This is a genomic window from Streptomyces sp. NPDC048718, assembly GCF_043198875.1.
Lineage (GTDB): Bacteria > Actinomycetota > Actinomycetes > Streptomycetales > Streptomycetaceae > Streptomyces.
Map to the genome: position 1 here is coordinate 401,350 of NZ_JBICVG010000004.1, position 57,243 is coordinate 458,592.

Annotated in this window: 51 protein-coding genes and 5 tRNA genes (1 of these 56 only partly in view); 39 read left to right on the forward strand and 17 right to left on the reverse strand. The window is 71.5% G+C overall.

Annotated features, from left to right (window positions below; translation table 11 throughout):
- The 3 genes from ACGFRB_RS09990 to ACGFRB_RS10000 all read left to right on the forward strand — a co-directional run.
- Window positions 1-69, forward strand: the end of a protein-coding gene (locus ACGFRB_RS09990) for a serine hydrolase domain-containing protein (RefSeq protein WP_393241315.1). 1,086 nt of this gene lie to the left of the window's left edge; the window shows 69 of its 1,155 coding nt (coding positions 1,087-1,155); its start codon lies beyond the left edge, outside the window; the stop codon is at window positions 67-69.
- A gap of 176 nt (window positions 70-245) precedes the next feature.
- On the forward strand, window positions 246-731 hold the full coding sequence (locus tag ACGFRB_RS09995) for an Rrf2 family transcriptional regulator (RefSeq protein WP_363000967.1): 486 nt from the start codon (window positions 246-248) through the stop codon (window positions 729-731).
- A gap of 156 nt (window positions 732-887) precedes the next feature.
- Window positions 888-2,162, forward strand: a complete 1,275-nt coding sequence (locus tag ACGFRB_RS10000) for an MFS transporter (RefSeq protein ID WP_393241318.1) — start codon at window positions 888-890, stop codon at window positions 2,160-2,162.
- Window positions 2,163-2,434: 272 nt separating this feature from the next.
- On the opposite strand, the gene ACGFRB_RS10005 is transcribed toward ACGFRB_RS10000, so the two are convergent.
- Window positions 2,435-3,052: a YceI family protein gene (locus ACGFRB_RS10005; RefSeq protein ID WP_363000963.1), complete on the reverse strand. Its 618-nt coding sequence runs from the start codon at window positions 3,050-3,052 to the stop codon at window positions 2,435-2,437.
- 239 nt (window positions 3,053-3,291) lie between these two features.
- Between ACGFRB_RS10005 and ACGFRB_RS10010 the strand changes: the two genes are divergently transcribed.
- The 4 genes from ACGFRB_RS10010 to ACGFRB_RS10025 all read left to right on the forward strand — a co-directional run bounded on the left by ACGFRB_RS10010 (window position 3,292) and on the right by ACGFRB_RS10025 (window position 8,450).
- Window positions 3,292-3,801, forward strand: coding sequence for a hypothetical protein (locus ACGFRB_RS10010; protein WP_363000961.1), 510 nt, complete (start codon window positions 3,292-3,294; stop codon window positions 3,799-3,801).
- A gap of 197 nt (window positions 3,802-3,998) precedes the next feature.
- Window positions 3,999-6,503: a polysaccharide lyase 8 family protein gene (locus ACGFRB_RS10015; protein WP_393241323.1), complete on the forward strand. Its 2,505-nt coding sequence runs from the start codon at window positions 3,999-4,001 to the stop codon at window positions 6,501-6,503.
- A gap of 143 nt (window positions 6,504-6,646) precedes the next feature.
- On the forward strand, window positions 6,647-8,230 hold the full coding sequence (locus ACGFRB_RS10020; protein WP_393241326.1) for an acyl-CoA carboxylase subunit beta: 1,584 nt from the start codon (window positions 6,647-6,649) through the stop codon (window positions 8,228-8,230).
- A 16-nt stretch (window positions 8,231-8,246) separates the two neighbouring features.
- Complete coding sequence (locus tag ACGFRB_RS10025; RefSeq protein WP_363000955.1) at window positions 8,247-8,450, forward strand: acyl-CoA carboxylase epsilon subunit; 204 nt, start codon at window positions 8,247-8,249, stop codon at window positions 8,448-8,450.
- A 291-nt stretch (window positions 8,451-8,741) separates the two neighbouring features.
- Here ACGFRB_RS10025 and ACGFRB_RS10030 read toward each other — a convergent pair whose 3' ends face one another.
- From ACGFRB_RS10030 to ACGFRB_RS10065, 8 genes are all read right to left on the reverse strand, one after another.
- On the reverse strand, window positions 8,742-9,323 hold the full coding sequence (locus tag ACGFRB_RS10030) for an ATP/GTP-binding protein (protein ID WP_393241329.1): 582 nt from the start codon (window positions 9,321-9,323) through the stop codon (window positions 8,742-8,744).
- Complete coding sequence (locus ACGFRB_RS10035; protein ID WP_363000953.1) at window positions 9,304-9,888, reverse strand: DUF742 domain-containing protein; 585 nt, start codon at window positions 9,886-9,888, stop codon at window positions 9,304-9,306. Before ACGFRB_RS10035 ends, ACGFRB_RS10030 begins: the two co-directional genes overlap by 20 nt.
- A gap of 93 nt (window positions 9,889-9,981) precedes the next feature.
- A complete protein-coding gene (locus ACGFRB_RS10040; RefSeq protein WP_359880845.1) occupies window positions 9,982-10,395 on the reverse strand; it encodes a roadblock/LC7 domain-containing protein in 414 nt (137 codons plus the stop codon).
- A 10-nt stretch (window positions 10,396-10,405) separates the two neighbouring features.
- Entirely contained in the window at window positions 10,406-13,693 is a 3,288-nt protein-coding gene (locus ACGFRB_RS10045; protein WP_393241332.1) for a nitrate- and nitrite sensing domain-containing protein, read from the reverse strand.
- A 348-nt stretch (window positions 13,694-14,041) separates the two neighbouring features.
- On the reverse strand, window positions 14,042-14,635 hold the full coding sequence (locus ACGFRB_RS10050; RefSeq protein WP_363000949.1) for an ATP/GTP-binding protein: 594 nt from the start codon (window positions 14,633-14,635) through the stop codon (window positions 14,042-14,044).
- Complete coding sequence (locus tag ACGFRB_RS10055) at window positions 14,616-15,023, reverse strand: DUF742 domain-containing protein (protein WP_363000947.1); 408 nt, start codon at window positions 15,021-15,023, stop codon at window positions 14,616-14,618. Before ACGFRB_RS10055 ends, ACGFRB_RS10050 begins: the two co-directional genes overlap by 20 nt.
- 143 nt (window positions 15,024-15,166) lie before the next feature.
- Window positions 15,167-15,580 carry a roadblock/LC7 domain-containing protein gene (locus ACGFRB_RS10060; protein WP_030496942.1) on the reverse strand — a complete coding sequence of 138 codons (414 nt, stop codon included), beginning with the start codon at window positions 15,578-15,580 and terminating at the stop codon, window positions 15,167-15,169.
- 9 nt (window positions 15,581-15,589) lie between these two features.
- Window positions 15,590-19,813, reverse strand: coding sequence for a nitrate- and nitrite sensing domain-containing protein (locus tag ACGFRB_RS10065; protein WP_393241336.1), 4,224 nt, complete (start codon window positions 19,811-19,813; stop codon window positions 15,590-15,592).
- 583 nt (window positions 19,814-20,396) lie between these two features.
- Between ACGFRB_RS10065 and ACGFRB_RS10070 the strand changes: the two genes are divergently transcribed.
- From ACGFRB_RS10070 to ACGFRB_RS10110, 9 genes are all read left to right on the forward strand, one after another.
- The gene (locus ACGFRB_RS10070) at window positions 20,397-20,600 is read left to right on the forward strand and encodes a hypothetical protein (RefSeq protein ID WP_363000943.1); all 204 of its coding nucleotides are present in this window, start codon (window positions 20,397-20,399) and stop codon (window positions 20,598-20,600) included.
- A 317-nt stretch (window positions 20,601-20,917) separates the two neighbouring features.
- Entirely contained in the window at window positions 20,918-21,703 is a 786-nt protein-coding gene (locus tag ACGFRB_RS10075) for a fumarylacetoacetate hydrolase family protein (RefSeq protein ID WP_361224786.1), read from the forward strand.
- A complete protein-coding gene (gene gltX / locus ACGFRB_RS10080) occupies window positions 21,696-23,171 on the forward strand; it encodes a glutamate--tRNA ligase (RefSeq protein ID WP_393241340.1) in 1,476 nt (491 codons plus the stop codon). Before ACGFRB_RS10075 ends, gltX begins: the two co-directional genes overlap by 8 nt.
- 133 nt (window positions 23,172-23,304) lie before the next feature.
- A complete protein-coding gene (locus ACGFRB_RS10085) occupies window positions 23,305-24,027 on the forward strand; it encodes an HAD family hydrolase (protein WP_393241343.1) in 723 nt (240 codons plus the stop codon).
- A gap of 93 nt (window positions 24,028-24,120) precedes the next feature.
- Window positions 24,121-24,192, forward strand: a tRNA-Gln gene (locus ACGFRB_RS10090).
- A 41-nt stretch (window positions 24,193-24,233) separates the two neighbouring features.
- Window positions 24,234-24,306 (forward strand) — tRNA-Glu (locus ACGFRB_RS10095).
- 61 nt (window positions 24,307-24,367) lie between these two features.
- Window positions 24,368-24,443 (forward strand) — tRNA-Glu (locus ACGFRB_RS10100).
- Between the two features lie 19 nt (window positions 24,444-24,462).
- Window positions 24,463-24,534: transfer RNA gene (locus tag ACGFRB_RS10105), tRNA-Gln, on the forward strand.
- A 44-nt stretch (window positions 24,535-24,578) separates the two neighbouring features.
- Window positions 24,579-24,651 (forward strand) — tRNA-Glu (locus ACGFRB_RS10110).
- Between the two features lie 358 nt (window positions 24,652-25,009).
- On the opposite strand, the gene ndgR is transcribed toward ACGFRB_RS10110, so the two are convergent.
- Window positions 25,010-25,726 carry an IclR family transcriptional regulator NdgR gene (ndgR, locus tag ACGFRB_RS10115; protein ID WP_128977462.1) on the reverse strand — a complete coding sequence of 239 codons (717 nt, stop codon included), beginning with the start codon at window positions 25,724-25,726 and terminating at the stop codon, window positions 25,010-25,012.
- A gap of 140 nt (window positions 25,727-25,866) precedes the next feature.
- Here ndgR and leuC point away from each other — a divergent pair, with 140 nt between their 5' ends.
- The 4 genes from leuC (at window position 25,867) to ACGFRB_RS10135 (ending at window position 29,062) form a co-directional block, all read left to right on the forward strand.
- Window positions 25,867-27,291 (forward strand): 3-isopropylmalate dehydratase large subunit, encoded by a 1,425-nt coding sequence (gene leuC, locus ACGFRB_RS10120; protein WP_393241346.1) that lies wholly within the window; start codon window positions 25,867-25,869, stop codon window positions 27,289-27,291.
- A 6-nt stretch (window positions 27,292-27,297) separates the two neighbouring features.
- Window positions 27,298-27,891: a 3-isopropylmalate dehydratase small subunit gene (gene leuD / locus ACGFRB_RS10125; RefSeq protein ID WP_361224774.1), complete on the forward strand. Its 594-nt coding sequence runs from the start codon at window positions 27,298-27,300 to the stop codon at window positions 27,889-27,891.
- A 104-nt stretch (window positions 27,892-27,995) separates the two neighbouring features.
- The gene (locus ACGFRB_RS10130; RefSeq protein ID WP_361224771.1) at window positions 27,996-28,223 is read left to right on the forward strand and encodes a hypothetical protein; all 228 of its coding nucleotides are present in this window, start codon (window positions 27,996-27,998) and stop codon (window positions 28,221-28,223) included.
- A 143-nt stretch (window positions 28,224-28,366) separates the two neighbouring features.
- Window positions 28,367-29,062 carry an HU family DNA-binding protein gene (locus ACGFRB_RS10135; RefSeq protein WP_393241350.1) on the forward strand — a complete coding sequence of 232 codons (696 nt, stop codon included), beginning with the start codon at window positions 28,367-28,369 and terminating at the stop codon, window positions 29,060-29,062.
- 215 nt (window positions 29,063-29,277) lie between these two features.
- On the opposite strand, the gene ACGFRB_RS10140 is transcribed toward ACGFRB_RS10135, so the two are convergent.
- A complete protein-coding gene (locus ACGFRB_RS10140) occupies window positions 29,278-29,481 on the reverse strand; it encodes a hypothetical protein (RefSeq protein WP_363000930.1) in 204 nt (67 codons plus the stop codon).
- Window positions 29,482-29,491: 10 nt separating this feature from the next.
- A complete protein-coding gene (cofC, locus tag ACGFRB_RS10145; RefSeq protein WP_393241571.1) occupies window positions 29,492-30,109 on the reverse strand; it encodes a 2-phospho-L-lactate guanylyltransferase in 618 nt (205 codons plus the stop codon).
- Window positions 30,110-30,489: 380 nt separating this feature from the next.
- On the opposite strand from cofC, the gene ACGFRB_RS10150 reads away from it, so the two are divergent.
- The 3 genes from ACGFRB_RS10150 (at window position 30,490) to ACGFRB_RS10160 (ending at window position 33,604) form a co-directional block, all read left to right on the forward strand.
- A complete protein-coding gene (locus ACGFRB_RS10150; protein ID WP_363000928.1) occupies window positions 30,490-31,242 on the forward strand; it encodes a lysophospholipid acyltransferase family protein in 753 nt (250 codons plus the stop codon).
- Window positions 31,239-32,240 carry an NAD(P)H-dependent glycerol-3-phosphate dehydrogenase gene (locus ACGFRB_RS10155; RefSeq protein WP_363000926.1) on the forward strand — a complete coding sequence of 334 codons (1,002 nt, stop codon included), beginning with the start codon at window positions 31,239-31,241 and terminating at the stop codon, window positions 32,238-32,240. The genes ACGFRB_RS10150 and ACGFRB_RS10155 overlap by 4 nt, the downstream gene beginning before the upstream one ends.
- A gap of 224 nt (window positions 32,241-32,464) precedes the next feature.
- On the forward strand, window positions 32,465-33,604 hold the full coding sequence (locus ACGFRB_RS10160; protein WP_361224757.1) for a D-alanine--D-alanine ligase family protein: 1,140 nt from the start codon (window positions 32,465-32,467) through the stop codon (window positions 33,602-33,604).
- Window positions 33,605-33,730: 126 nt separating this feature from the next.
- Here ACGFRB_RS10160 and ACGFRB_RS10165 read toward each other — a convergent pair whose 3' ends face one another.
- Both ACGFRB_RS10165 and ACGFRB_RS10170 read right to left on the reverse strand, forming a co-directional pair.
- The gene (locus ACGFRB_RS10165; protein ID WP_393241574.1) at window positions 33,731-34,219 is read right to left on the reverse strand and encodes a DUF3515 domain-containing protein; all 489 of its coding nucleotides are present in this window, start codon (window positions 34,217-34,219) and stop codon (window positions 33,731-33,733) included.
- A 23-nt stretch (window positions 34,220-34,242) separates the two neighbouring features.
- Window positions 34,243-34,476 (reverse strand): Lrp/AsnC ligand binding domain-containing protein, encoded by a 234-nt coding sequence (locus ACGFRB_RS10170; protein WP_361224754.1) that lies wholly within the window; start codon window positions 34,474-34,476, stop codon window positions 34,243-34,245.
- A 233-nt stretch (window positions 34,477-34,709) separates the two neighbouring features.
- On the opposite strand from ACGFRB_RS10170, the gene ACGFRB_RS10175 reads away from it, so the two are divergent.
- Entirely contained in the window at window positions 34,710-35,672 is a 963-nt protein-coding gene (locus ACGFRB_RS10175) for a thiamine-phosphate kinase (RefSeq protein ID WP_361224751.1), read from the forward strand.
- A gap of 89 nt (window positions 35,673-35,761) precedes the next feature.
- Window positions 35,762-36,568 carry a bifunctional hydroxymethylpyrimidine kinase/phosphomethylpyrimidine kinase gene (thiD, locus tag ACGFRB_RS10180; RefSeq protein ID WP_393241357.1) on the forward strand — a complete coding sequence of 269 codons (807 nt, stop codon included), beginning with the start codon at window positions 35,762-35,764 and terminating at the stop codon, window positions 36,566-36,568.
- Between the two features lie 151 nt (window positions 36,569-36,719).
- On the opposite strand, the gene rpmB is transcribed toward thiD, so the two are convergent.
- Window positions 36,720-36,905 carry a 50S ribosomal protein L28 gene (gene rpmB, locus ACGFRB_RS10185; protein WP_003957616.1) on the reverse strand — a complete coding sequence of 62 codons (186 nt, stop codon included), beginning with the start codon at window positions 36,903-36,905 and terminating at the stop codon, window positions 36,720-36,722.
- A gap of 237 nt (window positions 36,906-37,142) precedes the next feature.
- On the opposite strand from rpmB, the gene ACGFRB_RS10190 reads away from it, so the two are divergent.
- From ACGFRB_RS10190 to mutM, 9 genes are all read left to right on the forward strand, one after another.
- The gene (locus ACGFRB_RS10190) at window positions 37,143-38,789 is read left to right on the forward strand and encodes a DAK2 domain-containing protein (protein ID WP_393241360.1); all 1,647 of its coding nucleotides are present in this window, start codon (window positions 37,143-37,145) and stop codon (window positions 38,787-38,789) included.
- A gap of 52 nt (window positions 38,790-38,841) precedes the next feature.
- Complete coding sequence (recG, locus tag ACGFRB_RS10195; protein ID WP_393241363.1) at window positions 38,842-41,091, forward strand: ATP-dependent DNA helicase RecG; 2,250 nt, start codon at window positions 38,842-38,844, stop codon at window positions 41,089-41,091.
- A 178-nt stretch (window positions 41,092-41,269) separates the two neighbouring features.
- Window positions 41,270-41,851, forward strand: coding sequence for a 16S rRNA (guanine(966)-N(2))-methyltransferase RsmD (gene rsmD, locus ACGFRB_RS10200; protein WP_393241366.1), 582 nt, complete (start codon window positions 41,270-41,272; stop codon window positions 41,849-41,851).
- 26 nt (window positions 41,852-41,877) lie between these two features.
- The gene (gene coaD, locus ACGFRB_RS10205; protein ID WP_363001746.1) at window positions 41,878-42,357 is read left to right on the forward strand and encodes a pantetheine-phosphate adenylyltransferase; all 480 of its coding nucleotides are present in this window, start codon (window positions 41,878-41,880) and stop codon (window positions 42,355-42,357) included.
- Between the two features lie 108 nt (window positions 42,358-42,465).
- Window positions 42,466-43,584, forward strand: coding sequence for an ATP synthase F0 subunit B (locus ACGFRB_RS10210; protein ID WP_393241369.1), 1,119 nt, complete (start codon window positions 42,466-42,468; stop codon window positions 43,582-43,584).
- 138 nt (window positions 43,585-43,722) lie between these two features.
- Window positions 43,723-44,361: a DUF177 domain-containing protein gene (locus tag ACGFRB_RS10215; protein WP_363001744.1), complete on the forward strand. Its 639-nt coding sequence runs from the start codon at window positions 43,723-43,725 to the stop codon at window positions 44,359-44,361.
- A gap of 2 nt (window positions 44,362-44,363) precedes the next feature.
- A complete protein-coding gene (gene rpmF / locus ACGFRB_RS10220) occupies window positions 44,364-44,537 on the forward strand; it encodes a 50S ribosomal protein L32 (RefSeq protein ID WP_030195083.1) in 174 nt (57 codons plus the stop codon).
- A 19-nt stretch (window positions 44,538-44,556) separates the two neighbouring features.
- The gene (rnc, locus tag ACGFRB_RS10225) at window positions 44,557-45,369 is read left to right on the forward strand and encodes a ribonuclease III (RefSeq protein ID WP_393241371.1); all 813 of its coding nucleotides are present in this window, start codon (window positions 44,557-44,559) and stop codon (window positions 45,367-45,369) included.
- Between the two features lie 346 nt (window positions 45,370-45,715).
- Entirely contained in the window at window positions 45,716-46,585 is an 870-nt protein-coding gene (gene mutM, locus ACGFRB_RS10230; RefSeq protein ID WP_393241374.1) for a bifunctional DNA-formamidopyrimidine glycosylase/DNA-(apurinic or apyrimidinic site) lyase, read from the forward strand.
- Window positions 46,586-46,669: 84 nt separating this feature from the next.
- Here the strand turns inward: mutM and ACGFRB_RS10235 are convergent, their stop codons facing one another.
- On the reverse strand, window positions 46,670-47,647 hold the full coding sequence (locus ACGFRB_RS10235) for a CAP domain-containing protein (protein ID WP_393241377.1): 978 nt from the start codon (window positions 47,645-47,647) through the stop codon (window positions 46,670-46,672).
- 190 nt (window positions 47,648-47,837) lie between these two features.
- Here ACGFRB_RS10235 and ACGFRB_RS10240 point away from each other — a divergent pair, with 190 nt between their 5' ends.
- The 5 genes from ACGFRB_RS10240 (at window position 47,838) to ftsY (ending at window position 56,194) form a co-directional block, all read left to right on the forward strand.
- The gene (locus ACGFRB_RS10240) at window positions 47,838-48,119 is read left to right on the forward strand and encodes an acylphosphatase (RefSeq protein ID WP_361224722.1); all 282 of its coding nucleotides are present in this window, start codon (window positions 47,838-47,840) and stop codon (window positions 48,117-48,119) included.
- Between the two features lie 403 nt (window positions 48,120-48,522).
- Window positions 48,523-48,741, forward strand: coding sequence for a hypothetical protein (locus tag ACGFRB_RS10245; protein WP_363000907.1), 219 nt, complete (start codon window positions 48,523-48,525; stop codon window positions 48,739-48,741).
- A 374-nt stretch (window positions 48,742-49,115) separates the two neighbouring features.
- Complete coding sequence (gene smc, locus ACGFRB_RS10250; RefSeq protein WP_393241381.1) at window positions 49,116-52,757, forward strand: chromosome segregation protein SMC; 3,642 nt, start codon at window positions 49,116-49,118, stop codon at window positions 52,755-52,757.
- Window positions 52,758-52,957: 200 nt separating this feature from the next.
- Window positions 52,958-54,391 carry a sugar porter family MFS transporter gene (locus tag ACGFRB_RS10255; RefSeq protein ID WP_393241383.1) on the forward strand — a complete coding sequence of 478 codons (1,434 nt, stop codon included), beginning with the start codon at window positions 52,958-52,960 and terminating at the stop codon, window positions 54,389-54,391.
- 564 nt (window positions 54,392-54,955) lie between these two features.
- On the forward strand, window positions 54,956-56,194 hold the full coding sequence (ftsY, locus tag ACGFRB_RS10260) for a signal recognition particle-docking protein FtsY (protein ID WP_393241386.1): 1,239 nt from the start codon (window positions 54,956-54,958) through the stop codon (window positions 56,192-56,194).
- A gap of 85 nt (window positions 56,195-56,279) precedes the next feature.
- Here ftsY and ACGFRB_RS10265 read toward each other — a convergent pair whose 3' ends face one another.
- On the reverse strand, window positions 56,280-56,945 hold the full coding sequence (locus tag ACGFRB_RS10265; RefSeq protein WP_363000899.1) for a bifunctional DNA primase/polymerase: 666 nt from the start codon (window positions 56,943-56,945) through the stop codon (window positions 56,280-56,282).
- Window positions 56,946-57,243 lie beyond the last annotated feature (298 nt).

Here is a 57,243-nt window from a genome sequence, read left to right on the forward strand (position 1 = left end):
CCCGGCGCCCTGGAGAACAACCGGCTGATCCGCGCGGTGGCGCGCGCCGCCGACGAGGTCGCCGGGTGAGGCCGGTCCGGGGGCGGGCCGGGGGCGGGCCGGCATGCCCGGCGATGCGCCCGGCGGGACACCCGGGGCCCGAGCGCCGGATGCCACCGCCGGCCCGCCGCCCCTGACCTCCGCGAGAACTCCCCTCCCGCCAGGGCCACTTGCCGCCGTCGATCCTGGACATTTAACATCCGGATATGAGGATGAGTCACGGAGTGGAATGGGCGCTGCACTGCTGCCTCGACCTGGTCTGGCTGGCCGAGGAGGACCGCCCGGTGCCGACCGCCCGGCTGGCCGAGTTCCACGACCTGGCTCCCGCGTACCTCAACAAGCATCTCCAGGCGCTGGCCCGTGCGGGGATCCTCGGCTCCACGCCGGGCAAGCGCGGCGGGTTCCGCCTCGCCCGGCGCCCGGACGAGATCTCGCTGCTGGACGTCGTCACGGCGGTCGAGGGCCCCGATCCGGCCTTCCGCTGTCTGAACATCCGCAACCAGGGGCCGGGTGACGCGGTGATGGGCGGTTCCGGCCGCCGGGCCTGCGTGATCTCCCACTCCATGCGCCGCGCTGAACTGACGTGGCGCCGGGAACTGGCCGGCACCACGCTGGCCGACCTCGCCGAGGAGGCCCAGCACCACGCCGCGGACGTGGCGACCCGCACCCGCCGCTGGTTCGCCGACGCCTGAACGTGCGACCCGGCGGAACCCGGCCGAACTCGACTGGCTGAACCCGCCGGGTGCCCGGGTGCGCGTCCGAACGGACAGCCCTGGCCCCAGGGTCTTCCCCTGTCCAAAACCAAGACAAAAAATATCCAGATTTCACGGCCTCAAGGAGAGAGCACCATGGCGAAACTGTCGCTGGGAGCCCTGCTGCCGGGCGGGAGTGCCCGCAAACCCGTCCTTCTGCTGGCGCTGGGGTCCTTCGCGCTCGGTACCGACTCCTTCGTCATCAGCGGCGTCTTACCGGAGCTGGGCGACGGCCTCGGTGTCTCCCTGGGCACGGCGGGACTGCTGATCACCGTCTTCTCGGCGGTCTACGCCGTCGGCGCCCCCGTGCTCGCGGTCGCGACGGGGCGGGTGAGCCGCCGGAAGGTGCTCATCGGCTCGCTCACCGTCTTCGTCCTGGCCAATCTGCTGGCGGCGGTCGCCGTCGGCTACCCGCTGATGATGGCCGCCCGGGTGATCGCCGCGCTCTCGGCCGCCGTCTACATGCCGGCCGCGACGGCCGCCGCCGCGGCGGTCTCCGCGCCCGAGGAACGCGGCCGCGCCCTGTCCGCGGTGCTCGGCGGACTCACCATGGCCAACGCGCTCGGCGTACCGCTCGGCACCCTCGTCGGACAGTCGGCGGGCTGGCGCGGCACCTTCGCCCTGGTCACCGTGATCGGAGCGATCGCCCTCGCGGGCATCCTGCGCACCCTCGACGACATCCCCTCGCCGGGTGTCGCCTCCCTCCGGCAGCGCGTCGCCGTCGCCAAGGTCCGCGGTGTCCCGTCCACCCTGCTGGCCACGGCGCTGGCCATGTGCGGGGTGTTCGTCCTCTTCGGCTACCTCGCCTGGTTCTTCGACCGTGCGGCCGGGGTCCATGGCGGCATGCTGACCGTGATCTATCTGATCTCCGGCGTCGCCGCGGTGGTGTCCAACCTCGCCGCGGGCTGGATGATCGACCACATGCCGCCCACCCGCGTCGCGGCCATCTCCATGGGCGGACTGACCGTCGCGTCGCTGGGCATGGCACTGATGGCCGGGCTGATCGGGCCGGGGATCGGGGCGGCGATCGCCCTGTCCGCGGGGCTGGCCGCCTGGTCACTGATCGGCTGGCTCTTCAACCCCGCCCAGCAGCAGCGGCTGCTCGCCGCGGCGGGGCCGCGCGGTCCGATCGCCCTGTCCCTCAACTCCTCGGCCATCTACGCGGGTCAGGCGGTCGCCGGTGTCCTCGGCGGTCTCGCCCTCGGCGGCGGCCCGGCGGCCCTGGCCCTGGTCGCGGCCGGCTGTGTCGCCGTGGCCGTGGTCCTCCTGGGCGTCTCCCATGTCCGCACCCGCCCGGCCGGCCCGCCGACCCTTGCCGAAAGCCCCGCAGGTGCCGCGGGTACCTCAGGCCCCGCCGTCGCGGCCAAGTGACCCGACCGTCCCGCCCGCCTCTGCCCCGCTCCCCGAAGGAGCGGGGCAGAGGCCGTCCGGACGCCCGCCGCCCGCCACGGCACACGCCCATCACGGCACACGCCCATCACGGAACACGCCCCCGGGGATCCGCCCCGCGCCGACCGGCCCCGCCCCGCACCGACCGACGTCCGCGGGCGCCGCCCCACGCCGAGCGCCCGCCTTCCGCCAAGGGGCGGAGACGGGCGCGCTCGGTCGTGCGGTGCCGCGGGACGGATCCCCCGGGCGTGGCCTCAGGCGGCCTTCTTGATGGCGGAGATGTCGAAGTTCAGCTTGACCTTGTCGCTGACCATGACGCCACCGGTCTCCAGGGCGGCGTTCCAGGTCAGGCCCCAGTCGGAGCGCAGGATCGTGGCCGAGCCCTCGAAGCCGACGCGCTCGTTGCCGTAGACGTCGGTGGCCGAGCCGTTGAACTCCAGGTCGATGGAGAGCGGACGGGTGACGTCCTTGATGGTGAGGTCGCCCGTGATGCGGTAGGTGTCGCCGCCCAGGTGCGCGGCCTCGGTGGACCGGAAGGTCATCAGCGGGAACTGCTCGGCGTCGAAGAAGTCCGCGCTGCGCAGGTGGTTGTCACGGTCGGCGATGCCCGTGTCGATGGAGGCGATCCGCACATCGATGGAGGCGCTGGACTCGGCCGGGGTCGTGCCGTGCAGGTTCAGCGTGCCCTCGTGGTCGGCGAAGGTGCCGCGGACGTTGGTGACCATCGCGTGGCGGACGGTGAAGCCGATGCTGCTGTGGGCCGCGTCGATCGTGTACGCGCCGGTGAGCGCGGCGAGCGCGGGGTCGACCGGGAGGGTGGCGGTGGCGGTGGTGGCGGCGGACTCGGTGTTCTTGCGGCCGAAGAGACCCATGGCGTGCTCCTTGAGGGGGGACGGTGCGCGGGGGAGGTGCGCTTTGTTGAACCTTCAACGAGAATGACTGTAGCCGCATTCCGTTCAACTTTCAACATCCGAGTTTTCGGCGTGTCCAGCCCCTGGCGGATCCGCGTGGATCTACGGCACCATTCGTCGTGCGCATGACAATCCGCACATCCGTGCGATCGGCAACCCCGTGCCCGATCCCCCCGGTCCGCTCCCCAGCAGGAGGCCCCGTGAAACTCCGCTCCGCCCTCACCGCCACCGCCCTCGTCGGCGGCGCCCTCTTCGCCCCCGGCTTCGGTGTGATGGCCACCGCCACCGACGCCCAGGCCGCCACGAAGATCACCCAGGCCACCGCGGTCTCGATGTTCAACTCCGTCGGCATCACCTGGTCCTCGTCCGGTGGCTGCTCGGACCGCAACAACTCCAGCTGTACGTCCTTCGACCAGCTCAACCTCACCACCGCCCAGGGCGCCCAGACCCTCAAGCGCTCCAGCGGCTGCGGCCTCAACATCACCGGCGGCACCGAGACCGGGCACGCGAGCGGCACCTACTCGCACTGGAACGGCTACAAGCTCGACTTCGCCAAGGCCACCTGCCTCACCAACTACGTGAAGAACACCTTCACCTACATCGGTCTGCGCGGCGACGGTTACCCGCAGTGGCAGTCCGGCGCCGGCAACCTCTACGCCGACGAGGGCAACCACTGGGACGTGACCTTCTACAACTGCGGCGGTTGCTGAGCCCCCGCCCCCGCGCCACCCCCCCGCCCCCGCGGCCCTCGGCGACGAGCGCGGCGGCAGGACGGCACGGCGACGAGCACGGCGGTACGGCGGTGCGGCGGCACACCCGTGCCGCCGTGCTCATTGAACGAGCCGGAGGGCCGCTGTAGAACCGGGTTCCGACCGGTCCTCGCCCCCGCCCCCTCCGGGAGGTCCCCGTGCCCGTCCCCGCGACCCCGTACGGCTGGTCCCGCCGCACCTTCCTGACCACCGCCACCGCCACTGCCGCCGCCGCGGTGACCCTCGCCCTCGCCCCGCACGCCCGGGCGAACCCCCGGCCCCGGCACCATGCACAGCCCCAGCCCCAGCCCCAGCCCCAGCCCCAGCCCCAGCCCCAGGATCATCCCCACCCCCCGGCCCGGACCACCACTGCCAAGGCCGCGGAGGACGAGTTCGAGACGCTGCGCCTGCGCTGGGCGGACCTCCAGCTCGGCTCCGGCTACGACGCGCACGCCGAGCCCTACGCCTCCCGGCTCGCCGAGACCGGCACCCTCGCCCGCGCGTTCCGCGCCGCCATGGCGCCCGGCGCCGGCTCCCTGTGGCCCGACCGCCCCTTCGACCCGCCGTCCGGCATCACCCAGAGCTACGGCCGGCTGTGGACGATGACCCGGGCGTATCTCCAGGACGGCACCGGCCTCACCGGCGACCCCGGCCTGCTCGCCGGCACCCTGCGCGGCCTCGACCACCTCGCCGAACGGGTCTACCACCCCGCCACCACCCCCTACGGCAACTGGTGGGAGTGGCAGATCGGCTCCCCGCGCCTGCTCATGGACCTCGTCGCCGCCCTCCACCCGCTGCTCGGCGCCGACCGGATCGCCGCCGCCTGCGCCGCCGTCGACCACTTCGTCCCCGACAGCGCGCTCGGCGCGTACACGGGCACCTCCACCGGCGCCAACCGGGTCGACCTGTGCCGCTCGGTGGCGGTCCGCGGGGTCGTCGGTGCCGCGCCCGCCAAGATCGCCCTCGCCCGTGACGCGCTCTCGCCCGTCTTCCCGTACGTGGACCAGGGCGACGGCCTGTACGCCGACGGCTCCTTCGTCCAGCACACCTGGGTCGCCTACTCCGGTACGTACGGCCAGGTGATGCTCGACGGCCTCGGCCGGCTCTTCACGCTCCTGGCCGACTCCCGGTGGGCCGTGACCGATCCGAAGCGGCAGATCATCCTCGACAGCGTCGAGCAGGCATATGCCCCACTGATCTACGACGGTCTGATGATGGACAGCGTCAACGGCCGGGCCGTCAGCCGCGGATACCTGAAGAGCGACGAGCGGCGGATCATGCGGTCCGACCACTTCCACGGCCAGGGCCTCATCGCCGCCATCGCCCTCCTCGCGGGCGGCGCGAGCCCCGCCGAGCGAAGCCGCTGGCACGCGCGCGTGAAGGGCTGGATCGCACGCGACACCGTCACCCCGATCCTCACCGCACCCCAGTTCGACGTCGCCGACCTCGCCCGGCTGCACGCCGTCGCCGCCTCCGAGGTCCCCGCCGCCCCCGAGCCGACCGGCCACCGGTTCTTCCCCGCCATGGCACGCGCCGTGCACCGCCGCCCCGGCTGGGCGGCGAACCTCTCCATGGCCTCCGACCGCATCGCCCACTACGAGTGCGGCAACGGCGAGAACCCGCGCGGCTGGCACACCGGCGCCGGGATGCTGTACTGGTGGACCGCCGGCCAGGGCGATCAGTACACCGACTGGTTCTGGCCCACCGTCGACCCCTACCGGCTGCCCGGCACCACCGTCTCCACCCGCCGCCTCGCCGACCGCGCGGGCGGCGAATGGGGCGAGCCCCGGCCCGACGCGCGCGGGGTGGGCGGGGTCACCGACGGCGAGTTCGCCGCGATCGGCCAGCACCTCAAGGGCCTCGGCTCCACCCTCCAGGCCCGCAAGTCCTGGTTCTGCGCCGCCGACGCCGTCATCTGCCTCGGCGCCGGGATCACCGCCACCGACGGGGTGGCGGTCGAGACGATCGTCGACAATCGCTGCCTCGGCGAGGCGGGCACCGCCGCCTTCACGACGGGGGAGGGCTGGGCCCACCTCGACGGCCACGGCGGCTGGGTCTTCCCCGGCGCCGCGACGGGCCCCGCGACCGGCTCCGGCCCCGCGACCGGCTCCGGCCGCGCGACCCGCCCGCACACCCTGAGCGAGGACCGCGCCGGCGCCTGGAGCGACATCAACACCGCCGGCTCCCCCGAGCGTCGCACCCGCCGCTACCGGACCCTGTGGCTCGACCACGGCACGGACCCGGTGGACGCCTCGTACGCCTATCTGCTCATGCCCGGCGCCTCGCCGCGCACCCTCGCCGCCCGGGCCGCCGACCGGCACTGGGCGGCCATCCTCGCCAACGACTCCGGCCGCCAGGCCGTCGCCGTCCCCTCCCTCGGACTGACCGCCGCCGTCTTCTGGCGGGCCGGTACGGTGGAACGGCTGGCCGTCACCGCGCCCTCGGCCGTCCTGCTGCGGCGTACGGGCGGCACGGCGACCCTCTCGGCGAGCGAGCCGGAGCGGACCGGCCGCCCCTTCGAACTCGCCTGGGACCGTCCGGTACGGGCGGTCCGGGCGCACGACGACACGGTGGAGGTGCTGGCCGCCGGACCGTCCGGGCTACGGCTCCGGATCACCCCCGGGAGCGCGGGCGTCGGCCACCACTGCACGCTCCTCTTGTGAGAACCCCACAACCGCACAGGGGCCTGTGCTGTCGACTCGGTCTGGTGGGGCGAAGGTTCTGTCAAGCCCCACCAGGATTCGACACACGAACCTGTACGGAGTCGACGGCGAGGTTTTCTCGCCCCGCTTCGTAGGGTCGATACATGACCGTTGTGGACCAGACCCCGAGCGAGCCCGCCGACGCCCGTGGCCGTGTGGCGGAGCTGCACGAGCTGCGCGAGCAGGCCCGGCGCGGCCCGAGCGACCGCGCCACCGAGGCCCAGCACGCGAAGGGCAAGCTGACGGCCCGCGAGCGGGTGGAGCTGCTGCTGGACCCCGGTTCCTTCAACGAGGTCGAGCAGCTGCGCCGGCACCGCGCGCAGGGCTTCGGCCTGGAGACGAAGAAGCCGTACACCGACGGTGTCATCACCGGCTGGGGCACCGTCGAGGGCCGGACGGTCTTCGTCTACGCGCACGACTTCCGGATCTTCGGCGGTGCGCTGGGCGAGGCCCACGCCACCAAGATCCACAAGATCATGGACATGGCCATCGCGGCCGGTGCCCCGCTGGTCTCCCTGAACGACGGCGCGGGCGCCCGGATCCAGGAGGGCGTCTCCGCGCTGGCCGGATACGGCGGCATTTTCCAGCGCAACACCAAGGCGTCCGGTGTCATCCCGCAGATCAGCGTGATGCTCGGCCCGTGCGCCGGCGGCGCCGCCTACAGCCCGGCGCTGACCGACTTCGTCTTCATGGTCCGCGAGACCTCGCAGATGTTCATCACCGGTCCGGACGTCGTCAAGGCGGTCACCGGCGAGGAGATCACCCAGAACGGTCTGGGCGGCGCGGACGTGCACGCCGAGACCTCCGGCGTGGCGCACTTCGCGTACGACGACGAGGAGACCTGCATCGCGGAGGTGCGCTACCTCCTGTCGATGCTCCCGCAGAACAACCGCGAGAACCCGCCGCCGGTCGCCTCCGAGGACCCGGCCGACCGCCGCTCCGACGTGCTGCTCGACCTGGTGCCCGCCGACGGCAACCGCCCGTACGACATGCACAAGGTGATCGAGGAGCTCGTCGACGACGGCGACTACCTGGAGATCCACGAGCGCTGGGCCCGCAACATCGTCTGCGCCCTGGCCCGGTTCGACGGCCAGGTCGTCGGGATCGTCGCCAACCAGCCGCAGACGCTGGCCGGCGTACTCGACATCGAGGCGTCGGAGAAGGCCGCCCGCTTCGTTCAGATGTGCGATGCCTTCAATATTCCGATCATCACTCTTTTGGACGTACCCGGCTTCCTGCCCGGTGTCGACCAGGAGCACGGTGGAATCATCCGGCACGGCGCGAAGCTGCTCTACGCGTACTGCAACGCGACCGTGCCCCGGATCTCGCTGATCCTGCGCAAGGCCTACGGCGGCGCGTACATCGTCATGGACTCCCAGTCCATCGGTGCCGACCTGACCTACGCCTGGCCCACCAACGAGATCGCGGTGATGGGTGCCGAAGGCGCCGCCAACGTCATCTTCCGGCGCCAGATCGCCGAGGCCGAGGACTCCGAGGCCATGCGCGTCCGCATGGTCAAGGAGTACAAGGCCGAGCTGATGCACCCGTACTACGCCGCGGAGCGCGGTCTCGTCGACGACGTCATCGACCCGGCCGAGACCCGCGAGGTGCTGATCAAGTCCCTCGCGATGCTCCGCACCAAGCACGCCGACCTGCCGTCCCGCAAGCACGGCAACCCGCCTCAGTAAGAGGAGCGCACCGAAAGTGACCACGCCCGCCACAGCCAACCTTTTCCGCGTCGAGAAGGGCCACGCCGAGCCCGAGGAGCTGGCCGCCCTGACCGCGATCCTGCTCGCCCGCGCCACCGCCCGCCCCGCAGAGCCGGCCTACGCGGCCGGCCGTACCCCGGTCGGCTGGCGCCGTCTGGAGCGTGAGGGCGGCTTCCGCGCCCCGCACAGCTGGCGCTGACCCGCGGACGCGGCCACCGACGGGCCGCACACGCACCCAGCACGCACCGAGGGCCCCCTGCTCCCACCCGGGAGCAGGGGGCCCTCGCTGTCGTACGGCACGCGCGCGTACGGGCCGTACGGGCGTACGGGCAAGCCGGCGTACGGGCAAGCCGGAAACCGGCCGAGCGGGCGGAGACGGCACGGACGGCACGGCCGGACGGCGGCGGCCACGGCGAAGGGCCCCGCACACGGCCGGAGCGACCGTGTACGGGGCCCTGGGGCACCCTGTGGGGCTTTGTGGCGCGTCCGCCTACCGCAGGCGTGCCATCAGCGCGTGCTCGACGAGCGTGATGAGGGCGCTCTTGGCGTCCGCGCGGTGGCGGGCGTCGGTGGTGATGATCGGGGTGTCGGGCCCGATCTGGAGCGCCTCGCGGACCTCTTCGGGAGCGTACGGCTGCTGCCCGTCGAAGCCGTTGAGCGCGATGACGAACGGCAGACCCGAGTTCTCGAAGTAGTCGACCGCGGGGAAGCAGTCGGCCAGCCGGCGGGTGTCGACGAGCACCACGGCGCCGATCGCGCCGCGCACCAGGTCGTCCCACATGAACCAGAAACGGTCCTGACCCGGCGTACCGAACAGATACAGGATCAGGTCCTGGTCCAGGGTGATACGGCCGAAGTCCATGGCGACGGTGGTCGTCTTCTTGTCGCCCGTGTGCGTCAGGTCGTCGATGCCCGCCGACGCGGACGTCATGACGGCCTCGGTACGCAGCGGATTGATCTCGGAGACGGCGCCCACGAACGTGGTCTTGCCCACGCCGAAGCCACCCGCCACCACGATCTTCGCGCTGGTGGTTGAACGGGCCGCGCCGCCGCTAGAGCTTGCGAAGTCCACTGAGCACCCTTTCGAGCAGTGTCACGTCTGGCTGTCCACCGGCGGTCTCGTCGCCGCCGGGCTGGTGGATGGCGACAAGTCCGGCCTCCGCCAGGTCGGCGACGAGAATCCGGGCGACGCCGAGGGGGATCGAGAGCAGGGCCGAGATCTCCGCCACCGACTTGATCTCGAAGCACAGCCGGCAGATCCGCTGGTGCTCGGGCAACTGCCCCTGCAACCGGGCCGGATCGGCCGTCGTACTGACCAGCGCCTCGATGGCGAGCTGGTAACGCGGCCTGGTCCGGCCGCCGGTCATCGCGTACGGGCGGACCAGCGGGTTGTGCCCGCCCGTCGCCCTCGTGCCGCCCTGACCTCCGTAACCGCCCTGCCCGCCCCGACCGCCCTGCGCGGACGGCCCTGAAGGGCCACCCTGGGCGTGGTGCGGCTGCCGGTAGGGCGGCGGCGGGGCGGTGGCGTCTCTGTTCGGCGTGGAAGAAAAGCCGTACGGGTTCCGCGCGTTGTCGCCGAATGGCGCCTGTCGCGCGTCATATCCGTTGTAGGGGCTCGCGCCCGGGGGTGTGCCCACGTCTCCTCCTCCTACCGCTTCGCGGTGCCATGTCCCGTGGTACCGCGCCACCGCACCCTACGGTGCGGTGGCCAGAAACGCACTGTTCGTCTGTCAGTTGAGCAGACTTCCCTGGAGTTCCGCCCGCAGGTCGGGGGTCAGCACGCCGCCCGCGCGGTCCACGAGCAGTGCCATCTCGTAGCCCACGAGGCCGATGTCGGACTCGGGGTGGGAGAGCACGGCCAGCGAGGAGCCGTCCGAGATGGACATGATGAAGAGGAAGCCGCGCTCCATCTCCACCACGGTCTGGTTGACCGCACCGCCCTCGAAGATCCGGGACGCGCCCGCGGTCAGCGAGGTCAGTCCGGAGGCGACGGCCGCGAGCTGGTCGGCACGGTCGCGGGGGAACCCTTCGGACATGGCGAGGAGCAGTCCGTCGGCGGAGACCACCACGGTGTGGGACACCCCGGGGGTGTTGTCCACGAAGTTGGTGATCAACCAGTTCAGATTCTGCGCCGCCTGGCTCATCGGGCTCACACTAACGCTCCTGGTTGTAGGTACTACCCGGGCCGAGGCCCGATCCGTTCGTGTCCGTCCCCGCGGTGCGTCCCTGCTGGACACCGCGGCGCAGGTTGCTCAACCTGCCCCGCACGTCCTCGGGTGCGCGGGAGACCTGGGGGCCGCCCTGCGGGGTGTGCTCCGCGGTGCCCTCGACCAGGTTGGCCTTGGGGACCCGTCGCGGAAGACCGGAGGAGGTGACTCCCCCCGCCTTCGGGTCGCGGAGCTTCTCGGCCCGCTGCCAGCGCTCGTCGTTCGCCGAGCGCCAGTCGTCGGGACCTTCGGCTTCGTTGTCGCCGCCGGCCTCACCGGCCGGACGCGCGGGCTGGGCCGCCTGCGGGGTCTGCGCCGCCTGGGGGGCGGCACCGCCGCGGCGCGGCAGACCGGCGTCGGTCAGTGCGTGGCCGGCGTCCGGGGCGGGACTCGACGCGGGACCCGGACGGTCGAAGCCTACGCGCTCGGCGTCCGGTTCGGGAGCGAGACGGCCGGATTCCGATTCCGTCCCGAACTCCTGTGCGTAACCCTCGCCGTAGCCGGGCTGCTGCTGCCACTCACCCTGGTGGGCCTGGGATTCGAAGGTGTTGTCGTATCCCGTGTGCCCGGTCGTGCCGCCGTCGTACGAGGCTTCCGCATACGGCTGGTTCGGCTGGATCTGCGGGGTCCCGTAGACCTCCGCGGGCTGCTCGTAACCCTCGTAGCCCTCGTGACCCGCGTATTCCTGCGGTACCGGCTGCCCCTGCGGTATCTGCTGGCTCTGCTGTATCTGAGGGGCCTGCGGGGCCTGCTGCGGGTAGGCGTAACCTTCCTGCGCCTGCGGATAGCCCGAGGGGTACTCCGAGGCGTAGGCCTGCTCGTGCTCCTGCGGTACGTACCCCTGCGGGGCGGCCGAGGGGTCCAGCTCGTCGCGGAACAGCGGGCGGCCGTCGGCCTGGTGCATCTGGGCTTCCAGCGCGGCCCGGCGCTCCTCGCGCATCAGCGAACGGCCCACCGGGTCCATCCGCCGGCCCTCGCCCGGCTCCTCGTACCGCGAGTCGTCGAAGCCGAGTTCGGCCGCGGTGCGCATCGGCTGCGACTGCGGGTCGAACGCGGGCTGCGCCTGCTCCGGGATCATCTGCGAGACGGTGAAGTCGTCGTGCGGGGACTGCGCCTCGCCGCCACCACCGTGGGTGATCGCGTCCGGCAGCATGACCAGCGAGGTGGTGCCGGCCTGCTCGCCCGAGGGGCGCAGCTGGACCCGGATGCCGTGCCGGTCGGCGAGCCGGCCGACCACGAACAGACCCATGCGCTGCGAGACGGCGGCGTCCACGGTCGGCGGGTTGGCCAGCTTGTGGTTGATGTCCGCGAAGTCCTCGGCGGTCAGGCCGATGCCCTTGTCGTGGATCTCGACCATCACCCGGCCGTCGGGCAGCCGGGTCGCGGTCACCCGGACCTTGGTCTGCGGGGAGGAGAACGTGGTGGCGTTCTCCAGGAGCTCGGCGAGCAGGTGCACGAGGTCGGTCACGGCCTGGCCGTGGATCTCGGCCTCCGGTACGCCTTCGAGGTCGACGCGCTCGTACTGCTCCACCTCGGAGGCGGCGGCGCGCATCACGTCGACCAGCGGGACCGGCTGGTCCCAGCGGCGGCCCGGCTCCTCGCCGGCGAGGACCAGGAGGTTCTCGCCGTTGCGGCGCATACGGGTGGCCAGGTGGTCGAGCTTGAACAGCGACGACAGCTGGTCCGGGTCGGCCTCGTTGTTCTCCAGGTCGGTGATGAGGCTCAGCTGGCCCTCGATCAGCGACTGGTTGCGGCGCGAGAGGTTGGTGAAGATCGCGTTGACGTTGCCCCGGAGCATGGCCTGCTCGGCGGCGAGCCGGACGGCCTCGCGGTGCACCTGGTCGAAGGCGCGGGCGATCTCGCCGATCTCGTCGTGGGTGTCGACCGGGATCGGCTGGACCCGGGTGTCGACCCGGCCCGGCTCGGTCCGGGAGAGCTGGTCGACCAGCATCGGCAGCCGCTGCTCGGCGATGCCGAAGGCGGCGGTGCGCAGCTCGCGCATCGAGCGGCTCATCTGGCGGGCCATCAGACCGGCGATGACGAAGGCGGCGAGCAGCGCGATCAGCACGATGGCGCCGTTGACGAAGGCGTCGGTGCGGGCGCTGGAGGAGATGTCCCCGGCCTCGGTGACGGCCCGGTCGACGAGTTCCTTCTCGACCTCGGTGTAACCGTCGAACTTGGAGGTGGCGACGGCCATCCAGGTGTCGGCGGTGATGCCCCGCTGCTTCAGTTCCTCGATGCCGTCGGCGTCCTTGGCGGAGCCGATCGCCTCGGCCATGCCCGCGAAGACGGAGGTGTCCTTGCCGGAACCCTTGGGCAGATCGATGCCGCGCGCGGCCATCTTCTTGGCGCCCTCGGCGGACTTGCCGGCCATGACCTCCATGAGCCGGTCCATGTCGGCCTGGGTGCCGCCGGAGGTGTACTCGCCGAGGGCGATCTGCTCCAGATAGTTGTACGAGTGGAAGGCAACCGACTGCTGCGCGAACACGTCCTCCTTCTTACTGGGACGGACGAGCAGCTGGGTGCCGATCGAGCGCTGGAGCGACTCGGCGCCCTTGGCGAGCTGGAGGGCGTAGACGGTACGGCCGTAGCTGGTGATGTTTCCGGTGCCCAGCCCGAGTTCGTTGGCGAACTCCAGCAGGTAGTGCTGGACCTCGGTGTAACCCACCTGGGTGTCGACGGGGTCGAGGGCCCGGGTGTACGCGATCTTGCGCAGTTCCTGGAGCTTGGGCTCCGCCTTGCGGAAGAGGTTGAGACGGCGCTGCATGCGCTCGCCGCCCGGCATGTCCGCGACGGTCCGGTCGAACTTCTGCTTGGCGGCGTCGGTGGCCGCGTACGCCTTGGTGATGGCGGGGGCGGACCGGTCCTCGGGGCTGTTCGCCTTCAGCAGCGGTTCGGCGGTGAGGTCGCGCTCGTCGAGGAGGGCCTGTCCGTACTCCGCGGCGGCGCCCACGATGCGCGCGGTCTTCTCGGCGTCCTGTGCTTCCTGCCAGGTGTCCATGGAGGACTTCACCTGGAAGCCGCCCATGACCAGTCCGACGAGCACGGGGATGAGGAGGATGGCGTTCAGCCGGGTGGGCACGCGCCAGTTGCGCGGCGACAGCTTGCTGGTGCTGCCCGTACGGCGCGGGGCCGGGGGCGCGGGTTCGTCCGGTGGCGACACGGCCGTACGCGACGGCGGTGTGAAGTTGCCCCGCGTCTGTTGCTCCGCGGAGCTTTCCTTGCTTCGCCTCACTCGACAACCTCTCGGCGTCGGCACCTACGTTGTGCCGGGTCTTTCGTTCAGGGCCGTACTACTCGGGAGTTCATGAATTCCAGCACGTGAAGGGGGCCGTATCCAAACAGTGCGGAGCAACCGGTTTTCGTGCGTCCCGCCAGAGATAAAACGGGCATAAAGAACGAGCCCCGCCAAAAGGCGGGGCTCGTGTGAGCGCAGCGGTACCGAACGTATGCGTCGGGTGTCCGCAGCGCCCCAATTCTCTGTCGAAACGTTATGAACGAGAGGGTGGCCGTGTCGAAGGACACAGCCTCTCTTCCCCGCCTCCACGGCAACTTCCGTATGGCGGCTTCCACTTGGCTTCCGCTATTTCAGACGCGCCATCAGAGCGTGTTCGACCAGGGTGATGAGGGCGCTCTTGGCGTCCGCGCGGTGGCGGGCGTCGGTGGTGATGATCGGGGTGTCGGGCCCGATCTGGAGCGCCTCGCGGACCTCTTCGGGAGCGTACGGCTGCTGCCCGTCGAAGCCGTTGAGCGCGATGACGAACGGCAGACCCGAGTTCTCGAAGTAGTCCACGGCCGGGAAACAGTCCGCCAGCCGGCGGGTGTCCACCAGCACCACGGCGCCGATCGCGCCGCGCACCAGGTCGTCCCACATGAACCAGAAACGGTCCTGACCCGGCGTACCGAACAGATACAGGATCAGGTCCTGGTCCAGCGTGATGCGGCCGAAGTCCATCGCCACCGTCGTGGTGGACTTCGACCCCGTGTGCGTCAGGTCGTCGATGCCCGCCGAGGCGGACGTCATGACGGCCTCGGTCCGCAGCGGGTTGATCTCGGAGACGGCGCCCACGAACGTGGTCTTGCCCACGCCGAAGCCACCCGCCACCACGATCTTCGCGCTGGTGGTCGAACGGGCCGCCGGAGCGGCGGCACCGCCACTAGAGCTTGCGAAGTCCACTGAGCACCCTTTCCAGCAGTGTCACGTCCGGCGTGCCGCCGGCCTCTCCGTTGCCCGGCTGGTGGATGGCCACCAGACCCGCCTCGGCCAGGTCGGCCACGAGGATGCGGGCCACGCCGAGCGGCATCGACAGCAGGGCCGAGACCTCGGCCACCGACTTCACCTCGCGGCACAGGTGGCATATCCGCTGGTGCTCGGGGAGCAGGGTGGCCATGTGTGCCGGGTCGGCCGTGGTGCTGACCAGCGCCTCGATGGCGAGCTGGTAACGCGGCCGGGTCCGGCCGCCGGTCATCGCGTACGGACGAACCAGCGGCTGGTCGCCTTCAAAGCCGTACGGATCGTCGAGCGATGTGCCGTACGGATCGTGAGAGGCGGGGGGCGGGGTCATGAATCCTCCGGGCGTGACGGCAGACGCACTGCCGTCTGATGGGGCCGGTGGGGGGCCGGGTGGGGCGGCCGGACGGTGAACGGTCCGGTGCGGTGCGGAGGGGCGCACCGCCGCGGTCGTATCGGTACGGACGGGTGTGATCGCTAGTGGAGCAAGCTGCCCTGGAGCTCGGCCCGCAGATCCGGGGTGAGCACGGAGCCCGCCCGGTCCACGAGGAGCGCCATCTCGTAGCCCACGAGGCCGATGTCGCACTCGGGGTGCGCCAGTACGGCCAGCGAGGAGCCGTCCGAGACCGACATCAGGAAGAGGAAGCCGCGCTCCATCTCCACCACGGTCTGGGCGACCGGTCCGCCCTCGAAGATCCGAGACGCCCCCGCGGTCAGCGAGGTCAGTCCGGACGCGACCGCCGCGAGCTGATCGGCACGGTCGCGGGGGAACCCTTCGGACATGGCAAGGAGCAGTCCGTCGGCGGAGACCACCACCGTGTGGGACACCCCGGGGGTGTTGTCCACGAAATTGGTGATCAACCAGTTCAGATTCTGCGCCGCCTGGCTCATCGCGCTCAACTAACGCTCCTGCTGCTGGTTCGGGCCGAGGTCGAAGGAACCCGTGTTCGGGTTACCCGCCTGGCGGCCCTGCTGGATACCGCGGCGCAGATTGGTGAGCCGGCCGCGGACGTCGTCGGGTGCGCGGGACACCTGGGGGCCGGCCGTGGGGGCCTGCTCCTGGGCGGTCCCGGGCACGAGGTTGGCCCGCGGCACGCGCCGCGGGAGCCCGGAGGTGGTGACACCGCCGGCCGCGGGCTTGCGCACCCGCTCGGCCTGGCGCACCAGTTCGTCGTTCGGCGAGGTCCGCCAGGCGGCCGAACCGCCCTGCTGCGGAGCCTCGGCCTGCTGCGGGGCCGCCGGGGCGGTCTGCTCGGCCGACGGGAAGACCGGGTTCTGCATGGTCTGCTCGACGTCCGGCAGCGAAGGCGCGGCCGGAGCCGGAGCCGGAGCCTGGGGCTGGGCCGGAGCCGGGGCGGCGGGCTGCGGGGCCTGGTAGCCCTGGCCGTAACCCTGCTGCGCCTGGTGCTGCGCCTGCTGTGCCTGCTGAGCCTGGTGCTGCGGACGGCCCTGCTGTGCCTGCGGCTGCTGGGGAGCCTGGCCCTGCTCCTGGCGGTGCCAGTCGGTCTCCAGCGTGTCGAACAGCGGGGTCCGCATCTCGCCGCCACCCTGCGAGGGCGCCGGAGGAAGCGCCTCGGGGCGGCGTGGCTGCTGAAGCTGCGGCTGCTGTGCCTGCTGCTGCGGGGCCGGCTCGTTCGCGGTCCGCTGGCGCGGCGCGGGGGCCTGGGCCTGCTCCTGGGCGTACGGGACCGGGGCCTGCGCCTGCGGCTGACCGTACGGAGTCTGGGCCTGGGCCTGCGGCTGACCGTACGGGGTCGGGGTCTGCTGGGCCTGCGGCTGGCCGTACGGGGTCGGGGGCTGCTGCGGCACCTGGGCCTGCGGGACGAACGGCTGGTGACCGTACGCCTGCTGCTGCGGAGCCTGCGGCGGGGCACCGAACTCCGGGCGCGGGAACCCCGCCGTGGACGCCGGGTCCTGGCCGCCGGCCTGGTAGCCCTGCGGGGCCTGGGCCTGCGGAGCCGGAGCGCCGAAGTCGGGACGGGCGAACTGGCCGGTGGAACCGGGACCGTCGGGGACGCCGGGCAGCGCGTAGCCGCCCGTGCTCTCCGGGTCGTCGTGACCGCGCGGCGCGTCCAGCGGACTCATGTCCTGCTGCGGCCGGCGGACCGGCTGCATCTGGTCGTTGCCCCAGCTGGTGGCCTGCGGACGCGGCGCCTGCGGCTGCTGGGCCTGCCGGTCGGGGGTACCGCCGGGCAGCTCGGCGCGCGGGAAGCCGTCCGCCGCCGCCGGGCGCGGCTCCAGCGGAGGCCGGGCCCCCTGCTGCGCCTGCGGCATCTGCGGGGCCTGCGGGGCCTGGGCCTGCCGGCCCGGCCGGGTGTCCTGGCCGCCCCAGATGTCGGTACGGGACGGGATCGCGCTCTGCGCGCCGCCGCCGAACCCGCCGGGCACTCCGGCACCGGCCCCCGGACCCTGCGGCTCGGCCGGAACCGGCGGCATCTGCGCGGTCTCCGGGCCCGAGGCGCCGCGGTCCTGGTAGCGGTCCTGCTGCCGGCCCTGACCCTGACCCGGTCCCTGACCCGGTCCCTGACCCTGGCCCTGAAGCTGACCCGGTCCCTGGGCCTGCGCCTGGACGGGCGCGGGCACCTGCGAACGCTCCTCGAAGAGGTTCGGACCCTGCGGCTGCGGGGAGTTCGGGCGCTGCGCGTCCCGGCTGGGCAGCGCACCGCGCGCCGGGCCGGCACCGAGCCGGCCGCCGGGCGCACCCTGGCCCCCCGGACGTCCGCCGCCGAGCGCCGCGGCCGCGCCGGGACCGCCGGCGAGCCGGCCGCCCTGGGGGGCCTGGCCCTGCGGGGCACCGTTCTGGCCGCCGGGCTGACCGGCCTTGGGCGCGGGCTTCTTGCCGCCGTGGGCGACGTCGACGGGGAGCATGACGAGCGCGGTGGTGCCGCCCGAGTCGGACGGGCGCAGCTGGATCCGGATGCCGTGTCGCAGGGACAGCCGGCCGACCACGAACAGACCCATGCGGCGGGAGACCGAAACGTCCACGGTGGGCGGCGAGGCGAGCCGCTCGTTGATCGCGGCCAGGTCCTCGGGGGACAGACCGATACCGGTGTCGTGGATCTCGACGAGCACCCGGCCGTCGGGCAGCGCGTGACCGGTGACGCGGACCTTGGTCTGCGGGGAGGAGAACGAGGTGGCGTTCTCGAGCAGCTCGGCGAGGAGGTGCACGAGGTCGTTGACGACGCGGCCGGCGACATCGGTCGCGGGGACCGAGGCCAGCTCGATGCGCTCGTACTGCTCCACCTCGGAGGCGGCGGCACGCAGGACGTCGACCAGCGGGACCGGCCGGGTCCAGCGACGGCCCGGCTCCTCACCGGCGAGGACGAGGAGGTTTTCGCCGTTACGGCGCATACGGGTCGCGAGGTGGTCGAGCTTGAACAGCGACGACAGCTGGTCCGGGTCGGCCTCGCGGGACTCCAGTTCGGAGATGAGCGAGAGCTGACGCTGGATGAGGCCCTGCGAACGGCGCGAGAGGTTGGTGAACATCGCGTTGACGTTGCCCCGGAGGAGGGCCTGCTCGGCGGCGAGCCGGACCGCCTCGCGGTGCACCTCGTCGAAGGCTGCGGCCACCTGGCCGATCTCGTCGCGGGAGTGCACACCGACGGACTCGACGGAGGTGTCGACGTCCTGCGGGTCGGACTCGGAGAGCTGCTTGACCAGCTCGGGCAGTCGGTCCTGGGCGACCTTGGTCGCGGTGTCCTGGAGCCGGCGCAGCGACCGGATCATGGACCGGGCCACGACGAACGCGCCGACGAGGGAGACGCCGAGGACGAGGAGGATCAGCGCACCGTTGATGATGGCTTCGCGCTTCGACGCCTGCTTCAGCTCACGGGCCTCGGTCTCCATCTTTCCGAGGAGGTCGGCCTCGATGCGCTTCATCGCGGTCATCTTGGTGCCGTACTCGTCGGTGAAGTTCAGGTGACCGCGCTTCACGTCCGGCAGGCCGCGGGTCGACTTCAGCAGACGCCGGGCGTAGTTGTCGGCCGCCTCGATCGACGGGTCGCCGTTGAACAGCGAGGCCGTCAGATCCTCGGAGTCGCCGCCGGTCGACTCGTAGATCAGCTTGAAGGACTTGAGCTCGACGTCCTCGGAGCTCTGCGCGGCTTCACCGTAAAGCCGGTCGCTGAGCTGGAGGTTGGCCGGGCGGCTGTCGTTCGGCGGCAGCGAGGAGGCGATGATCGCTTCCTGGATGGAGGCGTACTCCTTGGCGGACGAGAACGCGGCGAGCGCGCGGGTCCGCTTGATCATCTCCGAGTTGCTGGTCGCCTGGGCCATGTCCTGGGACAGGCTGAGCAGGGAACGGATGAGGCGGCTGTACGCCTCGACCGTCACCGACTTGGCGATGCCTTCCTCGTACGCGGTGGAGCGGATCGAGCCCAGCGCGCTGACCTGCGAGGCGATCTGGTTGACGTTCGAGCGGATGCTGCGCACCGACTCGTCGCTGCTGGTGTCCGAGATGCCCTTGGTGGCGTCGAGGAACGCCTTGTACGCGCGGTCGGTCTTCTTGCGCGGGTTGGCGACCTGATAGTCGCCGGCGCTCTTGCCGTTGGCGAGCGGACCGGCCGACAGACCGCGCTCCTCCTGGAGCGCCTCGGCGAAGTTGGTGGCTTCCTTGGTCAGCTTGGTGAGCAGCTGCATCTGCTCCAGCTGGTCCATGTCCTGCAGCGACTCGCTGATACGAATGCCGCCGAGGCTGGTGGCCGCGACCACGGGGAGGGTCAGCAGGGCCACCAGGCGCGTGGAGATGCGCCAGTTGCGCAGGGCTATTCGCGGCCCGACCTGGGCCTCGGACTGAAGGTCGGGAAGCGGTGCGTGCTCGGAGACGGCGTCCTCGGCGGTACCGCCGGCGCTCTTCTCGGGGCCTGCGGGGCGGCCGGTGCCGAGGGGAGCGGCGGGGCGGCCGGGGCCGTCACCGCCCTTGCCCTTGCCCTTGCCCTTGCGGTCGGGGCCGTCCTTGCCCTTGCGGCCGGGTCCGTTCCCGCCCTGGGGATCCGGGTGCTGCGGGTGTGGCGCAGGGGATCCGTGCTGGGTCCCGGCACGCGGTTCCTGCTCCGCCGGAGCTTCCCCTCGTCCCTTGCGGGCCTGGGAAGAGCCCGTGCCATCCCTCTTGAAACGTCCCTGCACTAGCGTCGCAACCTCTGGACCAGGCGTCCCCCCGGATGAACGGAGAGGACGGTGTCGGCGTCGTGGGGAGCCGGTCAGCCCCCCGTGGTGGTCGTCGGTGACCGGCGCGGATCCCCCTGTCCCGCCACTCGGCCGGCGCTCGTCGCGCCCTTTGCGCGCCAGTCTTGGAAACCCGCGGCGGTGCCGGAATTCCAGCACAGTGGCGGATCTCCAACAAGGGCCGCACGGCAGGCCGGGGCGGGGATGACGACATGTGTGCGGGGAGTCACCGCGTGTAGAAGATGATCACGGAGGAAACGGTCATACCGTGACTAAATCAAGAGGCCTCGGGGGTGTCCCAGTCGCGACGATCAGGAGCGGAATGGATCATTCGGTACGGGAATGTCTGTTTCGGTGACCAAGGGTTGCGGTGCGTAATGCCCTATTTGTTCACATCATGGTGAGCAAAATCACACACAGTTTGTTGGATCAACCATGCATTCGAAGGGAATTGCATGTTTAGCCTGACGCTTTACAGAATGGGCAGCACGTCCTACGCGCCCTTCAGGGCGCGTCCCGCCGCAGACAAAGGTCCGACACCGCGATGACGACGCCCTCCGCACTTCCCGCCGTTACGGCCAACCCCCGCCGCTCGACCCTCGCCCACCTTGAGGACGCGGCCGAACTCGGCCGGGGTGCCCAGCCCGAGTACGCCGCGACCCTGCCGGCCGTCACGGCCAACCCGCGCCGCACCATCCTCATGACGGCCCCCGCGCCGCACGTGCCCGCGTACCTGCCCGCCGAGTAGTCGTCCCGCGACGTCCGGTGGCCGCAGGGCGGACCAGGGGGCCTGTCCGGCAGATCTTGGCCGGGGCCGTGACGCCTGGCACGGCGCCTGGCTGCGTTGCCGAACTGCCTGAATAGCTCCGCTATCAAGGCACTCCGGCGCCTTGCCTTGCGTCCCCTGGGCCCTGGCGGGCCTGGGGAGACCCCATGCACCAGACGCCCCGGCCTATCCGACCCTGATCCGCCGGACAGGCCCCAAATCCGCCGGTCCGCCCCTCGCCGCGCGTTAGCCTGGAGCGTCAGACTCCAGCCAGCATCAAGTGAGGGGCGACAGCACTCGTGCGCATCGCCAGATTCTCCATCGACGGCAATGTCGCCTTCGGCGCGGTCGAAGGCGAGGGAACCGTCGAGTCCGGCGGCCTCGTCCTCGACATCATCAAGGGCATCCCGTACACGGACTTCGAGCTCAGCGGCACCAAGGTCCCGCTGAGCAAGGTCAGGCTCCTGCCGCCCGTACTCCCCAACAAGGTCGTGGCCATCGGCCGCAACTACGCGGAGCACGCCAAGGAACTGGGCAACGAGGTCCCCGAGGTCCCGGTGGCTTTCTTCAAGCCCACCACCTCCGTCATCGGCCCCGGCGACGCCATCGAGTACCCCTCCTTCTCCAACGAGCTGCACCACGAGGCCGAACTGGCCGTGGTCATCGGCCGCATGTGCCGTGAAGTGCCCCGCGAGCGCGTCAAGGACGTCGTCTTCGGCTACACCTGTGCCAACGACGTCACCGCCCGCGACGTCCAAAAGCGCGAGGCCCAGTGGTCCCGCGCGAAGGGCTTCGACACCTCCTGCCCGCTGGGGCCCTGGGTGGAGACCGACCTCGACCCGAGCGACCTGACCATCCAGGCCACGGTCAACGGCGAACAGCGCCAGCTCGGTCGTACGAGCGACATGATCCGCTCCATCGAGGACCTGGTCGTCCACATCACCGAGGCCATGACGCTGCTCCCCGGCGACGTCATCCTCACCGGCACCCCCGCCGGGGTCGGCCCCCTCAACGTCGGCGACGAGGTCGCCGTCACCATCGAAGGCATCGGCACTCTCACCAATAGGGTGATCAAGCGTGGCTAACGCCCACATCCGCGTCCGTTTCTGTCCCTCCCCGACCGGCAACCCCCATGTCGGCCTGGTCCGCACCGCCCTGTTCAACTGGGCCTTCGCCCGGCACAACCAGGGCACCATGGTCTTCCGTATCGAGGACACCGACGCGGCCCGCGACTCCGAGGAGTCGTACAACCAGCTGCTCGACTCGCTGCGCTGGCTCGGCCTGGACTGGGACGAGGGCCCCGAGGTCGGCGGTCCGCACCCGCCGTACCGGCAGTCCCAGCGGATGGACATCTACAAGGACGTGGCCGACAAGCTGCTCGCCGGCGGCTACGCGTACCACTGCTACTGCACCGCGACCGAGCTGGACGAGCGCCGCGAGGCCGCCCGCGCAGCCGGCCGCCCCTCCGGCTACGACGGCCACTGCCGCGAGCTGTCCGCCGAGCAGGTCGAGCAGTACAAGGCCGAGGGCCGCGAGGCCATCGTCCGCTTCCGGATGCCGGACGAGACGATCACCTTCACCGACCTCGTCCGCGGTGAACTCACCTTCACCCCGGAGAACGTCCCGGACTACGGCATCGTGCGCGCCAACGGCGCCCCGCTGTACACCCTGGTCAACCCCGTCGACGACGCCCTGATGGAGATCACCCACGTCCTGCGCGGCGAGGACCTGCTCTCCTCCACCCCGCGCCAGATCGCCCTCTACAAGGCGCTCATGGAGCTGGGCATCGCCAAGGAGATCCCGGCCTTCGGCCACCTCCCGTACGTCATGGGCGAGGGCAACAAGAAGCTCTCCAAGCGCGACCCGCAGTCCGCCCTCAACCTCTACCGGGAGCGCGGCTTCCTCCCCGAGGGCCTGCTGAACTACCTGTCGCTGCTCGGCTGGTCCTTCTCCGCCGACCGCGACCTGTTCACCCTCCCCGAGATGGTGGAGAAGTTCGACATCGCGGACGTCAACGCCAACCCGGCCCGCTTCGACCTGAAGAAGGCCGAGTCCATCAACGCGGACCACATCCGCATGCTGGACGTGAAGGCCTTCGCCGCGGCCTGCGAGCCCTGGCTCCAGGCCCCGCACGCCCCCTGGGCGCCGGAGGACTTCGACCAGGCCGCCTGGGAGGCCATCGCGCCGTACGCCCAGACCCGGCTCACCGTCCTGTCCGAGATCACGGCCAACGTCGACTTCCTGTTCCTCGCGGAGCCGGTCTTCGACCAGGCTTCGTGGGACAAGGCGATGAAGGGCGAGCCCGCCGCGCTCCTCACCACCGCCCGCGAGAAGCTGGCGGCGGCCGACTGGAACGACGCCGAGGCGCTGAAGAACGCCGTCCTGGCCGCCGGCGAGGCCCACGGCCTCAAGCTCGGCAAGGCCCAGGCCCCGGTCCGCGTGGCCGTCACCGGCCGTACGGTCGGTCTGCCGCTCTTCGAGTCGCTCCAGATCCTGGGCCAGGACAAGGCCCTGGCCCGCATCGACGCGGCCCTGGCGAAGCTCGCCGCGTAAGCGTCGCTCTCCGTCCTCGGGGCGGCACCCGGAATCTCCCGGGTGCCGCCCCCGAGGCGTTTCCCGGTCGTTTCCCGGACCCGGGTGTCCGATTCCCCCGGCCCGGCCGCCGTGGCGGCGGTACCGTCGATCCATGGCCATCCGCGCGGTCCTCTGGGACATCGACGACACACTCTTCGACTACGCGCGCGCCGATCACGCCGGGATGCGGGCCCATCTCGCCACCGAGGGGCTCTGTGGCGGGTACGCGTCGGTCGAGCAGGCCCTCGGGCGGTGGAAGGAACTCACCGTGCTGCACTGGCGGCGCTTCGAGGCCGGTGGGGTGGACTTCCTGGACCAGCGCCGCGAGCGGGTGCGCGACTTCCTGGGGGAACCCGGGATGGCCCCGGAGGCGGCCGACGGCTGGTACGAGCGGTACGTGGCCCACTACGAGGCCGCCTGGGAGCTGTTCCCGGACGCCGTGCCCGTTCTCGACCTGCTGGCCCGCGACTACCGGCACGGGGTCCTGTCGAACTCCAGCATCCTCAACCAGGACCACAAGCTGCGCGCGCTCGGCGTACGGGACCGCTTCGAGGCCGTCCTGTGCGCGGCCGAGCTCGGGGTGGCCAAGCCGGCCGCCGAGGCCTTCCACGCCGCGTGCACGGCTCTGGGGCTCGCGCCGGGGGAGGTGGCGTATGTCGGGGACCACCCCGACATCGACGCCCGGGGCGCGGCCGAGGCGGGGCTGCTCGGCATCTGGCTGGATCGCGCCGACGGCGGCGGACGCCCCGAGCTGCACCGGATCACCGGCCTCGACCAGCTTCCCGGGGTGCTGCGGGGGCATACCCGTTTTGGAGCACCGGGAACCATCGGGTAATGTTCTTCTTGTCGCCGAGGGGGACAGGCCGAAAGGCCGGAAGCCCGAAGCGCAAGCCGAGCAAGAGCCCTTCTCGAAGGGATCAAGTTCCGGTGGCCTATGGTGTAATTGGCAGCACGACTGATTCTGGTTCAGTTAGTCTTGGTTCGAGTCCAGGTAGGCCAGCTCGCAGAGCTCATCTGCAACTGTGGAATAATCATCCACACGCCCCCGTTGTGTAGCGGCCTAGCACGCCGCCCTCTCAAGGCGGTAGCGCCGGTTCGAATCCGGTCGGGGGTACAGATCCTTCCCGCAGGGTCACTTGGGTAGCTCCCGGTGATACTGATGCAGGATCGCTAGGGCCCCCGTTGTGTAGCGGCCTAGCACGCTGCCCTCTCAAGGCAGTAGCGCCGGTTCGAATCCGGTCGGGGGTACCAACTGGTCTTCAATAACCAGTGGCCTATGGTGTAATTGGCAGCACGACTGATTCTGGTTCAGTTAGTCTTGGTTCGAGTCCAGGTAGGCCAGCGCAGTACAACATCACAAGAGTTTCTCGCGTGATGACATATCTTGCCCCCGTTGTGTAGCGGCCTAGCACGCCGCCCTCTCAAGGCGGTAGCGCCGGTTCGAATCCGGTCGGGGGTACAAGAAAGAAGAAGCCCTTCCCTTCGGGGGAGGGCTTCTTCGTTGTCGTGGCAGTGGGGGACCCTTGGCCACCGCCAACTGCGGCCCGGGTACCTGCCGTTGCGGAACCGGAGCGGGCTCACCCGTAGCCGCGTCGCGCACGTGCGGGCCGCACACCAGCCGTCTCGCTTACGCACAGCCCCAGCCCCCAACCGCCGCGCTTACGTGCGGGCCACACGCCAACCCCCGTACTCGCGTAAGCCTCACCCCAAAAAACAAGTCCGGCCCACCGCTGCGGCGTTGGAGCGGTGAGCCGGTACGTACGAGGTTCGAAGAAGCGAAGAAGCGTAGGAGCAGAGGAGCAGACGCGCGGCCGGGTTCAGCCGTTGCGGCGCAGTGCCTCGGTCAGGCGCGCGGCGGCGTCGATGACGGCCTGGGCGTGCATGCGGCCGGGGTGGCGGGTGAGGCGTTCGATCGGGCCGGAGACCGATACGGCGGCCACCACGCGGTTCGAGGGGCCGCGTACGGGCGCGGAGACGGACGCGACGCCCGGTTCACGCTCGCCGATGGACTGGGCCCAGCCGCGGCGCCGTACGCCCGACAGGGCCGTCGCGGTGAAGCGGGCTCCCTGCAGGCCTCGGTGCAGCCGCTCGGGCTCTTCCCAGGCCATCAGGATCTGCGCGGACGAGCCGGCCTTCATCGTCAGTGTGGAGCCGACGGGGACGGTGTCCCGCAGGCCGGACAGCCGCTCGGCGGCCGCCACGCAGATCCGCATGTCGCCTTGGCGCCGGTAGAGCTGGGCGCTTTCGCCGGTGACGTCGCGCAGATGCGTCAGTACCGGTCCGGCGGTCGCGAGCAGCCGGTCCTCGCCGGCCGCCGCGGCCAGTTCCGCGAGCCGCGGGCCGAGGATGAACCGGCCCTGCATGTCGCGGGCCACCATCCGGTGGTGTTCGAGTGCCACGGCCAGTCGGTGTGCCGTGGGTCGTGCGAGTCCCGTCGCCGCGACCAGACCTGCGAGGGTGGCCGGACCGGACTCCAGAGCGCTCAGGACAAGGGCTGCCTTGTCGAGAACGCCCACGCCGCTAGAGTTGTCCATGAAACGATACTCTCGTCTCACTCTGTGAAACGCAAGTTCAATTTTCCCGCGAACGCGTCACTCTGGTGAAGCGGCCGCACGACGGACCGCGCAACAGGTCTCTAGTGCTGCCGGCGTGACCGCCGGCCGGAGGGAAAGCGATGGGCAGGACACTCGCGGAGAAGGTCTGGGACGACCATGTCGTCCGGCGCGCCGAAGGCGAGCCCGATCTCCTCTTCATCGACCTTCACCTGCTGCACGAGGTGACCAGCCCCCAGGCCTTCGACGGGCTGCGGCTCAGCGGCAGGCGGGTGCGCAGGCTCGACCTGACCCTGGCCACCGAGGACCACAACACCCCCACCCTCGACATCGACAAGCCGATCGCCGACCCGGTCTCCCGGGTCCAGTTGGAGACCCTGCGCAAGAACTGCGCCGAGTTCGGCGTCCGGCTGCACCCGCTCGGCGATGTCGAGCAGGGCGTCGTCCACGTGGTGGGACCGCAGCTGGGGCTGACCCAGCCCGGCACCACGGTGGTCTGCGGCGACTCGCACACCTCCACCCACGGCGCCTTCGGCGCGCTGGCGTTCGGCATCGGCACCAGCCAGGTCGAGCACGTCCTCGCCACCCAGACGCTGCCGCTGGCCCGCCCGAAGACCATGGCCATCACGATCGACGGCGAACTGCCCGAGGACGTCACGGCCAAGGACCTGATCCTGGCGATCATCGCGAAGATCGGCACCGGCGGCGGCCAGGGCTACATCCTGGAGTACCGCGGCAGCGCCATCGAGAAGCTCTCGATGGAAGCCCGGATGACCATCTGCAACATGTCCATCGAGGCCGGCGCCCGCGCGGGCATGATCGCCCCCGACGAGACCACCTTCGCCTACCTGAAGGGCCGTGCCCACGCCCCCGAGGGCGAGGACTGGGACGCCGCCGTCGCGTACTGGAAGACGCTGCGCACCGACGAGGACGCCGTCTTCGACGCCGAGGTCGTCATCGACGCCGCCGCACTGGCGCCGTTCGTCACCTGGGGCACCAACCCCGGCCAAGGCGCACCGCTTTCCGCCAATGTCCCCGACCCGGCTTCGTACGAAGACGCATCGGAGCGCCTCGCCGCCGAAAAGGCCCTGGAATACATGGGGTTGACCGCCGGGCAGCCGCTGCGCTCGATCGCCGTCGACACCGTCTTCGTAGGCTCTTGCACCAACGGCCGCATCGAGGACCTGCGGGCCGTCGCCGACCTGCTGCGGGGCCGGAAGGTCGCCGGAAGTGTCCGCATGCTGGTCGTCCCCGGCTCGGTCCGGGTCGCCCTGCAGGCCGTCGAAGAGGGCCTGGACAAGGTCTTCAAGGAGGCCGGCGCCGAATGGCGGCACGCGGGCTGCTCGATGTGCCTCGGCATGAACCCCGACCAACTGGCCCCCGGTGAGCGTTCCGCGTCCACCTCCAACCGCAACTTCGAGGGCCGGCAGGGCAAGGGCGGCCGTACCCACCTGGTCTCCCCCCAGGTCGCCGCCGCCACCGCCGTCCTCGGCCGGCTGGCCTCCCCGGCCGATCTGTCCGACGTCGCCACTCCCGCGGGGGTCTGAGGAGTCATGGAAGCTTTCACCACGCACACCGGCCGCGCCGTCCCGCTGCGCCGCGGCAACGTCGACACCGACCAGATCATCCCGGCGCACTGGCTGAAGAAGGTCACCCGCGACGGCTTCGAGGACGGCCTGTTCGAGGCCTGGCGCAAGGACCCGGAGTTCGTCATGAACCGCCCGGAGCGGCAGGGTGCCACCGTCCTGGTGGCCGGACCCGACTTCGGCACCGGCTCCTCCCGTGAGCACGCGGTCTGGGCGCTGCAGAACTACGGCTTCAAGACCGTGATCTCCTCCCGGTTCGCCGACATCTTCCGCGGCAACTCGCTGAAGAACGGCCTGCTGACCGTCGTCCTGCCGCAGGACGTCGTCGACGCCCTGTGGGAGTTGACGGAGGCCGACCCGACCGCCGAGATCACCGTCGACCTCCAGGCCCGCAAGGTCCTCGCCGCCGGGGTCGACGCCGACTTCGAGCTCGACGAGAACGCCCGCTGGCGGCTCCTGAACGGTCTGGACGACATCGGCCTCACCCTTCAGAACGAAGCGGACATCGCCGCCTACGAGGCTGCGAGGCCGGCCTTCAAACCCCGTACAATTACGGTCTGAGCAGCGCTTTTCCGGTACTGCGCCCTCCACCGCCCGGTGGGGGGCGCAGTCGCTTGTTGGGCCCCAGTAGGGCGACAACTCGCCCCAGATGGCACAATCGGTGCATGGAACGCGACAGCCAACTCGAGCTCTACGAGGCAGTCGCCGCCCGATTGAAGGTTGCGCATACAAGAGTGCGCGCACTGCAAGTCCCGGAGGGCGTAAGGATGGCGCTGTCCCGGAAGCTGCTGGTCGTCACGGCCGCGGCGAAGCACGATCTCGCGGACGCGGCAACGCGTCTGGACCGGTTGATGAAGGACCTCGACGAGGGCCGATTCCCTGAAGGCGACTGACACCCGGAACTCCGCAACGGAACTTCCGCGTTGCGGCACTAGGGTGATTAGACCGTTTCGTGTTTGATTTGCGGTATATACATGCCTAACGTGCGAAAAAGCTTGAACACTTTCGTTCGGGCAAAGTCTCCGAAGGGGAAGACGTGAACAAGGCGCAGCTCGTAGAAGCGATTGCCGACAAGTTGGGCGGTCGCCAGCAGGCCGCCGAAGCCGTCGACCACGTGCTCGACGCCATCGTGCGCGCCGTGGTCGCCGGGGACCGTGTGTCGGTCACCGGGTTCGGGTCGTTCGAGAAGGTCGACCGTCCCGCCCGCTACGCCCGCAACCCGCAGACGGGTGAGCGCGTCCGGGTCAAGAAGACCTCCGTGCCGCGCTTCCGCGCGGGTCAGGGCTTCAAGGACCTGGTCGCCGGCTCGAAGAAGCTCCCCAAGGGCGGCGAGGTCTCCGTCAAGAAGGCCCCGAAGGGCAGCCTGACCGGTGGCGCCTCCGCCACCGTCAAGAAGGCCGCCGCGAAGAAGGCCACCAGCGCCAAGAAGGCCGCCGCGAAGAAGACCACGGCCGCCAAGAAGACGACCGCGGTCAAGAAGACCACGGCCGCCGCCAAGAAGGCGACGACCACGGCGGCGAAGAAGACCACCACCGCCGCGGCGAAGAAGGCCACCACGGCCACCACGGCCACCAAGAAGGCCACCACGGCCAAGAAGGCCGCGCCCGCCGCCAAGAAGGCCACCACGGCCAAGAAGACGGCGCCGGCGAAGAAGGCCACCGCGAAGAAGGCGCCCGCCAAGAAGACGACGGCGCGCAAGACCACCGCGAAGAAGACCGCCGCGAAGAAGTAAGCGCGACGGCGAGCGCTCACACGCCGGGCCGGGCTCCTTGCACAGGGAGCCCGGCCCGCGGTGTGTCCGGGCCAGGGGCCGGGCCCAGGGCGTAGGGCGCCCGTACGAGGCTCGTACGGGGCTTCTGCGGCCCCGCGGCCCGTACGGCCGGCAGCGCACGGCTTTACCCGTGCGGGGACGGGCCCCGGGCCGCCCCGGGCTGTCCTCCGGAACGTCTAGAACGTCTGCAGCGTCACCAGCGTGATCCGCGCCGCCGGGCCCTCGCCCGACGTCTCGATCCGCACCCGCTGCCCCGGACGCAGCAACCGCAGTCCGCCCGCCGCGAACGCCTCCGCCCCGAACTCCACCGGGGTGCCGTCGTCGAGCAGCACACTGCCGCTGCGGGTCTCGGGGTCGTATGTGTACGCGGTCGCCTGCATGCCGGGCAGCCTATCCGGCCGTCCGCGGCCACCGGGCCGCCGTCCGCGGCCCCACCCCCAGCGCCAGGGCCGCCGCCAGGTCCTCGCCGGTGTCCACGTCCCGGCGTACGGAATCCACCCCCGCGAGCCGGATTTCCACCGCCCCCGACGAAAAATGCCGCTCCCGTGAAGCGCCCCCGAAAGCCGGTTCCAATTCCGTACCCGGACTCGCCGAGAGGAAAGTCGTCCCGATTTCGGCGGCGTCCGCGAGAAATGCCCGCGGAAATTGCCCCGCGACCGTGAGCACCCGGGCCAGCTCGGCCGGACGCAGCGCCGGAAGGTCCGCGTTCAGAGCCGCCACCCGCGCCGTCGGCCGCCGCGCCCGCACCGCACGGGCCCCGTGCGCCAGCGCCGCGTTGAGCCCGCCGCCCGGCGGATCGGGCACGATCCGCGCGCCCAGCGCCGCCAAGGCCGCCGAAGCGTCCGGATCGTCCGTGACGACCACCACATCCCGTACCCCGGCACAGGCCAGCACCGCCGCCACCGTGTCCTCGGCGAAGGCCAGTGCCAACCGCCCGCGCAACGCGCCCCCCACGGCCGCGGCCAGCCTGCTCTTGGCCCGCACCAGCGGCTTCAGCGGGACGACCAGGGACCACCCGGCGTCCGCGTCCGCCCGGCCTTCCGCGCCAACACCGGGGAAACCGCCGGGGGAGCCACCGGGAAAGCCGCCAGGGAAGTCACCGGAGAAGGCGCCGGGAAAGGCACCGGGGCGGTCGCTTCGGGGGCCGGCCGTACGTCCGGCGTGATCGTCGTCGCGGCCGGCGAGGTCGCCGCCGGACCCGCCGCCGGACCCGCCGCCGGGCCCGTCCACGTGCCCGTTCGCCCGGTCCGCGTAGGTCTTCATCACAACCCCTTATGTATTCTGTCCCGCTCGCGAAACGCCAAGGCCCCGAGGCGTACGGTGTCCTAGGCCAGCACGGGGGAGGGCCCTTCGCCCCCTTGCGCATCCGTCCGGAGAAAGGTGTCCGAGTGTCCCGCCGCAGAATCGGCTTCTGGTACCGCCTGGCGGCGGTCATCGCCAAACCCCCCCTGGTGGTGTTCTTCAAGCGGGACTGGCGGGGAACGGAGCACATCCCGGCCGACGGCGGCTTCATCACCGCGGTGAACCACAACTCGTACCTGGATCCGCTCTCCTACGCGCACTACCAGTACAACACCGGCCGCGTGCCCCGCTTCCTGGCCAAGGCCGGCCTCTTCAAGGGCTCGTTCGTCGGCGCCATCCTGCGCGGCACCGGACAGATCCCGGTCTACCGCGAGACCACCGACGCCATGGACGCGTTCCGGTCCGCCGTGGACGCCATCAAGCGCGGCGAATGCGTCGCGTTCTACCCCGAGGGCACCCTGACCCGCGACCCCGAGATGTGGCCCATGGCCGGCAAGACCGGCGCCGCCCGGGTCGCGCTGCTCACCAAGGCGCCCGTCATCCCGGTCGCCCAGTGGGGCGCCAACCTCGCGATGCCGCCGTACGCCAAGGAGAACAAGCTCCGGCTGTTCCCCCGCAAGACCCTGATCGTGCAGGCGGGTCCGCCGGTCGACCTGTCGCGCTTTTACGACATGGAGCCGACCCCCGAGGTACTGCGCCAGGTCACCGAGGAGATCATGGCGGCGATCACCCGGATCCTGGAGGAAGTCCGCGGCGAGAAGGCCCCGGCCGAGCCGTACGACCACAAGAAGGCCCGGCAGGAACAGCGCCGAAAGGCCGCGGAGGAAGGCAAGAAGTGACCAAGGCAGCAGTCTTCGGCAACGGATCCTGGGGCACCGCGTTCGCGATGGTGCTCGCCGACGCGGGCTGCGAGGTCGGCCTGTGGGGCCGCCGCCCCGCGCTCGCCGAGGCCATCAACACCACCGGGACCAACCCCGACTACCTGCCCGGGATCACCCTCCCCCAGGGCATCACGGCCACCGCCGACGCGGCCGAGGCGGCCCGCGACGCGGACTTCACCGTCCTCGTCGTGCCCTCCCAGACACTGCGCGAGAACCTCGCCGCCTGGAAGCCGCTGCTCGCCCCCGACACGGTCCTCGTCTCCTTGATGAAGGGCATCGAACTCGGCACCGCGAAGCGGATGAGCGAGGTCATCGGGGAGGTCGCCGGTGTCCCGGAGGAGCGCGTCGCCGTTCTCACCGGACCCAACCTGGCCCTGGAGGTCGCCGCCCGGCAGCCCGCCGCGGCCGTCGCCGCCTGCGCCGACGAATCGGTCGCCCAGCGGCTCCAGGCCGCCTGCATGACCCCGTACTTCCGCCCGTACACCAACACCGACGTCGTCGGCTGCGAACTCGGCGGCGCGGTCAAGAACGTCATCGGGCTCGCCGTCGGCATCGCCAACGGCATGGGCCTCGGCGACAACTCCAAGGCCACCCTGATCACCCGCGGCCTCGCCGAGACCACCCGCCTCGGTCTCGCCATGGGCGCCGACCCGCTCACCTTCTCCGGACTCGCGGGCCTCGGCGACCTCGTGGCCACCTGCTCCTCGCCGCTCTCCCGGAACAACACCTTCGGCACCAACCTCGGCCGGGGGATGAGTCTGAAGGAGACCATCGCGGCCACCAAGCAGACCGCCGAGGGCGTCAAGTCCTGCGAGTCCGTGCTCGATCTGGGCCGCCGGCACGGCGTCGACATGCCCATCACCGAGACGGTCGTGTCGATCGTCCACGAGGGCAAGCCGCCGGCCGTGGCGCTCCAGGAACTGATGTCGCGCAGCGCCAAGCCCGAACGCCGCTAAGCCGAACGCCGCCAGGGCCAGGAGCTGGGAGCCGTCCGGCGAACCGGGCCCGGCCGGGGCCGCGACGCCCGGCACCGCATCCGGTCTCGCGCACCGGCCCGGTCGGGTACGCCCACCGGGCCCGACCGGGCGCACCCGCCGGGCCCGGCCCGCTCCACCATCCGCGCGCGACGGCCAGCGGGGCGCTCAGCAGTTCGGAAACCGCAAGGTACGCTCAACGCGATATGAGCGAGAACACCCAGAGCCCCCGCAAGCCGCGCGTCGCCGTCGTCTTCGGCGGACGCAGCTCCGAGCACGCCATCTCCGTCCTCACCGCCGGCGCCGTCCTGCGCGCCATCGACCGGGACACCTACGACGTGCTGCCCATCGGCATCACGCAGGAGGGGCGCTGGGCGCTGACCGCCGACGCTCCCGAGCGGATGGCCATCGAGGGCCGCACCCTGCCGGACGTCGACGCGCTCGCCGAATCCGCGACCGGCGGCGTGGTCCTGCCCGTCGACCCGGCCAGCCGCGAGGCCGTCCTGCACGAGCCCGGCTCCCTGCCGAAGGCCCTCGGCGAGGTCGACGTCGTCTTCCCCGTGCTGCACGGCCCCTACGGCGAGGACGGCACCCTCCAGGGCCTCCTCGAACTGTCCGGCATCCCGTACGTCGGCGCGGGCGTCCTCGCCTCCGCCGTCGGCCAGGACAAGGAGTACATGAAGCGCGTCTTCACCTCCTTCGGCCTGCGCGTCGGCCCGTACACCGTGGTCCGCCCGCGCGAGTGGGACCAGAACCCGAACGCCGCCCGCAAGAAGATCGTGGAGTTCGCCGCCGACCACGGCTGGCCGCTCTTCGTGAAGCCGGCCCGCGGCGGTTCGTCCGTCGGCATCACCAAGGTCGACGACCTCTCCGGTCTCGACGAGGCGATCGAGGAGGCCCGCCGCCACGACCCGAAGATCATCGTCGAGGCGCTGGTCCGGGGCCGCGAGATCGAGTGCGGCGTCCTGGAGTTCGAGGACGGCCCGCGCGCGAGCCTGCCCGCCGAGATCCCGCCGGTCACCGACCACGAGTTCTACGACTTCGAGGCCAAGTACATCGACTCGGCCTCCGGCATCGTGCCCGCGCCGATCGGCGACAAGGCCATCGCCGAGGTCCAGCGGCTCGCCGTCGAGGCCTACGAGGCCGTCTCCTGCGAGGGCCTGGTGCGCGCCGACTTCTTCCTCACGGAGGAGGGCGACTTCGTCATCAACGAGATCAACACCATGCCCGGCTTCACGCCCATCTCCATGTACCCGCGCATGTGGCAGGAGAGCGGCGTCAGCTACCCGGAGCTCGTCAGCCGTCTGGTCGAGGCCGCGCTGAACCGTTCCACCGGTCTGCGCTAGAAGCCTCTCGGCGAGCCCGGAAGTCCCCGGAAGTCCCCGGAAGTCCCCGGAAACCCCGAGGAATCCGAGGGATCCGAAGAGTCCGAAGGCTCCGAAGGCGTCAAAGGCCGAAGCCGTCCGGTCGTCTCACAGACTGGACGGCACGGCCTTGCGCACCGGGGCGGCGAGATCCGTGAGCGGCCCCACGTCGTTCGCGTACCGCTTGTCCAGCGTCACCTCCACGTACGCCGTGCGATACGTCGTGGTGAACCGGGGACCGTCGCCCTCGCGCGGCTCGTACATCCAGTTCACGCCGTCCGCGTCGACGGCCCGCGCCTGCGGATCGTCCATCTTTTCGGGCCGGGCGACTCCGCAGCGCAGTACGATCGCCCCGTCCCCCCACGCGGCGGTCAGCTCGGACTTCGGATCGGTCCCGGTCCGGCCCAGGCCCGCCACGGTGGCGGGCAGCTCCTTCGCCAGGGCGCGGCAGACGGCGGCCTCGGCCGCCGGCGGCCCGGGAACCGGGACCGACGGCTCAGACGCGGAACAGCCCGCGACCGCGAGCAGCAGGACGGTGGCGCCCGCCAGGGAAGCGGCGGCGCGGCCGGGCAGGCCGAAAGGCCGGTGAGAAGACATCACCGGCCAAGGGTAGACGGGGGCTAGATATGCACGACGGGGCAGGTGAGGGTGCGCGTGATGCCGTCCACTTGCTGGACCTTGGCGACCACCATGCGACCCAGTTCGTCGACGGTGTCGGCCTGCGCGCGGACGATCACGTCATACGGTCCGGTCACGTCCTCCGCCTGCATCACCCCCGACATCTTCCCGATGACCTCTGCGACCGACTGAGCCTTGCCCACTTCGGTCTGAATAAGGATGTACGCCTGTACCACGGAACCTCCACTGCGGCCTTGAGGATCTTGTGGGAGAAAGAGACGCCACGGTACCGCGTCGTCGCGGAGAGCGGGGAGACCTCCGGTTCCGGAGGCGTCCTCGGTGTGGCGTACACACATGACAAGTTGACGGTCTACTTGAAGGTATCCAACACGGTGACGGCCCGCGACCCGCATGGCGATACGCGCCACGGCGACCCGGCGGCCGGCACGACGACACGAGGTGAATCGCGGTGAAGGGCACAGTCGGAGAGCTGGGCGAGTTCGGACTCATCAGGGAACTCACCTCCCGGCTCACCACCACCCCCGCGGTGCGGATCGGACCCGGCGACGACGCCGCCGTGGTCGCCGCCCCCGACCGGAGAGTGGTCGCCAGCACGGACATCCTGCTCGAAGGGCGCCACTTCCGCCGCGACTGGTCGACGGCGTACGACGTGGGCCGCAAGGCCGCGGCGCAGAACCTCGCCGACATCGCCGCCATGGGCGCCGTGCCCACCGCGCTGCTGCTCGGCCTGGTCGTACCCCCCGAACTTCCCGTCACCTGGCCCGCCGAACTCATGGACGGACTGCGCGACGAATGTCAGGTCGCGGGGGCGGCCGTGGTCGGCGGCGACGTCGTGCGCGGTGACACGATCACCGTCTCCATCACCGCCCTCGGCGATCTGCGCGACCACGACCCGGTCACCCGCGGCGGCGCCCGGCCCGGCGACGTCGTCGCCTACACCGGCTGGCTCGGCTGGTCCGCCGCCGGATACGCGGTCCTGTCCCGGGGCTTCCGCTCCCCGCGCGCCTTCGTGGAGGCCCACCGCCGCCCCGAACCGCCGTACCACGCGGGCCCCGCCGCCGCCGGGCTCGGCGCCACCGCCATGTGCGACGTCAGCGACGGCCTGATCGCCGACCTCGGGCACATCGCCGAGGCCAGCAAGGTCCGGATCGATCTGCGCTCCGGCCGGATCGACATCCCGACCCAGATGCACGACATCGGCCAGGCCGTCGGCGTCGACCCGCTCCAGTGGGTGCTCACCGGGGGAGAGGACCACGCGATCGTCGCCACCTTCCCGCCGGACGTGAAACTGCCCGCGCGCTGGAAGGTCATCGGCGAGGTCCTGGGGCCCTCCGCCCTGCCGCATGTCACCGTCGACGGCGCGCCCTGGCACAGCACGGGGGGCTGGGACCACTTCGGCGGTACGGAGTGACCCGGGGCCCTGGCTCCGGAGCCGGCCCCGGGTCCGGTGGCGATCACGGCTCCGACTCCGGCGTCGACCACGGTTCGGGCTCCGGTGTCATGGCCCCGCCGCGCGTACTCACCGTCGCCGGATCCGACTCCGGCGGCGGCGCGGGCATCCAGGCCGACCTGAAGACCATGCTCGCGCTCGGCGTCCACGGCATGAGCGTCGTCACCGCGGTCACCGCGCAGAACTCCACCGGCGTCCAGGGCGCCTGGGAACTGCCCGAGACGGCGGTACGGGCCCAGTTCCGCGCCGTCGCCGACGACATAGGCGTCCAGGCGGTCAAGACCGGCATGCTGGCGAGCGCGCGACTGGTCGAGACCGTCGCCGGCCTGCTCGCCGGTACCGCCGCCCCGGCCGTGGTCGACCCCGTCGGCGTCTCCAAGCACGGCGACCCGCTGCTCGCCGCCAGCGCCCTCGACGCCGTCCGCGCCCACCTGCTGCCCGCCGCCACCGTCGTCACCCCCAACCTGGACGAAGTGGCGCAGCTCACGGGCGTGAACGTGGAAAACGAGGAGGGCATGCGGCGCGCGGCCGGCGCGATCCTCGCGCACGGACCCCGCTGGGCCCTGATCAAGGGCGGCCATCTCGCCGCCCACGGCGGCCAGGCCGCCGATCTGCTCACCGACGGCACCGAGGAACACTGGCTGCGCGCCCCCAGACACGGCAACCGGCACACCCACGGCACCGGCTGCACCCTCGCCTCGGCGCTCGCCTGCGGCCTCGCCCAGGGGCTCACGGTGCCGGACGCGGCACGGGCGGCGAAGCGGTATGTGACGGGAGCCATAGCCGCCGGATTCCCGCTGGGGGCGGGTATCGGCCCGGTCGACCACGGCTGGCGGCTGCGCCCCCAGGGGACGTAGCGGAGAAGCGGAAGCAGAAGAAGCAGGAGGAGCGGAAGCATCAGGAGAAGAAGCCCGAACCGTTTCCGGGCAAGGCAAAAGGCCGGTTCACCAAGGTGAACCGGCCTTTCAAGGCAACCGCAGGGGCTGCGCTACGACACGAACGTCGCGGTTAGCGCGAGACCTTGCCGGCCTTGATGCACGAGGTGCAGACGTTGAGCCGCTTCGGCGTCCGACCGACCACGGCACGCACACGCTGGATGTTCGGGTTCCAGCGACGAGACGTACGGCGGTGCGAGTGCGAAATGTTGTTGCCGAAGCCCGGCCCCTTGCCGCAGACGTCGCAGTTGGCAGCCACGGGTCACTCCAAAGACTTCAGATTTACAGTGAAACCGGCGCACCGGAATCGGATCAGTGATCTGAAGTGGCTTGCCGGGGAATGGCCCGGACGATGCCGGGCAACCGAAGCAGCATACAACGACTGCTTCCGTGGAACGAAACTACCATGTCCGGCCCGGCCCCCGCCCCCGGCCCCGGGTGAGCACCGGACTACTCTGCGGTGAACCCCCACCGCAGAACACAGGAGGACCACGCGTTGTCCGGAGTCCCGCAGACCCTCGACGCCGACGCGGTCCGATCCTGGTGTGCGGGGGCCCTGGCGGCGCTCGGCCGGGAGCGCGCGGACATCGACGCCATCAACGTGTACCCCGTGGCGGACGGCGACACCGGCACCAACCTGTACCTGACGGTCGAGTCCGCGGCCCGCGCCGTGGACGCCGTCCCGGCAGGTGGTGATGTGGCCGAGGTCATACGGGCCATGGCGCACGGCGCGCTCCTCGGCGCCCGGGGCAACTCCGGCACGATCCTCTCCCAGCTGGTGCGGGGCATGGCCGCCGTCCTCGCCGACGGCGGCGACGGCGACCATCTCGCCCGCGCCCTGGCCGCCGCCTCCGACGCCGCCCACGCGGCCGTCGCCCACCCCGTCGAGGGCACCGTCCTCACCGTCGCCCGCGCCGCCGCCGACGCCTGCGACGGGGGAGGACACCTCGCGGAGGTGGCCACCCGCGCCTACGAGGGGGCACGCGCGGCCCTGGACGCCACCCCCGGACAACTGGCCGCACTGCGCGACGCCGGGGTCGTGGACGCCGGTGGACGCGGTCTGGTCACGGTCCTCGGAGCGCTCGTCGAGACCCTCACCGGGCAGGCCCCGAGCCGCCCCGAGCCCCCCGCCCACCCGCCGGTCCTGGCCCCGGTCGCCGAGGGCTGCGCCGCCGGCGACGGACCCGCCTACGAGGTCATCTACCTCCTCGACGCCGGCGACAGCGCCGTGGAGCGGCTCAAGGCCCGCCTCGACGCGCTCGGGGAGTCCCTGGTCGTCGTCGGCGGCGACGGGCTCTGGAACGTGCACGTCCACGTCGACGACGCCGGCGCGGCCGTCGAGGCGGGCGTGGAGGCGGGCCGCCCGCACCGCATCCGGATCACCCACTTCGACACCCGGCCCACGCCCCCCACCGCGCCGTCCCCCGCCGCCGAAGGCACCGAAGCAGCCGAAGCCACCCCGCTCCCCGCCGCCGAACCGGCCGGCCGCGCGATCGTCGCCGTCGTCCCCGGCGAGGGCCTCGCCGGACTGTGCGCCGAGGCCGGCGCGACGACCCTGCTCGCCCGCCCCGGCGAGCCGCCCGCCGACGACGCCCTGGCCGAGGCGATCCGCCGGGCGCACGCCCACGAGGTCGTCCTGCTGCCCAACGACACCGAACTGCGCGAAGCCGCCGCCCGGGCCGCAGTCCGGGCCCGCGCGGAAGGCATCCGGGTCGCCCTCATCCCCACCCGCGCCGCCGTCCAGGGCATCGCCGCCCTCGCCGTCCACGAACCGGACCGCGACTTCGAAGAGGACGTCGTCGCCATGACCGCCGCCGCCGGCGCCACCCGCTACGCCGAACTCGCCGTCGCCGAACGCCAGTCCTTCACCTCGGCCGGCGTCTGCCAGGCCGGCGACATCCTCGGCCTCATCGAGGGCGACGTCGCCGTCATCGGCCACGACCTCACCGACACCGCCCGCACCGTCCTGGACCGCATGCTGTCGGCCGGCGGCGAGCTCGTCACCCTGGTCGTCGGCGCCGACACCCCCGCCGCACTCGCCGCCGGCCTCGAACAGCACGTCCGTACCGCCTACTTGGCCGTCGACACCGTCGTCTACCAGGCGGGCGAGGGCGCGCCGCCCCTGCTCATCGGAGTGGAATAGCCGCCGCCCCGGCCCGGGCGCCGCCTGACGACTGTCACCGCCGTGGTGTGCAATGGAGTACGTGCCCGCCCTCGACGAATCCCTGAAGAAGCTGCTCGGCGCCGCCACCGCCAAGGCGATGGCCGAGCACCTGGACCTGCACACGGTCGGCGACCTGCTGCACCACTACCCGCGGCGGTACGCGGAGCGCGGCGAGCTCAGCACGCTCGCCGATCTGCCCCTGGACGAACACGTCACGGTGGTCGCCCAGGTCGCGGACGCGCGCGTGCACACCTTCAACCGGGGCGGTGGCGGCAAGGCCCAGCGGCTGGAAGTCACCATCACCGACGGCAGCGGCCGGATGCAGCTCGTGTTCTTCGGCCGCACCGTCCACTTCCACCAGAAGGAACTCCTGCCCGGCCGCCGCGCGATGTTCGCCGGCAAGGTCGGCGTCTTCAACCGCCGCCTCCAGCTCGCCCACCCCGAGTACAAACTCCTCGACGCCGACAGCGGCACCGACACCGTCCGGGCCTTCGCGAACGAACTGCTGCCGCTCTACCCGGCCTGCAAACAGCTGGAGTCCTGGACCATCGAGCAGTCCGTCGGCATCGCCCTCGACTCCATGGCGGCCACCGGCTGGGAGGGCCTCACCGACCCGCTGCCGCCCACCCTGCGCGACGGCCGAGGGCTCACCGAGCTGCCCGACGCACTCGTCAAGATCCACCGCCCGCGCACCAAGGCCGACATCGCCGTCGCCCGCGACCGTCTCAAGTGGGACGAGGCGTTCGTCCTCCAGGTCGCCCTCGCCCGCCGCCGGCACGCCGACACCCAGCTCCCGGCCGTCGCCCGCCGCCCCGCCGCCGACGGCCTGCTCACCGCCTTCGACGCGAAGCTGCCCTTCACCCTCACCGACGGCCAGCGCAAGGTCTCGGCGGAGATCTTCGACGACCTCGCCACCGAACACCCCATGCACCGCCTCCTCCAGGGCGAGGTCGGCTCCGGCAAGACCCTGGTCGCGCTGCGCGCCATGCTCGCCGTCGTCGACGCCGGGGGACAGGCCGCGATGCTCGCCCCGACCGAAGTCCTCGCCCAGCAGCACCACCGCTCGATCACCGAGATGATGGGCGAACTCGCCGAAGGCGGCATGCTCGGCGGCGCCGACCACGGCACCAAGGTCGTGCTGCTCACCGGCTCCATGGGCACCGCCGCCCGCCGTCAGGCCCTGCTCGACCTGGTCACCGGCGAGGCCGGCCTCGTCATCGGCACCCACGCCCTGATCGAGGACAAGGTCCAGTTCCACGACCTCGGCCTGGTCGTCGTCGACGAACAGCACCGCTTCGGCGTGGAACAGCGCGACGCGCTGCGCGGCAAGGGCAAGCAGCCCCCGCACCTGCTCGTCATGACCGCCACCCCCATCCCCCGGACCGTCGCCATGACCGTCTTCGGCGACCTGGAGACCTCCGTCCTCGACCAGCTGCCCGCCGGCCGCTCGCCCATCGCCAGCCATGTCGTCCCCGCCGCCGACAAGCCGCACTTCCTCGCCCGCGCCTGGGAACGGGTCCGCGAGGAGACCGAGGCCGGACACCAGGCGTACGTGGTCTGCCCGAGGATCGGCGACGAGGAGGACGGCAACGGCAAGACCCCCAAGGGCGCCAAGGGTGACAAGGCCGCCAAGAAGAAGGCGAGCCCCGAGGACGAGGCCGAGAAGCGCCCGCCGCTCGCCGTCCTCGACGTCGCCGAACAACTGCGCGCGGGCCCGCTCGCCGGACTCCGCGTCGAGGTGCTGCACGGCCGGATGCACCCCGACGACAAGGACGAGGTCATGCGCCGCTTCGCCGCCGGCGATGTGGACGTCCTGGTCGCCACCACCGTCATCGAGGTCGGCGTCAACGTCCCGAACGCCACCGCCATGGTGATCATGGACGCCGACCGCTTCGGCGTCTCCCAGCTCCACCAGCTGCGCGGCCGGGTCGGCCGGGGCTCCGCGCCCGGCCTGTGCCTGCTCGTCACCGAGATGCCCGAGGCGAGCCCCGCCCGGCAGCGCCTCGGCGCCGTCGCCGCCACCCTCGACGGCTTCGAGCTCTCCCGTATCGACCTCGAACAGCGCCGCGAGGGCGACGTCCTCGGCCAGGCCCAGTCCGGCGTCCGCTCCTCGCTGCGGATGCTCGCCGTCATCGACGACGAGCAGGTCATCACCGCCGCCCGCGAGGAGGCCACCGCCCTCGTCCTCGCCGACCCCGACCTCACCGCCCACCCCGAACTGCGCACCGCCCTCGACGCGCTCCTCGACAAGGACCGGGAGGAGTACCTGGAGAAGGGCTGACCGGTGTACGGCGGGCGTATGAGCGGCGTACGACCGGCGTACGGCCGGACCGCGGCGGCCCGCGAGGTCATAACCTGTAACGCACCGCCCGAGGCTTCGAGCGGTGCGGACGGCGCGCGGACCGCGCGCGAGGCGCACAGCCCGATGGCAGACCGACCCCGATGAACGAGGACCTCAGATGACCCGCGTGATCGCCGGCAGCGCCGGCGGACGACGGCTCGCCGTGCCGCCCGGCACCGGCACCCGGCCCACCTCCGACCGCGCGCGCGAGGGCCTCTTCTCCACCTGGGAGTCCTTCCACGGCCTCGACGGCGCCCGTGTCGCCGACCTGTACGCGGGCTCCGGCGCCGTCGGCCTGGAGGCCCTCTCCCGGGGCGCGTCCCACGCCCTGCTCGTGGAGGCCGACCCGCGCGCCGCCCGCACCGTGGCCGAGAACATCCGCTCCCTCGGCCTGCCCGGCGCCGAACTGCGCACCGGCAAGGCCGAGCAGATCGTCACCGGACCGGCCCCGGCCGAGCCGTACGACCTGGTCTTCCTCGACCCGCCGTACGCGGTCACGGACGAAGCGCTGCGCGAGATCCTGGTCACACTCCGTTCCGGGGGCTGGATCGCGGAAGACGCGCTCGTCACCGTGGAGCGCAGCACCCGGGGCGGGGAGTTCGGCTGGCCGGACGGCTTCGCACCACTGCGGGCCCGTCGTTACGGCGAGGGAACGTTTTGGTACGGTCGCGCCGCCTCCCCGTGCGAAGACGCACGATGACCGGATTGAAGAGCGAGGAATCCACGTTGCGCCGCGCCGTATGCCCGGGGTCCTTCGACCCCATCACCAACGGACACCTCGACATCATCGCCCGCGCCTCCAAGCTGTACGACGTGGTGCACGTCGCGGTGATGATCAACCAGTCGAAGAAGGGCCTGTTCACGGTCGACGAGCGGATCGAACTGATCCGTGAGGTCACCGCGGACCTCGGCAACGTCGTCGTGGAGTCCTTCCACGGCCTGCTCGTCGACTTCTGCAAGCAGCGCGACATCCCCGCCATCGTGAAGGGGCTGCGCGCCGTCAGCGACTTCGACTACGAGCTCCAGATGGCGCAGATGAACAACGGGCTCTCCGGTGTCGAGACCCTGTTCGTACCCACCAACCCCACCTACAGCTTCCTGTCGTCCTCCCTGGTCAAGGAGGTCGCGGCCTGGGGCGGCGACGTCTCCCACCTGGTGCCCCCGGCGGTCCTCGGCCGGCTCGCCGAGCGCCTGCGGGAGCGCTGACCGAAGACCACCGGGCCCCCGCCCCCGCACCCGGTGCGGGGTGCCCCCCGGCGGGGCTTACAGTCGGACCGTCCGTCTCCAATCAGCTGTAGAGAATGGCGAGTCCCGGTGGACGTGCAGAAGAAGCTCGACGACATCGTCGCGACGGTCCGAAACGCCCGCTCCATGCCCATGTCGGCATCGTGCGTGGTCAACCGGGCCGATCTGCTGGCGCTGCTCGAAGAGGTCCGCGAGGCCCTGCCGGGCTCCCTCGCCCAGGCGCGGGAAGTGCTCGGCGGGCGCGAGCAGGTGGTCGAGGACGCCCGCCGCGAGGCCGAGCGGATCATCGAGGCCGCCCATGCCGAGCGCGGTTCGATCATCTCCGACTCCCAGGTCGCCCGGCAGTCCCAGGGCGAGGCCGACCGGATCCTCGACGACGCCCGCCGTGAGGCCGAGGAGATCCGCGCCGAGGCCGACGACTACGTCGACTCCAAGCTGGCCAACTTCGAGGTCGTCCTCAACAAGACCATCGCCGCCGTCGACCGGGGCCGCGAGAAGCTGCTCGGCCGCGGACCCGGGCTCGACGCGGATGGTTACGCCGACGCGGACGCCCCCGAGTACAGCGCGGACCCGCAGACCCTGATCCAGCGCGCCGACGGCTATGTGGACGCCAAGCTGGGCGCCTTCGAGGCCGTGCTGTCCACCACCCTGGAGGCCGTCGGCCGGGGCCGCCAGAAGCTCCAGGGCCGGATCGCCAGCGACGACCTCGGCGAGCACATGGCCGCCCAGGACGCGGCCGGCAACCCGCTGCACACCAGCGACGCCGACTACCTGGCCGGTCTCGCGGAACTGGCCACCCCCGAACCCGCCCGGATCCCGGCGCGGCAGGCCGTCCCGCAGAACCGGCCCGGCCCGTACGGGTACCCGCCACAGACGCCCGCGCAGGATCCGTACGGGTACCAGCAGGACCCCTACGGGTACCAGCCGCAGCAGGGCGACCCGTACGCGTACCAGCAGACCGCCGACCCGTACGGGTACCAACCGCAGGCCACCGACCCGCAGAGCGCGCACGGCCAGGGCCAGGGCCAGGGGCAGGTCCAGGGCCAGGGGGCCGGGCACGGACAGCCGGGACAGCCGGCCGGGGGCTCGCTCGACGAGACCAGCTTCTTCGACACGAGCATGATCGACTTGGAGCAGCTGCGCCGTTACGAGCAGGGTTACGACCAAGGTCACGACCAGGGTCGCTGACCCGGATTGGGCCCTGAGCGAAGCGTCCAGTATTCTGGCTGTTCGGTCGCGCGTATTCCGCGATCCGTGCTGCCCACGTCTGGCAGCGCGTCTGGCAGTCCCCTTCACGTTTGTGAACGATCCGAAAGCAGGAAGACCCTGAGCACGCGCCTCGACCACCGCAATCCCCTCGTGTTCGACACACACGAGCTGGGGCGGCGTCCTGGCGCCCTGCTGCGGGTGTCCCGCACGATCGAAGCTCCCAGGGATCTGGGTGTCGAAGGGGTCATCGGAGTGCCCGAGGGTGCGCCGGTGGAAATCGAGCTCCGTCTCGAGTCGGTCATGGAAGGGGTGCTTGTCACAGGCACCGCCCGTGCGACCGCCGAGGGGGAGTGCGTAAGGTGTCTGGAGCCCGTCGAGTTCGACCTCGACGCGGACTTCCAGGAAATGTTCTCGTACCCCGACTCCGACGACCGGGGCCGCTCCAAGGCGGCCGCGGACGACGAAGCCGAGGAAGACGAGGACATGATCCCCCTCGAGGACGGCCTGTTCGACCTCGAACCCGTGCTGCGCGATGCGGCGGTGCTCGCACTGCCGATGCAGCCGGTGTGCCGGGAGGACTGTGCGGGTCTGTGCTCCGAATGTGGAGCCGACCTGAACGAGAACCCGGACCACCACCACGACGTCGCCGACATTCGCTGGGCGGCGCTGCAGGGACTCGCCGGTTCGCTGGGAACCGATGAGAAGGACAACATGAGCGACGCCGCATCCGGTGTCGACGAGAAGCAGGAGAAGTAGCCGTGGCTGTTCCGAAGCGGAAGATGTCGCGCAGCAACACGCGCCACCGCCGGTCGCAGTGGAAGGCTGCGGTCACCCCCCTGGTTTCGTGCGAGCGTTGCCAGGAGCCGAAGCAGCAGCACATCGCGTGCCCGAGCTGCGGCACCTACAACAAGCGCCAGGTCCTCTCGGTCTGAGAGGCTGGTGAGAGGCACGATGTCTGACCACGTCAACTCAGCCTCGTCCCACACGCTTCTGGAAGGGCGGCTCGGGTATCAGCTCGAGTCCGCCCTTCTGGTGCGTGCGCTCACCCACCGCTCGTACGCCTACGAGAACGGCGGTCTGCCCACCAACGAGCGTCTGGAGTTCCTCGGGGACTCCGTGCTCGGCCTGGTGGTCACGGACACGCTGTACCGGGGCCACCCCGATCTCCCGGAAGGCCAGCTGGCCAAGCTCCGGGCCGCGGTGGTCAACTCGCGGGCACTGGCGGAGGTGAGCCGTGGCCTCGACCTCGGCTCCTTCATCCGGCTCGGCCGGGGCGAAGAGGGCACGGGCGGCCGGGACAAGGCGTCCATTCTCGCCGACACGCTCGAAGCGGTGATCGGCGCGGTCTATCTCGACCAGGGTCTCGACGCGGCGTCCGAGCTGGTGCACCGGCTCTTCGACCCGCTGATCGAGAAGTCCTCGAACCTCGGTGCCGGCCTGGACTGGAAGACCAGTCTCCAGGAACTCACCGCGGCCGAGGGCCTGGGGGTTCCGGAGTACCTCGTCACCGAGGAGGGCCCGGACCACGAGAAGATCTTCACGGCTGCCGCCCGCGTCGGTGGTGTCTCGTACGGCACCGGCACCGGCCGCAGCAAGAAGGAAGCGGAGCAGCAGGCGGCGGAATCCGCCTGGCGCGCGATTCGCGCGGCCGCGGACGAGCGCGAGGCGGCGGCCAAGGCCGCTGCCGAGTCGACCGCGACCAGCACGAGCGACGCGGGAGAGGCCGCCGACACCTCTTCCCCGAAGGGCCAGGCCTCCGCCTGACCCGTCGTTTCCTTCCTCATCCCGTATGAGGCGATGCCCCCGCTCCCGGCTCCGGCCGGGGCGGGGGCATCGTCGTGTGCGGGGGTGCGGGGGTGCGGGGGTCCGGTTGGTCTGGTGCCCGGTTCTCGGGTTCTTCGGTTCCCGGGTTCTTCGGGATCCGGCCGGGGTGTCCGGGGGCGGCGGTAGGCTGCGAGGAGTACGTACGCGCACGGGACGCGCGCGGTGCGCACCGCCCGCGGCGTGGCGTACGACGACGCCGGGGGACGCGGGCCGCGGACGCGAGTGCCCTGCGCGACACCCCCTCCCACGTACCGCGGACGCGTCCAGACGAGCCAGAGGAGTCCCGTTGCCCGAGCTGCCCGAGGTCGAGGTCGTCCGGCGCGGACTGGAACGCTGGGTCGCCGACCGTACCGTCGCCGACGTGGAGGTCCTGCACCCGAGGGCCGTCCGGCGCCACCTCGCGGGCGGAACCGACTTCGCGGCCCGGCTCCGGGGAGAGCGCTTCGGCGTGGCCCGCCGGCGCGGCAAGTACCTGTGGCTGCCGCTCGCCTCCGGCGACGCCTCCGTGCTCGGGCACCTGGGCATGAGCGGTCAGCTCCTGGTCCAGCCCGAGGACGCGGCGGACGAGAAGCACCTGCGGATACGCGTACGGTTCGACGACTCCGCCGGCACCGAGCTGCGCTTCGTCGACCAGCGCACCTTCGGCGGACTCTCGCTCCACGACACCGCCCCGGACAGCGAGGACGGCCTCCCCGACGTCATCGCGCACATCGCGCGCGACCCGCTCGACCCGGAGTTCGACGACGAGGCATTCCAGCGCGCCCTGCGCCTGCGCCGTACGACGGTCAAGCGGGCCCTGCTCGACCAGTCGCTGATCAGCGGCGTCGGCAACATCTACGCCGACGAGGCGCTGTGGCGCAGCAAGCTCCACTACGACCGGCCGACGGCGACGATGACCCGCCCGCGCTCGGCGGAACTCCTCGGCCATGTCCGGGACGTCATGAACGCGGCGCTCGCCGCCGGCGGCACCAGCTTCGACGCCCTGTACGTCAATGTGAACGGGGAGTCCGGCTACTTCGACCGCTCGCTCGACGCGTACGGGCGGGAGGGCGAGCCCTGCCACCGCTGCGGTACGCCGATGCGCCGCCGCCCGTGGATGAACCGGTCCAGCTACTTCTGCCCGCGCTGCCAGCGCCCGCCGCGCACCGGGGCCTGACGGGGCTGCCATCCCGTGACATACGCGAGGGCCCTGTCACCCGGGTGGGTGACAGGGCCCTCGCGTATGTCACGCGTGACGTCCTCAGACTCCGAAGTCCTGGGTCCACCAGGGGCCGGCGGAACCGAAGTGCACGCCGACGCCCAGCGAGGTGTACGTGCAGTTCAGGATGTTCGCGCGGTGGCCGTCGCTGGCCATCCAGGACGCCATCACGGCGGCGGCGTCCACCTGGCCGCGGGCGATGTTCTCGGCGCCGAGGCCCGTGACACCGGCCTTCGCGGCGCGAGCCCACGGGGTGGCGCCGTCCGGGTCGGTGTGGTCGAAGAAGCCGCGGGCCGCCATGTCGGCGCTGAGCGCGCCGGCCAGCGAGGCGAGGTCCGCGTCGGAGCGGACGGCGGAGCAGCCCACCTTGGCCCGTTCGAGGTTCACCAACCGGACCACCTCGGCCTCGGCGGCCGCCTCGCGGGCGGCGAGCGGACGCTCGGCGGCGGCGGTGGACGCGGGGGTGGGCGTAGGCGTCGGGGTGGGCGCCGGAACCGGGGCGGGGGGCTGGGGCGCGGGCTTCTGGGCGGGCTTGGGCGGCGCGGGAGCGACCGGGACGGGGGCCGGCTTCGGGGCCTCGGGCTTCGCGGGCGCCACCGGGGCGGCGGTCTGCGGGGGCCTCGGCGTGGCGGGCTTCGGCGCCTCGGGCGACGGGGCGGCCTTCGAGGGGGAGGGCTTCGCCGGAGTGGTGGGCTTCGCGGGCGCGGTGGGCTTCGAGGCCGGGGGAGTGGGGGAAGCGTTCCCCGACCCGCTCGCGACCGGAGCGCCGGTGCGCTGACCCGCCGGGCTCTCCGCGTTCGCGGAGGCGCCGCCCTGCGTCGTCAGCCGTGGGGCCTGCTCGGTCTGCCCGGCCCGCGCCGTCCGACTTCCGTCCGCACTCGTACTGCCGAACGTGAACACATCACCGCCGGGCACCAGCCCCGAGGCGACGGCGATCGCGCCGGCCACGACCGCCACGGAGACACCGAGCAGCCCGGTCCGCACCGGTGCGCCGCGTCGTATGCCGCGATGGCGTCCCATCCGTTCAGCCTCCCTGACTGGACTGCGCTCTCCGCCGGCCTTCGCCGCCGATCTTTGCTTCTGTGGATCCGCTCAAGCCGGTCGAAGCGGGACACGGCCGAACGGGTGAGCCCCGTTCCGTCGGGACTGTACGCCATGACATGAGGGGGCTGACGTGCTCGTTCCGTGATCCGCCCGCTAGCGTGCAGCCATGGATGACGAGGTGCGGATGACCGCATGGGTGCGCGGCCGGGTACAGGGAGTGGGCTTCCGTTGGTTCACCAGGGCAAACGCGCTGGAGATCGGCGGCCTTGTCGGCTTCGCCCTGAACCTGGACGACGGCCGGGTCCAGATCGTGGCCGAGGGCTCGCGTGAGAATTGCCACCGCCTGCTCGACTGGCTGCGATCCGGCGACACGCCCGGCCGGGTCGACGGCGTCACTGAGATCTGGGCCACGCCGCGCGGCATCTACGAGACCTTCGCGATCCGCTGAGAACCCGTCCCGATCATGCGGAAACGCGCCGCCCGCACCCCCCGAACGGCCTCGGGCGGTCCGATGACGGTGTGTGACGCAGAGTGAAAACATCCAGGTGATTGCCGAGGCGAGGTTGCCGTGCCCCGCCGTACGGGTAAGGATGATCTAGACGCCCCCCGGGCACCGAGAAGCGAGGCACCGCCGTGATCGTCACGGCCGCGAGCCCCCCCGGTGGCCCCTTGGGCCCGGGCGTGATCGTGTTGACCGTCAAACTTTTTGGTGAGACGCTGAAAGCCCCGCGCACCTTAGCTGTTCGACCGTGAGAACCGGCACCACAGCAGCACGGCCGAGCACCGCGGGTGCGAATCCCTCACGACCCACACCGCTTCGGTCGGTTACTCAGTGTGGAGGACCATCCATCATGGCAAAGGCGCTTCTCGGTTACGTCGGCGGTTCCGACCCGCGACTTCTCGCCGAGATGCGACGGCTTCAGCAGCGTGTCCAGGACCTCGAGTCCGAGCTGGTTCGGATCCAGTCCGAAAACGACGCGCTGACCGCTGCCGCCGCCCAGCACCAGGGAGACTCGCTGCTGGACAGCATCGAACTCGACGTCACCAAGGCCGAGCCCGCGCTCACCTGAGGTGTCCCAGCCCCACAGGGCCGGATGAGGAACTCCCTCCCCGCCGGCTCACGGTACGACTGGACTCGCGATCACCGCGCACAGCCGCACACCCAAGGGGCGCCCCGGCGTCCCTTCTCGCTTGTGCCCCGCTCACGCGGACCGCGCCCGGCTTCGGCCCGGCTTCGGTACGCGGCCTCGTGAACCGCTCCTGGTTCCCGTACGCCTCGGCACGCCGCTTCCGTACCCCCGTCGTAGCCCGCTGTCCCGGACCTCGCCCCGGACCTCCCGTCCGTCCCCGCGGGCGGACCGCCACGATCGCCGCAGTCCTTGGGGGAGGGTGTGCCCTGGGCGTTCCCAGGTGAAACCCGGGACCACGGGTAGAGTCCGCAGACGTGCACCTCAAGGCCCTGACGCTCCGCGGATTCAAGTCGTTCGCCTCCGCCACCACCCTGCGGTTCGAACCCGGGATCACCTGCGTCGTCGGGCCCAACGGCTCCGGCAAGTCCAACGTCGTCGACGCCCTGTCCTGGGTCATGGGAGAACAGGGCGCCAAGTCGCTGCGCGGCGGCAAGATGGAGGACGTCATCTTCGCCGGCACCACCGGGCGCCCCCCGCTCGGCCGCGCCGAGGTCTCCCTGACCATCGACAACTCCGACGGCGCGCTGCCCATCGACTACGCCGAAGTGACCCTCACCCGGATCATGTTCCGCGGCGGCAGCAGCGAATACCAGATCAACGGCGACACCTGCCGGCTGCTCGACATCCAGGACCTGCTCTCCGACTCCGGCATCGGCCGCGAGATGCACGTCATCGTCGGCCAAGGACAGCTCGACTCCGTCCTGCACGCCGACCCCATGGGCCGCCGCGCCTTCATCGAGGAAGCCGCGGGCGTCCTCAAACACCGCAAGCGCAAAGAGAAAGCGCTGCGGAAACTCGACGCGATGCGCGCCAACCTCGCCCGCGTCCAGGACCTCGCCGACGAACTCCGCCGCCAGCTCAAGCCCCTCGGCCGGCAGGCCGCCGTCGCCCGCCGCGCCGCCGTCATCCAGGCCGACCTCCGCGACGCCCGGCTGCGGCTGCTCGCCGACGACCTCGTCCACCTCCAGCGGGCCCTCGCCGCCGAGATCGCCGACGAGACCGCCCTGCTCGCCCGCAAGGAGACCACCGAGACCGCCCTGAAGGCGGCCCTCGCCCGCGAGGCCGAACTGGAGGACGCCACCCGCCGCCTCGCGCCCCGCCTCCAGCGCGCCCAGCAGACCTGGTACGAGCTGTCGCAGCTCGCCGAACGCGTCCGCGGCACCGTCTCCCTCGCCGACGCCCGCGTCACCAGCGCCACCGCCGAACCCCCCGAGGAACGGCGCGGACGCGACCCCGAGGACCTCGAACGCGAGGCCGCCCGCGTCCGCGAACAGGAAGCCGAACTCGAAGCCGCACTGGAAGCCGCCGCCCGCGCCCTCGACGACGCCGTCGCCCACCGCGCCGAACTCGAACAGGCCCTCGCCGCCGAGGAACGCCGTCTCAAGGACCGGGCCCGCGCCCTCGCCGACCGCCGCGAAGGACTCGCCCGGCTGCACGGCCAGGTCGCCGCCGCCCGCTCGCGCGCCGCCTCCGCCCAGGCCGAGATCGACCGGCTCGCCGACGCCCGCGACGAGGCACGGGAGCGGGCCACGCACGCCCAGGAGGAGTACGAGCAGCTGAAAGCCGAAGTCGACGGGCTCGACGCCGGAGGCACGGAACTCGGCGAGCGCCACGAGACCGCCCGCCGCGCCCTCGCCGACGCCGAGACCGCGCTCACCGCCGCCCGCGAACACGCCGCCGACACCGACCGGGCCCGCGCCGCCACTCGCGCCCGTCACGACGCCCTCGCCCTCGGCCTGCGCCGCAAGGACGGCACGGACACCCTCCTCACCGCCGGACTCGCCGGCCTGCTCGGCCCGGCCGCCGGCCTGCTCACCGTGACCCCCGGCCACGAGATCCCGCTCGCCGCGGCCCTCGGCGCCGCCGCCGACGCGCTCGCCGTCACCGACCCGGCCACCGCCGCCGACGCCCTGCGCCTGCTCCGCAAACAGGACGCGGGCCGGGCCACCCTGCTCCTCGCCTCCCCGGACCCGGACTCAGGCTCGGACCTTGGCCCTGCCGGTGCCGGTTCCGATCTCGCGGAGGGCTCCGTGGAGCCGCTCGCCATCGGTTCCGTCACCGTGCTGCCCGCCGCCGGACTCGTCACCGGACCCGCCGCGCTCCTGAGCGCCGTACGGGCACTGCTCCGCGACGTCGTCGTGGTCGACGATCTCGACCAAGCCGTCACCGTGGTGCGGACCCGCCCCGAGCTGACCGCCGTCACGGCCGAGGGCGACCTGCTCGGCGCCCACCTCGCCCAGGGCGGCTCCGCCGGAGCACCCAGCCTTCTCGAAGTCCAGGCCTCCGTGGACGAGGCCGCCGCCGAACTCGCCGCACTCGACATCCGGTGCGCCGAATCGGCCGCCGCCCACGAGGCCGCGACCGAACGCCGACACGAAGCGGCCCGCCTCCTCGACGAACTGACCGAACAGCGCCGCGCCGCCGACCACGAGAAGTCCGCCGTCGCCCAACAGCTCGGCCGGCTCGCCGGACAGGCACGCGGCGCGGCGGGAGAAGCCGAGCGGACCACCGCGGCCGCCGCCCGCGCCGAAGAAGCCCTCGAACGCGCGCTCGCCGACGCCGAGGAACTCGCCGAACGGCTCCTCACCGCCGAGGAAACCCCCGCCGAGGACGAACCCGACCCCTCCGTACGCGACCGGCTCGCCATCGACGGCTCCCACGCGCGCCAGACCGAAATGGAGGCCCGCCTCCAGGTCCGTACCCACGAGGAACGCGTCAAGGGCCTGGCCGGCCGCGCCGACTCCCTCGACCGCGCCGCCCGCGCCGAACGCGACGCCCGCACCCGCGCCGAACAGCGCCGCGCCCGGCTGCGCCACGAGGCCGACGTGGCCCGCGCCGTCGCCTCCGGCGCCCGCCAGCTGCTCGCCCACATCGAGGTGTCCGTCACCCGCGCCGAGCGGGAACGCACCCTCGCCGACGCCGCGAAGGCCGTCCGCGAACAGGAGCTCGCCGACGCCCGAGGCCGCGGCCGCGACCTCAAGACCGAACTCGACAAACTCACCGACTCGGTGCACCGCGGCGAGGTCCTCGGCGCCGAGAAGCGACTGCGGATCGAACAACTGGAGACCCGCGCACTGGAGGAACTGGGCGTCGAAGCCGCCGTCCTCGTCGAGGAGTACGGCCCTGACCAGCCCGTACCGGCATCGCCGGGTGACGGGGACGAGGCGCTGGACGGACTGGACGGACTGGACGGAGAGGGCGGAGAGGGCGGGGGGCAGGGGCCGGAGTCCGGTCGTACGCGTCCCTTCGTCCGTACGGAGCAGGAGAAGCGCCTCAAAGCCGCCGAACGGGCGTATCAGCAACTCGGCAAGGTGAATCCGCTCGCCCTGGAAGAGTTCGCCGCCCTGGAGGAACGCCACAAATTCCTCTCCGAGCAACTGGACGACCTCAAGAAGACCCGGACCGACCTCCTCCAGGTCGTCAAGGAAGTCGACCAGCGCGTCGAACAGGTCTTCACCGAGGCGTTCCGCGACACCGCGCGCGAGTTCGAAGGTGTGTTCTCCCGGCTCTTCCCCGGCGGCGAGGGCCGCCTCCTGCTCACCGACCCGGAGGACATGCTCGCCACCGGCATCGAGGTCGAGGCCCGCCCGCCCGGCAAGAAGGTCAAGCGGCTGTCACTGCTCTCCGGCGGCGAACGCTCGCTCACCGCCGTCGCCCTGCTCGTCGCCATCTTCAAGGCCCGCCCCAGCCCCTTCTACGTGATGGACGAGGTCGAGGCGGCCCTCGACGACACCAACCTCCAGCGGCTGATCCGCATCATGCGGGAACTCCAGGAGTCCTCCCAGCTCATCGTGATCACCCATCAGAAGCGGACGATGGAGGTCGCCGACGCGTTGTACGGCGTGTCGATGCAGGGCGACGGAGTATCGAAGGTCATCAGCCAGCGGCTGCGCTGAGCACGGGCTCCGCGCGGAGCGGCCGGAGGGGAGCGGTGCCGAGGAGTGGCGCCGAGGAGTGGTGCCCGGGCCCGGAGGGGAACGGCCCCTCGAGGGAATGGCCTTCGAGTGGTGGGGTACGCGAAGTTGTGCCCCACTGGAAGGGCTCGCCCTGCACCCACCGCACCGGCCGCGCCGCCGCCGGAGCCCCGAGGAGACCCGTGACCAGCACCGCCGAGGCCCCGCCTCCGCCGTCCCCCGAAGGACGGTCGGCACACCCCGACCACATCGGACACGTCATCTTCATCACGGCCTCCGCGGCCATGGGCGGCTTCCTCTTCGGCTACGACAGCTCCGTCATCAACGGCGCCGTCGAAGCCATCCGCGACCGCTACAACATCGGTGCCGCCACCCTCGCCCAGGTCATCGCCATCGCCCTGATCGGCTGCGCCATCGGCGCCGCCACCGCCGGCCGGATCGCCGACCGCATCGGCCGCATCCGCTGCATGCGCATCGCCGCCGGACTCTTCACCATCAGCGCCGTCGGATCCGCGCTCCCCTTCGCCCTCTACGACCTCGCCTTCTGGCGGATCATCGGCGGCTTCGCCATCGGCATGGCCTCCGTCATCGGCCCCGCCTACATCGCCGAGGTCGCCCCCGCCGCCTACCGAGGCCGCCTCGGCTCCTTCCAGCAGGCCGCCATCGTCATCGGCATCGCCATCTCCCAGCTCGTCAACTACGGCATCCTCCAGCTCGCCAACGGCCAGCAGCGAGGCAAGATCGGCGGGCTCGAAGCCTGGCAGTGGATGCTCGGTGTGATGGTCGTACCGGCCCTGCTCTATGGGATGCTCTCCTTCGCCATCCCCGAGTCCCCCCGCTACCTCATCGCCTCCGGCCGCGTCGACAAGGCGAAGAAGGTGCTCTCCGAGGTCGAGGGCCGCGGCGTCGACCTCGACCTCCGCGTCGCCGAGATCGACCGGGCCATGCGCAGCGAACACAAATCCACCTTCCGAGACCTGCGCCCCGCCGGCAGCCGCTTCAACCTCCTGCCCATCGTCTGGGTCGGCATCGGCCTGTCCGTCTTCCAGCAGCTCGTCGGCATCAACGTCGCCTTCTACTACTCCGCCACCCTCTGGCAGTCCGTCGGCATCGATCCGGCCAGCTCGTTCTTCTACTCGTTCACCACATCGATCATCAACATCATCGGCACCGTCATCGCCATGGTCCTGGTCGACCGCGTCGGCCGCCGCCCCCTCGCCCTCGTCGGCTCCACCGGCATGGCCATCGCCCTCGGATTCGTCGCCTGGGCCTTCTCCGCCGAACTCGTCCACGGCAAACTCCCCAGCCCCCAAGGCGCGGTCGCCCTCATCGCCGCCCACGTCTTCGTACTCTTCTTCGCCCTCTCCTGGGGCGTGGTCGTCTGGGTCTTCCTCGGCGAGATGTTCCCCAACCGCATCCGCGCCGCCGCGCTCGGCGTCGCCGCGTCCGCCCAATGGATCGCCAACTGGGCCATCACCGCGAGCTTCCCGTCCCTCGCCCAATGGAACCTGTCCGCCACCTACATCATCTACGCGTGCTTCGCGGTGCTCTCGATCCCGTTCGTGCTCCTCTTCGTGAAGGAGACCAAGGGGAAGACGCTGGAGGAGATGGGCTGAGGAGGGGTGGGGGCTGGGGCTGCGGGGGAGTGCGGCGCTAAGGCTGGCCCGCACGTAAGCGCGATGGCTGGTGTGGGGCTTGTACGTAAGCGTGGAGGCGGGGGCGATGCCCGCACGGGCGCGAGGCGGCTGGTGCGCGGCCCGCATGAGCGTGAGACGGCAGGTGCCTGGCCCGCACGTACGCGAGGCGGCTAAGGGTGGGCGCATGTTGTTTGCGCCGCGTTGGCCCTTTTATGCCTCCTTCTCCCCCTGCCTTCGGCGGGGGGACCCCCACGGGGTGCTGGAGTCGGACTCACAGCACCGATCGTGCTCGGCCCGCTCGTTCCTCGCGGGCCTGTGCGCGTTCGGCACTGTTCCCCCGACGCACCCCTTCGGCTCACTCGGCCGTAGGGGGCGGCCCGGTAGTTCTGGCGTCGTCGGGTGCTTGGCCCGCACTCACGGGAGCAGGGCGAGCCCGCACTGGAGCGCGACGGCAGGGAAGCGGCCCGCACTCAGGGGGGCGCGGGCCGCGCCCCTCGTGGACCCCCGCATAGGGCGTCGAATGTCACGCATACTGGACGGACCATGGAACTCATCCTTGCTGTAGTCATCGCTGTCGTCGTCGCGGTAGCCGTGACCGGCGGGCTCGTGATCAGCGGTCGCAAGAAGAAGCAGCTGCCGCCGGCCGAGCCGCCGTCCACCGCGCCGACCATCACCGCGCCCCCCGCAGAGCCGCACGTCGGCGACGAGGCGGAGGCGCCGCGGGACGAATCACGCCGCACCGTCGAAGAAGTCGGCCTCCCGACGGCGGAAGCCGAAGAGGCCCCCGTCACCGAAGAGCCCGCGCCGGAGCCGGAGCCGGAGGCTCCCGCCGCGCCCGCCATCGAGGTGCCCGAGCCGACCGCCGGCCGCCTCGTACGGCTCCGCGCGCGACTCGCCCGCTCCCAGAACTCGCTCGGCAAGGGACTGCTCACGCTGCTGTCCCGCGAACACCTCGACGAGGACACCTGGGAGGAGATCGAGGAGACCCTCCTCACCGCCGACGTCGGCGTCGCGCCCACCCAGGAACTCGTCGACCGCCTCCGCGAGCGCGTCAAGGTGCTCGGCACCCGCACCCCCGACGAGCTGCGCGGCCTGCTGCGCGAAGAGCTCGTCGCCCTGCTCGGCCCCGAGCTCGACCGCACGGTCAAGACCGAGAGCCCCGAAGACATCCCCGGCGTCGTCATGGTCGTCGGCGTCAACGGCACCGGCAAGACCACCACCACCGGCAAGCTCGCCCGCGTCCTCGTCGCCGACGGCAAGTCCGTCGTCCTCGGCGCCGCCGACACCTTCCGCGCCGCCGCCGCCGACCAGCTCCAGACCTGGGGCGAGCGCGTCGGCGCCCGCACCGTCCGCGGCCCCGAGGGCGGCGACCCGGCCTCGATCGCGTACGACGCCGTCAAGGAAGGCATCGCGGAGAAGGCCGACGTCGTCCTCATCGACACCGCGGGCCGGCTGCACACCAAGACCGGCCTCATGGACGAGCTGGGCAAGGTCAAGCGAGTCGTCGAAAAGCACGGTCCGCTCGACGAGATCCTGCTCGTCCTCGACGCCACCACCGGCCAGAACGGTCTGATCCAGGCCCGCGTCTTCGCCGAGGTCGTCGACATCACCGGCATCGTCCTCACCAAGCTCGACGGCACCGCCAAGGGCGGCATCGTCATCGCCGTCCAGCGCGAGCTGGGCGTCCCGGTGAAGCTCATCGGACTCGGCGAGGGCCCGGACGACCTGGCGCCGTTCGAGCCCGGCGCGTTCGTCGACGCGCTCATCGGCGACGCTTCCTGATACGAACACGAGAAACATATGGGTGAGGCCCCGCCGATGGCGGGGCCTCACCCATATGTCCACGCAGACCAGCGCGGGCGCCGTGTCAGCGGGCGGCGCGGCCCGTGCGGTGGCAGATGTACGCCAGAGTGCCGAGCAGCAACCGGGCCTCGGGCGGAGCGCCCGCCGTGTCCAGGGTCGGCGGACGCAGCCAGCGCACCGGACCCAGGCCGCCCAGATCCGACGGCGGAGCGGTGACATGGGCACCCGGACCCAGACAGCGCAGATCGAGATCCGCGTCGTCCCAGCCCATCCGGTACAGCAGCCGAGGCAGCCCCGCCGCCGCGCCCGGCGCCACGAAGAACCGCGCCCGGCCGGTCGGCGTCACACACACCGGCCCCAGCGGCAGCCCCATCCGCTCCAGACGGATCAGCGCCCGCCGGCCCGCCGTCTCGGCCACGTCGAGTACGTCGAAGGCCCGGCCCACCGGCAGCAGCATCGCCGCCCCCGGATGACGCGACCAGATCCCGGCCGCCTCGGCGAGGCCCGCGCCCGCCGGAACCGGCTCGGCGAAGGAGAGCGGATGCGCCCCCGGGGCCGTACAGCCGGGATCCCCGCACGAGCAGTGCCCGGCCAGATCCGCCCGCGCCCCCGGGACCACGTCCCAGCCCCACAGTCCGGTGTACTCGGCCACCGCTGTGCACTCCGTGGTGCGTACGCGGCGACGTGAGCCGGACCGCATCTCACGAATGCCGCTGATCGTGAAACCCATGCCCCCTCCAACGGGTCGGACGCGCCGGTGGTTACGGACCCGATGTCCGCTGTCACGTCATGCCACGCCCTGTTACGAAATGGTCGAGGCGCGCCGATGCGATACGGGTGGTGCGGAGCCGGGCGCGCGCCTCCGGGCGCTGCCATGCGCCTCTCCGGTCCGTCGCATGTCAAGTGAATCGCGTCCGGCGCGCGGCGCGTTCCATCGAAGGGGTGGCGAATGGTGGCGTTTCGCTAAGCGCCATGTCCGAGGGGGTGATCGTAGGATTACCTTCGGTACGCGAACCCCCGGCCATCGA

What these genes read in the sequence shown, in the direction of transcription:
- ACGFRB_RS09995 (WP_363000967.1), top strand. Translation starts at nt 246, where the DNA reads ATGAGGATGAGTCACGGAGTGGAATGGGCGCTGCACTGCTGCCTCGAC.
- ACGFRB_RS10000 (WP_393241318.1), top strand. Translation starts at nt 888, where the DNA reads ATGGCGAAACTGTCGCTGGGAGCCCTGCTGCCGGGCGGGAGTGCCCGC.
- ACGFRB_RS10005 (WP_363000963.1), bottom strand. Translation starts at nt 3,052, where the DNA reads ATGGGTCTCTTCGGCCGCAAGAACACCGAGTCCGCCGCCACCACCGCC.
- ACGFRB_RS10020 (WP_393241326.1), top strand. Translation starts at nt 6,647, where the DNA reads ATGACCGTTGTGGACCAGACCCCGAGCGAGCCCGCCGACGCCCGTGGC.
- ACGFRB_RS10040 (WP_359880845.1), bottom strand. Translation starts at nt 10,395, where the DNA reads ATGAGCCAGGCGGCGCAGAATCTGAACTGGTTGATCACCAACTTCGTG.
- ACGFRB_RS10055 (WP_363000947.1), bottom strand. Translation starts at nt 15,023, where the DNA reads ATGACCCCGCCCCCCGCCTCTCACGATCCGTACGGCACATCGCTCGAC.
- ACGFRB_RS10060 (WP_030496942.1), bottom strand. Translation starts at nt 15,580, where the DNA reads ATGAGCCAGGCGGCGCAGAATCTGAACTGGTTGATCACCAATTTCGTG.
- ACGFRB_RS10070 (WP_363000943.1), top strand. Translation starts at nt 20,397, where the DNA reads ATGACGACGCCCTCCGCACTTCCCGCCGTTACGGCCAACCCCCGCCGC.
- ACGFRB_RS10085 (WP_393241343.1), top strand. Translation starts at nt 23,305, where the DNA reads ATGGCCATCCGCGCGGTCCTCTGGGACATCGACGACACACTCTTCGAC.
- ndgR (WP_128977462.1), bottom strand. Translation starts at nt 25,726, where the DNA reads ATGGACAACTCTAGCGGCGTGGGCGTTCTCGACAAGGCAGCCCTTGTC.
- leuC (WP_393241346.1), top strand. Translation starts at nt 25,867, where the DNA reads ATGGGCAGGACACTCGCGGAGAAGGTCTGGGACGACCATGTCGTCCGG.
- leuD (WP_361224774.1), top strand. Translation starts at nt 27,298, where the DNA reads ATGGAAGCTTTCACCACGCACACCGGCCGCGCCGTCCCGCTGCGCCGC.
- ACGFRB_RS10130 (WP_361224771.1), top strand. Translation starts at nt 27,996, where the DNA reads ATGGAACGCGACAGCCAACTCGAGCTCTACGAGGCAGTCGCCGCCCGA.
- ACGFRB_RS10140 (WP_363000930.1), bottom strand. Translation starts at nt 29,481, where the DNA reads ATGCAGGCGACCGCGTACACATACGACCCCGAGACCCGCAGCGGCAGT.
- ACGFRB_RS10160 (WP_361224757.1), top strand. Translation starts at nt 32,465, where the DNA reads ATGAGCGAGAACACCCAGAGCCCCCGCAAGCCGCGCGTCGCCGTCGTC.
- ACGFRB_RS10165 (WP_393241574.1), bottom strand. Translation starts at nt 34,219, where the DNA reads ATGTCTTCTCACCGGCCTTTCGGCCTGCCCGGCCGCGCCGCCGCTTCC.
- thiD (WP_393241357.1), top strand. Translation starts at nt 35,762, where the DNA reads ATGGCCCCGCCGCGCGTACTCACCGTCGCCGGATCCGACTCCGGCGGC.
- recG (WP_393241363.1), top strand. Translation starts at nt 38,842, where the DNA reads ATGGAGTACGTGCCCGCCCTCGACGAATCCCTGAAGAAGCTGCTCGGC.
- rsmD (WP_393241366.1), top strand. Translation starts at nt 41,270, where the DNA reads ATGACCCGCGTGATCGCCGGCAGCGCCGGCGGACGACGGCTCGCCGTG.
- rnc (WP_393241371.1), top strand. Translation starts at nt 44,557, where the DNA reads ATGTCTGACCACGTCAACTCAGCCTCGTCCCACACGCTTCTGGAAGGG.
- ACGFRB_RS10235 (WP_393241377.1), bottom strand. Translation starts at nt 47,647, where the DNA reads ATGGGACGCCATCGCGGCATACGACGCGGCGCACCGGTGCGGACCGGG.
- ACGFRB_RS10240 (WP_361224722.1), top strand. Translation starts at nt 47,838, where the DNA reads ATGGATGACGAGGTGCGGATGACCGCATGGGTGCGCGGCCGGGTACAG.
- ACGFRB_RS10245 (WP_363000907.1), top strand. Translation starts at nt 48,523, where the DNA reads ATGGCAAAGGCGCTTCTCGGTTACGTCGGCGGTTCCGACCCGCGACTT.
- ftsY (WP_393241386.1), top strand. Translation starts at nt 54,956, where the DNA reads ATGGAACTCATCCTTGCTGTAGTCATCGCTGTCGTCGTCGCGGTAGCC.
- ACGFRB_RS10265 (WP_363000899.1), bottom strand. Translation starts at nt 56,945, where the DNA reads ATGGGTTTCACGATCAGCGGCATTCGTGAGATGCGGTCCGGCTCACGT.